Origin of the sequence: Streptomyces cinnamoneus, assembly GCF_014650495.1 — a bacterium.
Taxonomy (GTDB): Bacteria; Actinomycetota; Actinomycetes; order Streptomycetales; family Streptomycetaceae; genus Streptomyces; species Streptomyces cinnamoneus.
The window spans coordinates 42,003-99,673 of record NZ_BMVB01000001.1 but is presented as its reverse complement, the minus strand read 5'-3'; the positions used below and the strand labels follow the sequence as shown (position 1 = coordinate 99,673).

Sequence of the window (57,671 nt, the reverse complement as noted above, 5' to 3'; positions counted from 1 at the left end):
CGACCGTCTGCCGGTCGACCACCCCGACGCGATCACGGTCCGCCGTGCCACGGCCGGGATCTACCGGACGGTGAAGCAGCGCCGCCGCCAGGAGCGCCGGGCCGCCAAGACCGCCCACGACCGGGCCGTCACCGAGGCCACCGCCACGGGCGCCGCCGACCGCATCGACGACGAGACCGCGGGCATACCCCTGGCCGCCACGGCCTCCACCCAGATCGTCGGCATCCTGGAGCGTCCCCGCTCCTGCTACATCTGCAAGAGCCGCTACACCGAGGTCGACTCCTTCTACCACCAGCTGTGCCAGCCCTGCGCGGCCGAGAGCCGGGGCCGCCGGGACGCGCGCACGGACCTCACCGGGCGTCGCGCGCTGCTCACCGGTGGCCGCGCGAAGATCGGCATGTACATCGCGCTGCGGCTGCTGCGCGACGGTGCGCACACCACGATCACCACGCGCTTCCCCAACGACGCCATCCGACGCTTCAAGGCGATGGAGGACAGCGCGGACTGGCTGCACCGGCTCAAGGTCGTCGGCATCGACCTGCGCGACCCGGCCCAGGTCGTCGCGCTGGCCGACTCGGTCAGCGCCGAGGGCCCGCTCGACATCATCATCAACAACGCGGCCCAGACCGTCCGCCGCACCCATGCCGCCTACCGCGAGCTCGTGGCCGCCGAGGCCGCGCCGCTGCCCGCCGGCGAGCTCCCGGCCTCCGAGGTCTTCGGCGCCTTCGGCAGCGGCGCCCAGGCCGCGCTGCCCGCCCCCTCGTCCGGCGCGCACGACGCCCTCACCCCGCAGGCCCTCACCGAGCTCGCCCTCACCAGCGGCTCCGCCTCCCTCGCGCGCGTCGAGGCCGGCACGGCCATCGACGCCGGCGGGCTCGTACCGGACCTGGACGCCACCAACAGCTGGATCCAGACCGTCAGCGAGGTCGACCCCGTCGAGCTGCTCGAAGTGCAGCTGTGCAATGTGACGGCGCCGTTCGTGCTGGTCAGCCGGTTGCGCCCGGCGATGGCGGCCTCCTCGGCCCGCCGCAAGTACGTGGTCAACGTCTCCGCCATGGAGGGCGTCTTCAGCCGCGGCTACAAGGGCGCCGGCCACCCGCACACCAACATGGCCAAGGCCGCGCTGAACATGCTCACCCGCACCAGCGCCGACGAGATGTTCGAGTCCGACGGGATCCTCATGACCAGCGTCGACACCGGCTGGATCACGGACGAGCGGCCGCACCCGGACAAGGTCCGGCTCGCCGCCGCGGGCTTCCACGCCCCCCTCGACCTCGTCGACGGCGCGGCCCGCGTCTACGACCCGATCGTCCGGGGCGAGCAGGGCGAGGACCTGTACGGCTGCTTCCTGAAGGACTACCGCAAGTCCGACTGGTAGGAGCGGCTCAGCGCCCGGCCTGCCGGGGGACGAGGTCGAGCGCGTCCCCCGGGCCCGCGGCCGTCTCCGCCAGCAGGGCCATCTCCACCGCCACCTGGGCCTCTCCGCGGACCGAGCCGGTCCGGCGGAAGGCCCGGTGGGCGACCGTGAGGTGCCGCTCGGCGCGCAGGGTGCGGCGGAGCATCCGGCAGAAGCCGCCGAGCACCAGGTTCACCTCGGCGATCAGCACGGGGTCGCCGGTGCCGTCGGCGATGCGCAGCGCGTCGAGCAGGGTGGCCTCGCCCTCGTCGAAGAGGCCCGCCGCCACCTGGGCCTCGCCGATGCCGAGCAGGGCCTCGTACGCGGCCAGCCGCCGCTCCTCCAGGCAGGCGGCGCGCTCCTCCGTCACCCGGCCGCCCACCCCCTCCAGGGCGGGCCCGCGCCACAGCTCCAGGGCCCGGGCGTAGCGGGCACCGGCCTCGGCCTGCTCGCCCTCGGCGGCGGCCTCGTCGGCGGCGGTGACCAGCCCGTCGAAGGTCTGCACGTCGACGTCGGTGCCCTCGGTGCGCAGCCGGTAGCCCCGGGGTGCGGTGAGGACGACGGGGCCCGGGTGCCCGGCGGTCCGGAACGCCTTGCGCAGGGCTCGGACGCACAGGGCGAGCTGGGTGCGGGCGGAGAGCGGGGCCCGGTCGCCCCAGACGGCCTCGACGAGATCGTCGAGGGGGACGGTGGCGCCGTGGGCCAGTACCAGCAGGGAGAGGACGACGCGCTGGCGGCGGCCGTCGAGGGGGACGGACCGGCCGCGGACCGTCGCCGTCACCGGGCCCAGCAGCGTGAAGGTGACCGCCGCCGGGGTGGGGCCGGCCGTGGTCGCGGCCGTCGTCGTGCGCATTGCCTGCTGCCCCCGTACCCGCGGCGGACGCCGCGCACCGTCGATGCCCCGCGCGGCCGTGCGCCCGCGGGCTGTCCGTAAGAGCCGACGGGCCGTCATACGGCCCGGCGTTCGAGCTCGCTCGCGAAGCGCAGCCACGATTCGCCGCAGTGCCGGGCGGCCTGCGCCACCGCCGTGCGGCGGTGGGCGGGCACGGTGTCGAGCAGCCGGTGCCACTTCTCGCTGCCCACGGCGTGGGCGCTCAGCAGGTGCAGCAGGAACCGGCCGTCCTCGGAGAAGCGGAGGGAGGGGTCCTTGCGGAGTCTGAGCAGGGCCGGTTCGTCGCCCGTCACGCCGGTCATCGGTGCGGGGGGACCCGCGGGGACGGCCGGCTGCGGCGCGGCCCCGGGCCGGGCGCACGTCCCGGCGTCGTCGCGCAGGCGGCTCTCGGCGTCGCGGAGCTTCTTCGGCACCGGGTCGCGTCCCTGCAACAGGCGCAGGCGTACGTCGCGTGCGGTGCCGATGGCGATGCCGGCGCCGTCGGCGATCTCCCGTAGGCTGGCCTCGGGTTTGGCGGCGATGAGTTCGCCCGCCCGGCGGCGGCCCTCGGCCGCGTTGAGCGGGCGGACCCGGCCGTCGCGGCCGGTGCGGGCGGTGACCTGCTGGGCGGTGCCGGTGGAGCGCCTGCGCAGGGCCGCGACCGTGCTGGCGGCCAGGCCCGCGGCGAAGGCGATGAGCCGGTCCGACCAGTGCGGGTGGCTGCGGATGATGCGCTCCGCGGCGGCGGTGCGGTCGGCCTGGGTGAGTGGCAGGCCGTCACGGGTGTTGCTGGTGACCGCGAGGACGAAGGCGTCCTCCGGACTGCCGTCGAAGAACCGGACTGCGATCCGCTCATCCCCCCGTAGACGAGCGGCTCGCAGCCGGTGCATGCCATCGACGACCCGCAGCGTGGTGCGGTGCACGACGATGGGCGGCAGTGGTGCCTCCAGCCGCGCGAGCGCCTGGACGTGCAACGGGTCCTCGCCCGCCACCCTCGGGGAGTCCGAGGGCGAGAGCACGTGGAGAGGGAGCACAACGGTCCGTTGCTGTTCCGGCTCCGGAACCGTCACGACACCCCCTCCGACAAAGAACCCCCGTGCGACGGCGGGTCCGTGCACGATGGAGGGCAGGGGCCTACGACCCCGCCTCCATCAACTGGTGATTGACTGCCTCGGTGAGCCATCCAACACCAGTCGATCCGCCGACACCCAGGACGCTAGGCAGCGAGCCCACTCCCTGTCAACCACATTCGATGCACCGGGACATGGACTCCCGAATTCACCCGTAAGCTAGATTGACCGCCGGGAGGGAGGTGCGATCATGGACGAACCCGACGCCACGGACGCGAAGACGCTGGCAGACAAGCTCAATCACCTGTTCGGGACGGTGGTGCCGGCAGGCCGGGAGCCGTACACCACGGAAGAGGTGGCCCGCGCCATCACGGCCACGGGCGTGTCGATTTCGGGTAGTTACATCTGGCTCCTGCGCAAGGGACAGCGCGACAATCCGACGCTCCGGCATCTGGAGGCGCTCGCGAAGTTCTTCGGCGTACCCGCGGCGTACTTCTTCGACGAGCAGGCGACCGCGAAGGTCGACGCCGACCTCGGGCTGCTGGTGGCGCTGCGCGACACCCAGGTGCAGCGGGTGGCGCTGCGCGCGGCCGGGCTGTCCGCCGCGAGCCTGCACTCGATCAACGAAGTCATCGAGCGCGTACGCGAGTTGGAGGGCCTCCCCGACAACCGGACCCAGCCCCCTGAAAGACAGCCCTAGCCCGTGACGTACGAAACGGCCACCGCGCCGAACGGCAAGCTCGTCGACGTCCACCGGCCCGCCCCGGCTCCCGCCGGGGCCCCGGTGCCGACGGTCCTCCTCTGGCACGGGACGGGCCCGGACGAACGGGACGTCCTGCGCCCGCTCGCCACGGCCGTCGCCGCCCTCGGCGCGCTCGTCCTCGTTCCCGACTGGCGCTCCGACGAGCCGGACCGCGGGCGGGCCCACCTGCTGGCGTCGCTGGAGTACGCCCGCGCCCGCGCGGCCTCATTCGGGGGCGACGGGGAGCGGATGGTGCTGGCCGGCTGGTCGGCGGGTGCCCCCGCCGCGCTGGGCGTCGCCCTGCACCCTGAAGTGGCCGGCGGGTGGCGGCCGTCGGCGGTGGTGGGCATCGCCTCGCGCTACGACGTCCCGGCCCGGACGACGGGCACTGCCCCGCTGGCCGATCTGGCCGCCGGGACGCCGGGCGTCCCGGAGCCGGTCCCGGTCGCCCTGGTGCACGGCACGGCGGACGCGCTCATGGACCCGGCGCACTCACGGACGGCGCGGGACGCCCTCATGGCGCACCGCTGGCCGGTCCTGTCCGAGGAGATACCGGGGGCCGACCACGCAGGGGCGATCATGACGGAGTACGACCCCGCACGGGGGCGCTGCCGGCCCAGCGAGGACGAACGCGTGCGCGCGGCCGGCGAGCTGACGGCCCGGACGATCGCCCGGGCCGCGGGCCTGACCGCGGCCTGACCGCCCGGCGTGCGGGCGCACGCCGGGACGGCCGGGGGGTGTCAGCCGGCGACGAGGTCGCCGCGCGAGAGGCCGGACCCCTCGGGGACGGCGGCGGGGTCGCTGCCGAGGTCGGCCACGGCGTTGCGCTCGTCGACGAAGACGACACGGGGCTCGAAGGTGCGCGCCTCGGCGTCGTCCATGGAGCCGTAGGCGATGATGATGACCAGGTCACCGGGGCTGATCAGCCGGGCGGCGGCGCCGTTGATGCCGAGCACGCCACTGCCGCGGGGGCCCTCGATGACGTAGGTCGACAGGCGGGCACCGTTGTTGATGTCGACGATGTCGACCTTCTCGCCGGGCAGCAGGTCGGCGGCTTCCATCAGATCGGCGTCAACGGTCACGGATCCCACGTAGTGCAGGTCCGCCTGGGTGACGGTGGCGCGATGGATCTTGGACTTCATCATCGTACGCATCATGGAGACACTCCTGGAGACAAGCTCCCTGCCTGCGCTTTTGCAGGTCAAGGGCGATCTCCTCACTCTACCGCCCGCGCGTTGGGCCGTACCCGGGCGATGAGGAGGGCGACGTCGTCCTGGTCGTTGTCCTCGCGCAGCTCCCGCAGCAGCAGGTCGCAGGTGGACTCCAGGTCCAGCGGCGGCCCGTCGAGCAGCCCCACCAGCACCTCCAGCCGGGCGTCGATGGCCTCGTCGCGGGTCTCCACGAGGCCGTCGGTGTAGAACACCAGCTGGTCGCCGGGTGCCAGCGGTGTCCCGACGCTCTCGAAGGGGACGCCGCCGACCCCCAGGGGCGCGCCCGTGGGCAGGTCGAGCAGGGTGGGGCGGCGGCCGGGGCGGACGAGGACGGGCGGCAGGTGTCCGGCGTTGGCGACCCGGCACTCGGCGCGCTGCGGGTCGTAGACGGCGTAGACGCAGGTGGCGATCGTCTGGTCCAGACCACTGGCGGTGCGGTCGAGGTGGCGCAGCACCTGGGCGGGGTCGAGGCCGAGGCCGGAGAGGGTGCGGGCGGCGGTGCGCAGCTGGCCCATCGCGGCCGCGGCGTTGATGCCGCTGCCCATGACGTCCCCGACGACCAGGGCGCTCTGGGCGCCGTCCTGCGGGATGACGTCGAACCAGTCGCCGCCGACCTGCCCCGCGGCGCCGGCGGGCTGGTAGCGGTAGGCGATCTCCAGGCCCGGCGGGCTCTGGGGCTCCTGGGGCAGCAGGTCGCGCTGGAGGGTGAGGGCGGTGGCGCGCTCGCGCTGGTACCAGCGGGCGTTGTCGATGCAGACGGCCGCGCGGGCGGCGAGCTCCCCGGCCAGGACGACGTCGTCCTCCCCGAAGGGCTCGGGGTTGCGGGTGCGCTTGAGGTCCAGGGCGCCGAGCACCTCGCCCCGGGCGATCAGGGGCACCGCCATGTACGAGTGCAGCCCGGCCCGGCCCAGGAGCCCGGCGGCCTCCTCGTCGCGGGCGATGCGGGGCAGGTCCTCGGGGGTGACGCGGGGCAGGTGGACGGGGCGGCCGGTGTTCACGCAGCGGGCGACGAGCCGGTCGGCGTCGTAGCGGGCGATCTCGCCGGGCGGATCGGCGGCCCGGACCGCCTCGGTGGCCCCCGACGAGGCGACGGCCAGCGCCCGGAACACCGCGGCCTGCTTGCGCCCCGGGGCGGCGGCGCCGCTCAGGACGGTGTCGAGGACGTCCACGGCGGCCACGTCGGCCAGGCCCGGGACGACCACCCCGGCGAGCTCCCGCGCGGTCTGGTCGAGGTCCAGGGTGGTGCCGATGAGGACGGAGGCGTCGGCGATCAGGGCCAGCCGGCGGCGGGCCTCGGTGGCCGCCCGGTGCCGCTCGGTGACGTCGACGACCGAGGTGGCCAGGCCCATCTCCCGGCCGGCCGGGTCCTCCAGCCGGTAGTAGGAGACCAGGCGGGCACGCTCGCCGACGGCGGGGTCGGCCATGCGGCCCACGACGAACTGGTCCAGCAGCGGGGTGCCCGTCGCCAGCACCTTGCGCATGGCGGCCTCGATCCCCTCGGCGTCCCTGACGGGCAGCACGTCGTGGACGCGCTTGCCGAGGTGTCCCTCGGCGGACAGCCGGTGCATCCGCTCCAGGGCCGGGTTGACCATGACGTAGCGCAGGTCGGTGTCCAGGACGGCCAGCCCGATCGGGGACTGGGCCACCAGCCGCAGGGACAGGGCCAGGTCGCGCTCGACGTCGCGGAGGAGGTCCTGGTCGGTGGCCATGCCGAGGGCGTAGACGCCGCCGTCCTTGTCCTCCAGCCGCATGTTGCGGAATTCCAGCATCCGGGTGGTGCCGTCCTTGCGCACGGCGGGGAAGGACCCGGCCCAGGCGCCGCCGCTCATCACCTTGGCGAAGAGCCCGAGGACCTCGGCGCGGTGCTCGTCGTCGACGAGCAGCCGGGCGGCGTGGCGGCCCAGGGCCTCGGCGGGGGTCCAGCCGAAGAGCTCCTCGGCCTGCGGGCTCCACAGGACGATCCGGCCTTCCTGGTCCAGCACCGCCGTGGCCACGCTGAGCAGGTCGAGCAGGCTGCCGGGCTCGTAGGGGGCGGGCCCGGACCGCGCCGGGTCCGGCCGGAATGCGTCGGTGGCGCCCATCCGAGGTCCTCCTTCCGCCCGCTCGGGGGTGGTGCGGCGGCCTCGCGCCCGTAGGTGCCCGGTCCCTCGGTCCTTTCCTCGCCCGTCACGCCGCAACGTCTTCCATGTTCTCTCCGAACCCGCCCCCTGCGCAGCCCGCGGCGGCGTCCGGATCGCCGTGCTGGAGTGTCCGGGGAGCGCGCGCGCCCCCGTCGCACCGGGTCATTCGCCGGGCAGGGCCCCCGGGAGGGGAAGGGTGAACCAGACGGTCTTGCCGGCGCCGGAGGCGTGATGGCCCCACTGGGCGGCGATCTGCTCGACGAGCCACATGCCGCGCCCGTTCTCGCTGTCCGAACGCGCCTCGGCGCACAGCGGCAGGCGGCCGCCGGCATCGGTGACCTGGGCGACCAGGTGGTCGGGGGTGCGGCTGAGGACGAGGCGGACGTCGCCGGAGCCCTCGGGCACGTGCACGATGGCGTTGGTGACCAGCTCCGACAGCAGCAGCGTCACGTCCCCGGCCAGCTCCTGCAGGCCCCACTCGGCCAGCAGGCGTTCGGAGAAGCGGCGGGCGGCCGCCACGGACGGGGGTGCGGCAGGCAGCGAGAGCGTCCCCGCCGGGGGCGGGCCGGGGAGGGCCGGGCGGAGCGCCCGGGCCGCGGGCGGGCTGTGCATGCACGACGGCGCTCCCGGGCCACCCTGGCCGAGGAGCCGCTGGGGGTGGGTCGTCCATGCGGCGACGGGCTCGCAGGCGCTGGTGACGGCGTCGGCCGTGTACGCCGTGTACGGAGAACTCAGGGTGTCGCGAAAGGAAGGCATGGGGCTCGGATGCGTTCGACGTGGGGCGAAGGGCGCCGGCGCGTGGGCGTACCGGGCGCCGGTACGGTCCGAGGAGCGAGGGGGACCGCCACTCTTCGCGAGGGATTCCCCAACATTCGCTCGGTTTTCGCCATAGGTCTATACCCAGGGGGTCACGATGTCCCTGCGGAGTGCGACGTGCGCAGGTGGGGCCCGGTGACACGGCTCCGAAATCGGTGTGAGCGGTGCCACGGCGCCCGGCCGGGTGGAGCCGCGACGTGTGAGCGGCGGGCCCGCTCCTCTCCTGCGGGCCCGCCGCCTGCCCGGCTCGCGGGCGCCCCGCCCGTCAGGGCTTCGGGCACTCCTTCCACGCGAGGTGGTAGATGGTCTTGAGGCTGCCGTCGGTGGAGTCCATGGTCATGAAGCTGGTGGTCTTGCTGGGGTCGGACGTGCCGGCGTTGACCCGCAGCTCGGTGTTGATGTTGAAGTTCCGCAGCTCACCGCAGGGCGCCCAGACCAGCGCGGCGATGGGGACGTTGTCGGTCGCCTGCCAGTTGTCCGCGTAGCTGCCTCTGAAGGTGTGCGCGCTCGGGGTCGTGACGGGCGACCCCTGGAAGTAGTACGACGCCTTCTGCGTGCCCGAGGCGCCGGATTCCAGCTTGGCGTAGCCACGGTAGTCGGCGGCGGCGATGGCGTAGGTGAAGCCCTGGGGCACGTGCACGTTGAGGTTCAGCTGGCAGTTCTTGCGGAAGTCGGTGGGCTTGGAGCCGACGCCGACCTGCGCGAGGTACTGGCTGTAGGTGACGGTGAAGGCCGTGTTGTCGGGCGAGACCGCGACGGCTGCGGTCCCGGCCGGACAGCCCGACCCGTTGACGGTGGCGACCTCGATCACGATCTTGTCCGGCGGTGGATTGGTGATCACCGAGGGATTGTGCGTGGAGAGCGGTGTCGCGAGTAACGCCGCGATCGCGCCTGCGGTGAAGAGACCGGCGGGCATGCTTGCTCCAATCGATGTCTGCGGACCGCGGGGGCCCGAGGGGAAGACAAAACGATTCCGCACCCGGTGGTGCCGGCAGGTTCCCCCTGAGCGGAAGGGAGGCGGGCGCCGGAATGCGGGAGGTGCCGGGCCGCCGGGGAGAGGTGACGGGGACGGACCCGGCATGACCGAAGAAACGGGCATGCCCATGCCAACCCGTTGGACCGTTCCCCTGGGCCCGTGGGACTGAGAGCGTTCGAATCGTAGGGGGAGGACGGGGGGTTGGCCAGACGTCGCGCCGTGGCTCCACCGGAGGGAACACCCGCGATCTGACCGAAAACCACCGCCGGTTGAGTATCCCCAGGTCACCACGGAGGAAGCGATCCCTCCCACGGGCGGAACGCGACCCTTTCCGCCCGACATGGTTTTTAGCTAGGGCTAAAGGTGGCATGCTGCCATGCAAGGACGCACGAACCTGACGGACCTGACGACTGCACAGCTGGTGGGGGTAGACATGGCCTGGCGACGAGAGACCGCAGAGGGTGGCCGGGCGGCGGACCAGGCGGGGGCCCGGCTCGCGCGTCAGGCGACGGCATCGCTCGCCGGACTGCTCGCCGAACGGGGCATGACCCGCAAGGACTTGGCCGAGTGCATGGGTGTCTCCCCCGGCCGGGTCAGCCAGATCCTCTCCGGCGGCGAGAACCTCACCCTGCGGTCGCTGGCCGCCGTCGCGGAGTCCCTCGACGCCCGGGTGGAGATCAGCTTCTACGACCCTTCGGACGGCCGCGAGCCCTACGCGCCGGACACCGTCCGCCCGGAGACCGCGCCGATCACACCCCTCGCGCCGTCACCGCACTGCTGAGACGCCGGCCGCGCCCGGGACGCCCTCCGCTTCGGCGTGGGCCAGGTGCCTGCGCCGGAGTTCGAGGATCTTCCCGCCGTCGCTGCGCCTGCCGTGGGCGTGCTCCAGCTCCAGCAGGTGCCTGAGGTACTGCTCGGCCTCGCCGAACGCCCGTCGCACCAGGCGCACTTCCTCGCGGTAGGGCGCACGGCCCTGCTGCTGGCACGCCTTCTCCACCTTCGTCTCGGCGGTGAACCCCTTCTGCGCCGCCGCCCGGACCTCCTTGTGGCGCTCGTTGATCTCCCGCTTCACGGCGGCGCGGGAACGGCTCGTCCGGCCGGGCACGTCGACGCGCATCAGCAGATGCCGCCGCACGTCGCCCGCGAAGGAGTCGATCTCCCAGCAGTCCCTGAAGCCGCCGGCCATCCGCTCGCACCAGTCGGCCCGGTCGGCCCGCAGGCGCAGCGCCAGTTGGTGGAGCAGCAGGGAGTTGCCGAGGGTGAGCACCGCCATCGCGGCCCGGCCGCCGGTCTGCTCCCCCCTGCCCCGGGAGATGATGCCCCAGCCCGTCGCGACGCCCACCGCCGTCGGGGGCACGCTGGGCGTCAGGGGCAGCAGCAGGCCGCTGGCCAGGGCCGCCGTGCCGGAGGTCCACAGCACGACGCACAGCCCCAGCAGCGCCGAGCGCACGGTGCCCAGCAGCCGGCCGTCCTCCTTGTAGCGGAAGACCAGGCACACCCAGGTCACGGGCGCGCAGACGAGGGCGGGCAGGACCCACTCGGAGACGATGGACGCCTGGTCCAGTGCCACATCCGCTCCCAGCTTCCACACCCTGCCCACTGCGACCAAATGATGTTCCCACCACGGCGGTTACGGCGTGCAACGATCCGGCCAAGCCGTGGTGGTGCCGAACGATTCAGGCCAGGTCGCGGCGGAGCAGGGCGTCGATGACGGAGTCGAGGTAGGGGGACCGGTCCGCGCCGTGCGGCAGCGCCCCGGGCACCGCGTGGGCCAGCTGGACGTGGCCGAGGAAGGCGGAGTAGGCGAGCAGGGCGCGGCGGCGGGCCTCGTCCGGCGGGAAGCCGAGCTCGGCGAAGAGGCCGGCGAGGTAGCCGACCCTGCGCTGTGTCACCCGCTGCAGCGCGGCGGCGACCTGGGGGTGGGTGGACGTGGCCAGCAGGGCGAGCTCGATGGGGTCCCGGGCGGCCGACGCGGTGGTGTCGGTGAACAGCCTGCGCAGCCGCCGCAGGGCGTCGGGCTCGGTGGCGAGGGCGGTGATCACGTCCTCGGTGCAGGCGTCCTCCCAGCTGCCGAGGGCGGCCTCGACGAGCGCCTCGCGGCCCGTGAAGTGCCAGTAGAAGCTGCCTTTGGTGGCGCCCAGCCGGGCGGCGAGGGGTTCGACCGCGACGGCGGCGAGGCCGCCTTCGCCGATGGCGGTGAGGGCGGCGTCCGCCCAGTCCCGTGCGCTCAGCCGGCGGCGTCCGCCGCCGTCCCGGGGGTTGCCTTCTCGCCGCTGCGCCATGACCGTACGCTACCGTACGGTGAACATACGCCGGCGTATGGAAGCACCAGGTTTCGGATCACGCACCACCGTTCACCCACGACGAATGGATGCCGCATGAGCACCGATCTCCCGCTGCCCGCCGAGGACTTCGCCCCGTCCGGGCCCGCCGGGCCCCCTGCCGAGTCACTGTTCGCGGCCGCCCTGCGCCTCGCGCGGGCGAACCCGTACGGCTTCCTCACCACCTACGACGGCCTGCGCCCCCACACCCGCCTGGTCGAGCACCTGGGCGTCGGCGAGGACGGCTCGCTCCACATCGGTACGAGCCCGCGCTCGCGCAAGGCGGCCGACGTCGCGCGGCAGCCGCGGGTCACCTACGCCGTCGAGGACCGCGGGGCCGCCGCCTATGCCGTCCTCGAAGCGGAGGCCCACGTGGAGGACGGGCTGCAGGAACGTCTCGCCCACTGGAAGGACGATTTCCGGGCGTTCTTCCCCGACGGCCCGGAGGGGGACGACTACGTCGTCCTGCGGCTGTGTCCGGACCGCATCGAGCTGATGGACTTCACCCATCAGGTCCACCCCGCGCCCTTCGGCCTGGTGCCGGCGGTCATCGAGCGGGATGCCGCCGGCTGGCGGCGGGTGCCGGCCGCCCGCCGGGCCGGGCCGCCCGGCGGGGGCGGGCGGCTCAGCGCTTGACGGCCCGCAGGACGACGAACTTCGGGTCGCCGGCGACGACCTCGCAGTTGCCGAAGATCCGGCGCAGCTTCACGTGGTAGCCGAGGTGGCGGTTGCCGACGACCCACAGTTCGCCGCCCGGCCGGAGGGCCGTGCGGGACCCGGTGAACATGCGCCAGGCCGTGGCGTCCGTCGTCGCCTGGTGGGTGTGGAAGGGCGGGTTGTTGAGCACGAGGTCCACCGACTCCGCGGGGACGGTCGCCATGCCGTCGCCCACCAGGAACTCCCCCGCGGCGTCGGGCCCGGCGTTCGCCCGGAAGGTGGCCTCGGCGGAGGCCACCGCCTGGTACGACTCGTCGATGAAGACGACCTCGGCCCCGGGGCGGGCCAGGGCCGCGGCCGTGCCGACGATGCCGTTGCCGCAGCCCAGGTCGACGATGCGCGCGGGCCCGCGGCCCTGCGGGAGGTGGGAGAGGAAGAAGCGGGTGCCGATGTCCAGGCGCTCGGCGCAGAAGGTGCCCGCGTGGTTGGTGACCGTCCGCCCGGACATGACGCCGATCCCGCCGGGCAGCGCGTAGCGGTGCGGCCAGGGGCTGGCGGTCCGCCGGAGGGCCGGGTCGGGCGTGCAGAAGATCAGCCGGGCCTTCTTCACGGCCAGCGAGGTGCGGGTCGGCCCGAGGATGCGCTCGAACAGCCTGAGCGTCGAGGTGTGGATCTCGGTGACCCGGCCGGTGCCGACGACGACGGTGCCCTCGTGGACGGCCGGGGCGAGGCGGTGCAGCTGGTCCTCCAGCAGCGCCAGGCTCTTGGGCACCCGGATCAGCAGCACGTCGACGCGGTCCGGGGGCGCCTGCCGGGTCGACAGCATCCGCACGGCACCGGCCGCGTGGCCGTTGCGCGCCAGGTTGGCGCGGGTCGCCTCCCCGGTGAGGAAGGAGTCGGTGATCTGCACGGGCCGGTGCGCGGCGAGCGCGGTGGTCAGCGCTCCCCACCGGTCCCCCACCACGACCACGGTGCCCGACAGGTCCACCGGCTCGCCGTCGGTTCCGTGCAGGTGCCGCAGCAGGTATTCGTCGGCGGCGTCCCAGGCGCGCAGCGTGTCGCGGGGGTCCTCGGGGAAGCGGGCGAGTGCGAGCTCGCCCCAGGGCGTCGTGAAGCGGTTCATCGTGCCTTCAGGCTATCCGAGCCCCCGGCGCACCGGTGAATCAGCAGACCCTCGCATTCCGTGGAACACGGTGGAACACAGGGGAAGCGCCGTTTCCGGGGGCCGTGGACAAAGCCAGGTGGCGGGAATACTTTCATTGACGGCCCCGCAGAGATGACTTCAGATCGTTCGGCAGATCATTCGGCGCGCGGGGCCGCCGGGGGGAATTCAGTGAAGGTCGAGATCATCGAAAGGGACGATCAATACGTCCTGAACCACTGTACGAAATACCTCGCACGGGACACCTCTGATCCGCGCCACGACTTCGGCCAGTACGGGCCCGGCGATCCCCGGGCGGCACTCTGCGAGGCGTGGCGGTTCCCGGTCGTCGACACGCACTGGGACGGGGTGTCCGCCGAGAGCTCGTACCCCTTCAACGACGTCACCTTCGTGCACGACGGCCGGGCCGCGGCGCCCGCCGTCGTGACCGTCACCGGCACCTTCGGCCCGCTGCACGCGCCCGTGCCGCTGCGGCCCCTGCTGTTCGCGGGCGAGCCCACCGGTTTCTTCGCGGTCACCGTGCGGGTGCCCAAGGGGCAGGTGCACACCTACAAGCTCGGGGTCGACGGCGCGTACGTCGTGGATCCCGTCAATCCGCAGCGCACCGTCCTCGACAACGGCGAGACGTGGTCGCGCTTCTTCACCGACGCGTGCGCCGTGCCGCTCGTGCTGGGCCGGGCCGAGCGCGAGCTGCTGGGCCGGCTCGTCGCCCATCTGCTGCCGTTCCGGCTGGAGGAGAACCGCCGGTTCATCCGCGGCGTGTACGAATCCCTGGACCGGGCCGCGCGCAACGAGGAATTCCCGCTCGCCTATCAGCTCGACGACGAGGTGGGAACGGTCAATTACATCGACAAGCTGCTGGCCCGCCAGGAGCAGCACAACGCCGACGACTACCGCACGTGTCTGCGCATCATCGGCGACCTGTTGCGGGCCCGCTCCGGCGGCCTTGACCCGGCGACGGTACCGCCCGAGATGTACGCCGACCTGTACGCGCAGATGGAGACCGAGCGGGTCGAGGGCTGGGACCACGGCCGCTACGGCAGCCCACGCCACTTCCTGCTGCTCCTGCGCCGGCACGCCATGACCGGGGCGTTCGCCCACCCCCGGCACGGCGGCAACGCGGGGGCCGCGGGCTGGATGTACCTGGAGAACCGCTTCCGTGACGGCCGGGGGGACACGCTCTTCGACTGGCGGCGCGCGCTGGAGTCACCGCTGGGGAACAACACCGACTACCGCGGCTAGGGGGCGGCCATGGCGGAAGGTACACCTCCGCAGGAGCCTGCGGACATCGTCGTCATCGGCAGCGGGGCGGGCGGAGCGCCGGTGGCGCACACGCTCGTGCGGGCCGGGCACCGGGTGGTGATGCTGGAGAAGGGGCCGCTGCTGCGCACCCAGGCGCAGAGCCCGCAGGGGCTGAGCGACTTCAAGCGGGACGAGTCGTTCGCCACCGGCGCCGAGAAGCGCATCACGGTGCCGGGCGTCGCCAACACGGGCGAGGCGTACTTCTCCAGTCACGTCGAGCCCGACCTGAACGACGAGCCGCACGTGTACCGCGACGGCGACGGCGCCGACCGCGTCACCATCGAGGGCTACACCGCCCAGGTGGTGGGCGGCGGCACCCAGCTCTACGGCGGGGTCTCGCCCCGCTTCACCCCCGACGACCTGCGGCTGCGCAGCTTCAACGAGGGCCGCGGCGACCTGCGGGCGGACCCGGGCGGCGACGTGCTGCGCGAGGCCCGCGACTGGCCGGTCGACTACGCGGCCCTGGAGCCGTACTACACCAGGGCGGAGGAGCTCATCGGGATCAACGGCACCTGGGAGGGGCAGGCGAAGACGCCGTCGGCCGACCGCTACCAGCCGCCGCTGGCGCCGAACCCGATCAGCGCGTACGCGGCCGCCGGCATGGACGCACTGGGCATGCGCCGCTACCGCACCCCGCTCGCCGTGATCACCCGTGACCACGCGCCGAGCGGGCGCACGGTGCCCCGGGACCCCGAGAGCATCAAGACGGCGTTCGTCAACCGCTACGGGGATCCGCTGGGCCTGAAGTCGAACACGTGGGTCTCGCTGCTGGCCCCGCTGCGGGGCGGCGCCGGCCGCGGCGGCTTCGAGCTGCGCGCCAACTGCACGGTCACCCACCTGGAGGCCGACGGCGCGCGGGTGGCCCGGGTCCACTACCGCGACCCCGCCGGGCGGCCCCGCGTCCTGGCCGCGCGGACCGTCGTCGTGGCCTGCTCGGCGATCGAGTCGGTGCGGCTGCTGCGGCTGTCCGCGCTGCTCGATGCGGCCTTCGAGCGCCGCATCAACGGCAACGGGCTCCTGGGCGCGTACTTCCTGACCCACTGCTTCGGCGGTGCGCAGTGCGTGGTGCCGGAGCGGGCCGACAAGTCCCGGACGCTGGACTCCGACTGGGCCACCGACCACTGCGCCCGCGCCGAGTGGATCCGCGAGCAGGGCCTGTGGGCCGGCGGCGTCATCTACAACAACACCTCCGACGGCGCCCTGCCCCTGTCCCTCGCCCGCACCTGGCACGCGATGGACATGGACAGCATCTGGAAGGGCTACCTCTACGACACGTCACTGGTCGGCGACGGCTTCGAGGACTATCTGGAGCAGAGCTTCGGCCGCCGGCTGTCGGTCGCCTTCATGGCCAACCAGGTGCCCCAGCGCACCAACCGGATCGAGCTGCACCCCACGGTGAAGGACAAGTGGGGCCGCCCCGCCGCCCACATCCTCAAGACCTGGCACGGCCACGACCGGGCGCTGATGGACACCCTCGCCGAGCAGTGCCGGCGCATCCTGGCCGGCGGCGGGCGCACCGGTGACCTCAGCTCGGGCTCCGTCGGCCACTCGGTGGTGCGGATCGCCAACCACGTCCTGGGCGGGGCACGCTTCGGCACCGACCCGGCGGACTCGGTGCTCGACGCGGACTGCCGGGCCTGGAACTTCGACAACCTCTACGTCACCGACGGGTCGTTCATGCCGACGTCCGGCAGCGCCAACCCCACGCTGACCATCGAGGCGAACGCGTTCCGTGTCGCCGACACGCTGCTCGGGAGGGTCTGATGGACACCCGGTTCGACGACGTCTTCACCCATCCCGAGAACGAGATCTTCCGGGTGGTGTTCTTCCCCGACCGCATCTACCACGCCCGCTACCTGAGCGCGACCCGTTCCTCGCGCTACCGCTACTACGTCTCCGAAGTGCGCAGCAGCGCGGACGGCACCGCCGTCAAGGGCGACGTGTTCCTGGGCGGCACGAAGCTGTGCCCGGTGCTGCGCATCGAGTACGCGGGCATCCGTCTGGTCGAGCAGGCCCGGGAGTTCGGGCGCCGGCTCGGGCCGCGCGTGCGGGCCTGGGTCCGCCTCACGGGGGACGATCCGCAAGCGAGCGCCGAGGCCGTCGTCACCCTGCACTGGGACCCGGTCATCGGCGCGTACGCGGCGGAGCTGTGGGGGACGCTGGAGCCGCCCGCCGGCTCCGCCCACGACCACCGGGTGCTGCCGCTGATGGGCCGCGACGCGCCCATCACGCGGGTGCCGCAGCTGTCGCCGCTGCTCGGATCCGTCCGCACGGTGCTGCTGGCCTTCCGCGAGGACGGCGTGCTGCACCCCACCGGCCAGACGCTGGGCGAACCGCAGTGGGACAACGACTACCTCCGCTCCCACCAGGAGCCGCGCACCCAGGAGCCCAGTTCGCCGCAGAACACGATCGCGGACCGGAACTACCTGCTGGACTTCCAGCGCGGCTACTTCGTCCCCGACGCGGCGGAGGTCCTGCCGGTCAGCTACCGCAACGCGATGACCGATCCGGACAATCCGGAACGCTTCGAGGAGAACGTGATCCAGATGCGCTGGCTCTTCCAGCGCGAACTCGGCAGCGACCTGGTCTTCTTCCACGAGGTGACGGTGCCGCCCGGCACCGTCGAGGGCACCCACCGCCACATCGGCTCCGAGGAGCTCTACTACATCGTCTCCGGGACCGGCATCGCCTACATGGGCGACGGCGACGACCCGGCCACCGACTCCTACCCGCTGGTCGACCGGCAGGTCTTCGGCGTGGGCACGGTCAAATGCCGGGAACTGCCCGTCAAGCCGGGCAGCGTCATCTTCACCAAGAGCGGCGGGGTGCACGGCATCCGCAACCCCCACACCGAGCCGCTGAAGTTCGTCGCCTTCCTCTACCACACCACGTGAGGCGGTCCGATGCCCGAGATCGTGCACGGTGACGCGGTCTTCCGCGTCGATCCGGGGAAGCCCCCGGACTACGCCACCGACAACCCGCTGCTGAAGCTCCTCGGCCTGGTGGAACGCTCCCGGCTCGCCGCCGAGCGGGAGCACTACGACTCCCTCTCGCTGCAGTACCTCTACCCGCACCGGTGGCTGGAGCTGTACGGGCCGAGCGGGAGCGACGCCGACCAGCTCGATCCCGAGCGGCAGGACGTCAAGACCGACTTCCAGAAGCAGAACGTGCGCGACTTCCGCCTGGCCGACACCAGGGCCGTGCGCGGCTGGGCCACGGCCGGCGACCGGCGGGCCCCGTTCCTGCAGCTCGCCTACCGCGGCGGCCCCGACTCGGCACTGTGGCGGGCGGCCGGCGGCCTCGGCGACACCATCGGCTGCACCGTCTCCGTGCGGGGCGACGCCCCGGTGACGCTGCGCGCGCCCTACGACGAGGAGAGCGACTTCTACACCGTCGAGCTGTGGGGCCACGACGGCAACGGACTGCGCGAGCTGCTCGGCGAGCGCGGCCGCGCCGCCCTGGACCTCGGGCTGCTGCAGCCGCGCCCCGACCTCGTCCCCGGCGGCTCCGGGGACTTCGCCCGCGACGCCCTCACCGAGCGCGACCTGCGCGAGGTCTCCCCCCGGCACGCCCTGCACCCCGTCCTGCCCCTCCACCTCGACGTGCGCTGGACCGCGGACGCCGGCGGCGCCGGTGCGGCCGACCCCGCCCAGGGCACGGTCCGCCTGGGCTTCGAGATGCGCATCCGCGGCTGGGACGCCTACCTGAGCGTGGGCACGAGCCCCACCCCGCACGGCGGCGTGGGCTTCCTGGAGTACCGCACCCTCTTCAGCGAGTACGGCCGCTGGGCGGGCAGCGGCGACCTCACCCGCGCCCTGGAGCCGTACAACCTCGACGCCTTCGGCGCCAAGGGCCACCGCAGCGGCGACGGCGAACCCTTCCTGGCCGTGACCTACATGGACCTGCACGTCCTCGACCCCGCCTGCGGCATCGGCCTGCACCGGCACCGGGACAACCAGGAAGTCTTCCTGATGCTGGAGGGCGACGGCCTGATGGTGATCGGCGACTGGGCCGACTCCGGGACCCGCACCCGCTCGTTCGAGATCCGGCGCCTGCCCGCCGGCCACCTCGCGCTGCTCAAGGGCGGCAACCTGCACGGCCTGCTGAACCCGGCCGACCAGCGCGCCTCGCTCTTCATGTTCGGCGGCTACGACTGAGCCAGGAGGATGCGGAGATGACCGACACCCGGCCCGGCGACCCCCACCGCCTGGGCGCGACCTGGGACGGACAGGGCACCAACTTCGCCGTCTGCTCGTCGGCCGGCGCCCACGGCGGCGACGTCACGCTGTGCCTGCTGGACGACGACGGGCGCGAGAGCAGGCTGCCGATGACCGCCGACTGCGACGTCTGGCACGCCTACGTGCCCGGCGTCGGCCCCGGGCAGCACTACGGCTTCAGGGCCTCGGGCCCCTACGAGCCCCACCGCGGCCTGCTGTTCTCCCCCGGCACGCTGCTGCTCGACCCCTACGCCCGTGTCATGCGGCCGCTGGGCCCGCGCCGGGCCGCCTGTCTGGTCGCCGACCCCGCCTTCGACTGGGGCGCCGACCGCCGGCCCGGCACCCACTGGTCGCGGACGGTGCTGTACGAGACCCACGTCAAGGGCATCAGCGCCACACACCCCGGCGTGCCCCCCGCGCTGCGCGGCACCTACGCCGGGCTGGCGCACCCCGCGGTCGTCGGCCACCTGACGGACCTGGGCGTCACCGCCGTCGAACTGCTGCCCGTGCACCAGCACTTCTCCGAACCGTCCGTGCTGGAGCGGGGCCTGACCAACTACTGGGGCTACTCGACCATCGGCTTCTTCGCCCCGCACGCCGGCTACAGCGCCTCGGGCGACGCCGGAGGCCAGGTCACGGAGTTCAAGGCGATGGTCGCCGCCCTGCACGCGGCCGGCATCGAAGTCATCCTCGACGTCGTCTACAACCACACCGCGGAGGGCGGACCCACGGACCCGGCGCTGAGCTTCCGCGGCCTGGGCAACGACCTCTACTACCGGCTCGACCCGGCCGACCGCTCCCGCTACGTCGACACCACCGGCACCCGCAACACCCTCGACGCCGGCCGCCCCGAGGTGCTGCGGCTGATCCTGGACTCGCTGCGCCACTGGGTGACGGAGATGCACGTAGACGGCTTCCGCTTCGACCTGGCCGCCACCCTCGCCCGGCAGTACGGGTACGTGGACCGGCTCGCCGCCTTCTTCCAGCTCCTCTACCAGGACCCCGTCCTGAACAGGACCAAGCTCATCGCCGAGCCCTGGGACGTCGGCGCCCCCGACAGCTACCAGGTCGGCCGCTTCCCGGCCGGCTGGGCGGAGTGGAACGACCGCTGCCGCGACACCCTGCGCGACTTCTGGCGGGGCCGGCCCGTCGTGGGCGACCTGGCCCGCAGGATCGCCGGCTCCGCCGACCTCTACGCCGCCGACCGGCGCGGGCCCGACGCCTCCGTCAACTTCGTGACCTGCCACGACGGCAAGACCCTCACCGACCTGGTGACGTACGAGCGCAAGTACAACCGGGCCAACGGCGAGGACGACCGCGACGGCACCGACGACGACCGCGCCGCCAACCACGGCGTGGAGGGGCCCACCGACGACCCCGCGGTCACCGCCCTGCGGGAGCGCCAGCGCCGCAACATGCTCGCCACCCTCCTGCTCGCCCAAGGCGTGACCATGCTCAGCGGCGGCGACGAGATCGGGCGCACCCAGCGCGGCAACAACAACGCCTACTGCCAGGACAACGCCCTCAGCTGGTACGACTGGAGCGCCGCGCGGCCGGAGCCCCTCGCCTTCGTGCGCCGCGTCGTGGCCCTGCAGCGCGCGCACCCGGCGCTGCGCCGCCGCTCGTTCCTGACCGGCCGGGGCAGGCCGGGCGCGCCGCCCGACGTCGCCTGGTTCGACCGTGAGGGCCGGCCGATGACGACCGGGCGCTGGGAGGACCGGGGCACGCGTTTCCTGGGCTTCCTGCTGGCCGGGGACGGGGTGGACCCGGTGACCCCCGAGGGCGCCCCGCAGTGCGACGACGACCTCCTCGTCCTGCTCAACGCTGATGCGGAGCCGGCGGAGTTCACCGTGCCCGGGCGGGCGGGCGCGGTGTACCGCCTCGTCCTGGACACCGCGGCCGCGGACGGCGCCCCGGCCGGGGGCGGCGTGCTGACGGCGGGCGGGCGCTGCACGGTGGCGCCGCACACGGTTCTGGTCGCGGCCGCGCCCCTGCCGGGGGCGGCCGGTCCGCCGGCCGCCTGAGCGCACGGCGGACGCTCCGTGCGCTGCCTACCGCCGGAAGGTGAGGCGCAGCAGGCTCATGCAGCCGAGCTCGAACAGCCGCACCGAGGCGCGCAGGTACTGCTCGTACTCCGTGACGGTCGCGTCGCCGGCGAGGGCGACGGCCCGGTCGCGGGCGGCCAGCAGCCGCTGCAGCCAGCACTGGCAGGTGCGGGCGTAGTCGTCGTGGTCGTTGCGCATCCGGACGCAGGTGAGGAGGTCCGCGCTGGCCTCGTGGATCTCGGCCAGGGTGGGGAGCTGGGAGCCGGGGAGGAGGGTGAGGGCCATGCGCAGGGCGTCCCGGGCCTCGCCCGGGCCGTCCGCGGGGTAGCCGAGGGCGATCGTCTGGAGGGTGAGCAGGCCGCCGGGGCGCAGCCAGGAGCGGCACCGGGAGAAGAAGGCCCGGTAGCCGGCGACCTTCTCGTCCCGCGACAGCCGCAGGCCGGCGACGTGTTCGAACGCCCCGATGCACAGGATCGCGTCGTAGGGCGCGTCCGGCCGGTGGGCGGTCCAGTCCTCCAGCCGTACCTCGCAGCGGGGGCCGGCCCGGGCGCGGGCCCGGGCGGCCTGCTGCGGGCTGCGGGTGAGGCCCACGGCGTGCCGGACGCCGTGGGCGGCGGTCAGTCGCCGGAGGGTGCCGCCCCACCCGCAGCCCAGGTCCAGCACCCGGCCGGCGGAGCCCGCCGCCGCCTGGGCGACGTGGTGGTCGATCTTGCGGAGCTGGGCCTGCCGGAGACTGTCCCCGTCGGCCCACAGGGCGCAGGAGTACGTCATCGTCGAGTCGAGCCACAGGGCGTAGAAGGCGTCGGGGGGACGCTCACCGGGGCGCGTGGCCCTCTCCTTTCTCCGTGCCGTCGGAGGACGCCCCGGACGGCGCCCCGGGTGGCCGGGGTTCGGCTCGCGGTGGCGGGATTCGGGCCGGCTCGCCGGACCCGGTGCCTGCCGCGAGGCCGAGCCGCAGGTGGATGATGCGGGCGATGTCGGCGATCGTGCCGTCGCTGCGGAGCAGCTCCATCGGGGGGATGTCGACGTCGTACTGCTGCCTGAGCGAGGCCAGCATCTCGGTGGCCATGAGGGAGTCGACGCCGTAGGTGTCGATCCGGCGGTGGCGGTCGATCTGTTCCAGCGGCAGTTCCGCGACGTCGGCGAGCCCCTGGGCGAGGGAGTCGGCGATGTACTTCTCGGACTCCTCCGGTGCCATGGCGGCGAGCTTGGCGAGGATCTCGTCACGGGTGACGGCCGGGCCGCCGCCGAGTGCGGGGATCAGGGCGGCGAAGCGCGGTGCGCCCAGGGCCGGCAGGAGGGAGCCCAGGGAGCGCCACTGGTAGCGGCCGGTCCCGGCGACGTCCCTGCCGCCGGTGAGGAATTCGTCCACGACCTCGAACGCCTCGTGGGGCCGGACCGGTTCGATGCCGGCCTGGGACAGGGTGTCCTGGAGGTTGTTGCGGGCCACGTAGCCCGTTTCCCCGACCGCGCCGAGGGCGAGGGTCGTGGCGGGCAGGCCGTCCCGGCGGCGCTTGCGGGCGAGGGCCTCCAGGTAGAGGTTTCCGGCCACGTAGCTGGACTGGGCGAGGTGGCCGACGGCGGCGGTGATCGAGGAGTAGGCGAGGAAGAGGTCGAGGGGCCGGCCGCGGGAGAGGGCGTCGAGCGCCGCTCCGCCGGCCATCTTGGGGGCGAGCCCGGACCGGAAGCGCTCGTCGGAGAGCCTGGTGAGGAAGGCGTCGTCGAGGTGCATGGCGGAGTGGACGATGCCGCGCAGGGGGTGTCCGTCCGCCTCGGCCTCCTCGGCGATGCGCCGCAGCGCGTCGGCGTCGCAGACGTCGGCGGCGTACGCCCGGGCCACCGTCCCCCGGGCGGCGAGGTCGGCCAGCAGGCCGGGCGCCTCGGGCGAGGCGGCGCCGCGGCGGCCGGCCAGGGCGAGGCGGCCGGCGCCCCGGGAGGCGAGCCAGCGGGCGGTGGCCGCGCCGAAGCCGCTCAGTCCGCCGGTGACGAGGTAGGTGCCGGGGCCGTCGAAGCGGGCCGGCCGCACGGCGCGTTCGACCGACGGGGGTTCGTCTAGGGGGTCGAAGGCCACCACGACCTTGCCGATGTGCCGGGAGTGCTGCATGAGCCGGAACGCCTCGGTGACGCGTGCGGCGGGGTGGACGCTGTGCAGCAGCGGCCGGTAGCGGCCGCACCGCACCAGCGCGGCGACCTCGGCGAACTGCTCCTTGGCCAGGTCGGGGTCGTGGAGCAGCTGGACGAGGTCGACGCCGAAGAAGGCGATGTTCTTGGCGAACGGCCGCAGGCGCAGCGGCTTGTCCTCGTGGATGTCGCGCTTGCCCAGCTCGACGAAGCGGCCGCCGGGCCGCAGGGTCTCCAGGCCGCGCTGGATGGCCTCGCCGGCCAGGGAGTTCAGGACGACGTCGACCCCCCGGCCGCCGGTGAGCTCACGGACGTCCTCGGCGAAGCGCAGCGAGCGGGAGTCGAGGACGTGCTCGACCCCGAGCATGCGGAGGAGGTCGCGTTTGACGCCGCTGCCGGCCGTGGCGACGACCCGGGCGCCGCGGCGGCGGGCGAACTGCAGCGCGGCGAGCCCCACGCCGCCGGCCCCGCCGTGCACGAGGACCGTCTCGCCGGCGGCGAGCCGGGCGAGGTGCCCCAGCGCGTAGTGGACCGTCAGGAAGACCACCGGCAGGGTGGCCGCCTCGGTGAACGTCATCCGCTCCGGCATCCTGGCGAGGGCGTGCTCGGTGGTGACGGCGTGGGAGGCGAAGGTACCGGGCGCCACGCCGAAGACGCGGTCCCCGGGGGCGACGGAGGTGACGCCGTCGCCGACCGCCTCGACGGTCCCGGCGCACTCCATGCCGGGGCCCGGCTGCCGGGCGAGGCGCTGTGCCCCGTCGGCGGGCGGGACGAGGCCCATCGTCCGCATCACGTCGAGGTAGTTCAGCGCGGCGGCGCGCACGGCGACGACCACCTGGCCGGGGCCGGGCTCGTCCGGAGGGTCGGTCTCGGTCCAGGCCAGCCGGTACGACAGCCCCGGGTCGCGTACCTCCAGGGCGTAGGCGGGCACTTCGTGGGCGGGGGCGGTGCCCTGGGGGACCTCGGTCACGTCGACCGCCCGGGGGACGAAACGGCCGCGGGCCGTGAGGACGATCTCGTCCTCCTCGCCCGCGTCGAGCAGTTCGCGGACGAGTCGGCGGGCGTTGTCGGCCGGGTCGTCGCCGGCACCGTCGGCCGTGTCGTCGAGGGAGACGCGGCGCACGGCCAGTTCGGGATGTTCGTTGGCCAGGGTGCGGGCAAGGCCCCAGACGGCGGCGTCGGCGGGGGCCGCGGGGCGTTCGGGGGCGGGCAGGGCGCCGCTGGGGCGGGTCACCAGCCACAGGTCCGGTCCGCTGCCGCCGGCCGGTCCTGTGCAGGTGGCCGCGAGCGCCCGCAGGACCGCGGCGCGGCGGGTGGTGAGGTCGAGCAGTGCCTCCGGTGCGGGGCCGGGTTCTCCCGTGCGGTCCAGGAGGAGGACGACGGAGACGGCGGACCCGTCGCCGGGGAGGGTACGGGCCCAGTCCTCGGGGGTGGTGGGGGCGGCGGGGACGCGTACGACGCTCCCGCCTGCGCTCTCCAGTTCCCGGGCCACCGCCCCGGGCAGGTCCCCGCAGGCGGTGCTCTCCCCCGCCACGACCCACGTGGTGGTGCGGTCGCAGGCGGGCGGGGCGGCGGGGGCCGTGGGGCGGGCCGGGGCGGCGGCCAGCAGGACGGAGCCGTGGGGCCGGGTGCCGCGGCGCTCGTCGCCGGTGCGGACGACGTCGGTGAAGCCGCACGCGCGCAGCAGCTCCGGCCAGCGGGCGGCCGGCAGCAGCAGGGTGTCGGGGCGCAGGTCGCGGTCGGTGTGGCTCCAGAAGCTCTCCAGGGCGCCGAAGAACACCGCGAGGCTCTCGGGGTCGTGCTGCTCGATGACCAGGAGCTGCCCGCCGGGGGCCAGCAGGCGGCCCACCCGGGTCAGGGAGCGGTGCAGGTCCTTGGCGGTGTGGAGGGCGTTGGAGGCCACGATCAGGTCGAAGGAGGCGTCGGCCAGGCCCTGTTCGGCGGGGTCGGTGTCCAGGTCGTAGGTGCGGTAGGTGACGAAGTCGTGGGCGGAGAAACGCTTCTCGGCGCGGCCGAGGAAGAAGGGGGAGACGTCGGAGAAGACGTAGTGGGTGCGCTCCGGCGGCAGCAGCGGCAGCAGGGCGGCGGCGGTGCCGCCCGTGCCGGCGCCGACCTCCAGGACGCGCAGGGGGCGGTCGGCGGGCCAGTGCCGCAGCATCTCCGTCAAAAGCGCCTGCGCCATGCGGTTGTGGAAGCGTGACCAGGGGGCGATGTCGAAGAACTGCTCCATCAGGTCGGCGCCGCCCTCGGCGAGGATCTCCAGCGGGTCCCGGGTCCCCCGCAGCACGTCCCCCAGTCGTTGCCCGTGGCTCACCACCAGGGATGCCTCGGTGACGTAGGCGGGGTGGTCGCGCAGGAAGCGGGCCGCCGCCTCCTGTGAGGTCGACGCGCGCTCGGTCAGCCGCCAGGTGTCGTCCTCCCCGCGCTTGGCGAGGCCCTGGCGTTCGAGCATGGGCAGCAGCATCCGGTAGAGCCGGAGCAGGTGCGGGGCGGTGTCCGGGCCGGTGATCTGCCCGACGGTGAAGGGCGCCGCGGGATCGGCCAGGAAGCCGGTGAGGAGCTCGGCGAAGCCGAGCCCGAGGATGTGCTTGTGGAGGCGCTGCACCTGCTCGTAGTGGAGCGGTCGCCAGGCCGTGCGCAGGGCGTCGAGGTGCGGCTGGGCTGCGGCCAGGATGCCGGCCGGCGGGGGCAGCGGCGAGCGGGCGGCGGGCAGGTCCGTGCGGGGCCGGGCCCGCAGGACGTCGGCCTGGCGGGTCAGCGGTGTGGTGCGCAGGCCGGGGAAGCGCCGCAGCCTGCAGCCCTCCAGCTCGGCCACGACGGTGCCGTCCTCGTCGGTGACGGTGACGTCCCAGCAGATCTCCGTGCGGCTGCGGCAGCGTTCGCGGAGGTGGAACAGGCCCCGGTCCGGGGGTTGTTGCCAAAGGCGCAGGGCGTCGACGGCACCGGGCAGGAACGACTGCCCGCGCCGCAGGGCGTCGGCCATGAGCGGGAGTCCGCTCTGGAGGGCGCCGTCCAGCACGGCCGGGTGGGCTTCGTAGGCGTCGGACGGCGCCTCGTGCCGGTAGGCGGCGAGGACTTCGCCGTCGCCCACGTGCAGGCTGCGCAGGGTCCGGAAGGCCGGCCCGTAGTCGAGTCCGGCCGCCGCCGCGCTCGCGTAGAGCTCCTCGGGTTCCATGTGGCCGGCGCACCGGGCGCGGACGGCCGCGACGTCGAGCGGGGCGGGCCGGGGTCGCAGCAGCCGGCGCACCCGGCCTCGGGCGTGGTGCACCGGCTCCCCCACACGGCCGGTGGCGCTGGTGATGGTGACGGCGCCGTCGTCCGGCGCCAGGTTCAGGTGGAGGTGGACGGCTGCCGGGTTCTGCCAGGGGACGGGCAGGGCGCGTGTGATCTCCAGGTGTTCCAGCTCCGCCCGGGCGCCCAGCGCCCGCCGGCCCGCGGCCAGGGCCATCTCCGCGTAGCCGGTGGCGGGCAGCACCACCGAGCCGGCGACCCGGTGGTCGGCCAGCCAGGGCACGAGCACGGGCTCGACGGCGCCGCGCCACGCCGGCTCGTACAGCGGCAGCCGGTCGCCGAGCAGGGGGTGGTCCACGCCCTCGTCGTGGAAGGTTCCCGACCAGGCGCCGCGGGAGCCGTTCCAGTGCCGCTGCCGCTGCCAGGGGTAGGCGGGCAGGTCCACGACGCGGCCGGGGACGGGGAAGGGGACGGCCCACTCCAGGCCGGCGCCGGCCGCGGCCAGCGCGGCCACGGCGGTGTGCAGCGCCGCCGGTCCGTCCTCGTTCCTGACGAGGGTCGGTACGACGGCCACGGGCGCACTGCTCTTCTCCGTCAGCCGGCGCAGGTAGGGCCGCAGGATGGGGTGCGGGCCGACGTCGACGAACACGTCGTACCCCTTGCCGAGCAGGTACTGCACCGCCGGTGCGAAGAGCACGGGTTCGCGGACGTTGCGCCACCAGTAGGCGGCGTCCAGTTCGGGCCCCTCCACGGTGGCGGCGGTGACGGCGGAGACCATGGGGATGCGGGTGGGGGCGGGGCGCAGTCCTTGGAGCGCTGCCGTCAGCGGGCGCTCGACGGGGTTCATGGCCGGGCTGTGGAAGGCGTAGTCGACGTCGAGGAGGGTGCAGGCGACGCCCTGGGCCGCGAGCTCGTCCCGGAGCGCGGCCAGTTGGCTCTCGGGCCCCGAGACCGTGACGTCGCGGCCGGTGTTCACGCACGCGATCGTGACGTCGGGGTGGATTTCGAGCAGTTTCTCCGCCCGGTCCCGCGGCAGGGACACGGCGGCCATGCGCCCGGCGCCCGCCGTGGCGGCCTGGGCGCGCCCGCGCGCGGCGATGACCCGGGCGGCCTCGGCCAGGGTGAGCGCACCCGCCACGTAGGCCGCCGCGATCTCGCCGACGCTGTGCCCGACGACGGCGGCCGGCTCGACGCCCCGGTGCCTGAGCACCTCGGTCAGGGCCACCTGGACGGTGAACAGCAGGGGCTGGGAGATCTCGGTGGCGGCCATGCGCGTGGCGAGCGCGGGGTCGGTCAGGGCTTCGGCCACCGACCAGCCGGTGCGGGGGGCCAGCAGGGCGTCGACGGTCCGGACGGCCTCCCGGAAGACGGGGTCCCGGGCGAGGAGGTCCGCTCCCATGCCGGCCCACTGGGAGCCGTTGCCGGAGAACGCGAAGACGATGCGGCCGTGGGTGACGCCGTGCCCCAGGGCCGTGCCGTCGGCGACGGCGGACGCCTCGTCCTCGGCGGCGGGCGCCGCGACCTCGGCAGCGGCCGGCGCCGCACCGGCTTCGTCGGCGGTCGTCGCGGGCGCATCCGCGGCCTGCGGTGCTGTGGGGTCGTCGGGTGGGGCCTCGGGTCCGGGGGGTGCCAGTCGGCCCGCGAGGCGGGTGAGCCGGGCCGCGGCCTCGGCGGGGCCGGTGGCGAGCACCGCGGCCCGGTGCGGGTGGCGGCCGCGCCGCAGGCAGGAGGTGTACGCCAGGTCGTAGAACTCCTCGTCGGCGGCGTTCTCCAGGCGGGCGGCCGTGCGCCGGACTGCTTCGGCGAGCGCCTCCCGGGAGCGTGCCGAGACGACGACGGGGCGGTGCGCCTCCTGCGGCGGGGCGACGGTCCGGGCGGGCGCCGGCGGGGGCGCCGCGAGGATCACATGGGCGTTGGCCCCTCCGAAGCCGAAGGAGTTGACCCCGACCACGCCCCGGGCGCCGTCGGGGGCGGTCCGGTGTTCCACCGCGGGTGCGAGGCGCAGGGCGGCGAAGTCGACGTGCGGGCTGGGCGGCAGGGCGTGCAGGGTCGGCGGGATGACGCCGTGCCGCAGCACGAGCAGCCCCTTCAGGAGCCCGGCCATGCCCGATGCGGGCTCCAGGTGCCCGAGGTTGGACTTGACCGAGCCGATCGGGAGGTCGCCCCGGGTGCGGCGGCTGCCCAGGGCCCGGCCGATGGCCTCGCACTCGACGGGGTCGCCGACCGGGGTGCCGGTGCCGTGCGCCTCCAGGTAGGCGAGGTCGTCGGGGGCGATGCCGCACCGGTCGTAGAGCCGGCGCAGCAGGCCCTCCTGGGCCTCCGCCCGGGGCAGGGCCAGGCCCGGGGTCCGCCCGTCGCTGTTGGACGCGCTGCCGACGATCACGCCGTGGACGCGGTCGCCGTCGGCCAGCGCGTCGGCCAGGCGCTTCAGCAGGACCATGCCGCCGCCCTCGGCGCGCACGTAGCCGTCGGCTCCGGCCGAGAACGACCGGCACCTGCCGGTCGGGGAGAGCATCGACGCCTGGGAGAAGCCCACGAAGTGATAGGGGCTCAGCAGCAGGTTGACCCCGCCGACGAACGCGGCGCGCCCGGCGCCCGCCAGCAGGAGCTGGCAGCCCTGGACGAGCGCCACGAGCGAGGAGGAACAGGCCGTGTCGACGGCCAGGCTCGGGCCGCGCAGGTCGAAGGCGTGCGAGATGCGGTTGGCGGCGATCGAGGAGGCGGCCCCGGACATCGTGTAGGCGTTGACGGTCTCGGTCATGAGCAGCTGCAGCGCGCCGTAGGAGTGGTCGGAAATGCCCACGAGGACGGCCGTGTCCGAGCCGGCCAGCCGTGCCGGGGCGATGCCCGCGTCGTCGCACGCCTCGGCCGCCAGCTCCAGCAGCAGCCGCTGCTGCGGGTCCATCTGGGCGGCCTCCTTGGGCGAGATGCCGAAGTAGTCCGCGTCGAAGCCGGCGATGTCGTCGAGGAAGCCGCCGGCGTCGGTGTAGCTCTTGCCCGGGCGCGGCGTCGACGGGTCCACGAACCGGGTGGCGTCGAAGCGGTCGGCCGGCACGTTCGTGATGACGTCGCGGCCCTCGTCCAGGGCCTGCCAGAGCCCGGCGAGGTCCGTGATGCCCCCGGGGAGGCGGCAGGACGCACCCACCACCGCGATCAGGCCGTCGTCGGGAACCGTGCCGTAGGAGACCGTGCCGTATCCGTCAACGCCCATGGTTTCTCAGCCCTTTCCGGGAACCAATCGATCGCGACGCGGCGCTGATATCACTAACCGTCTGGAATGGACGCAAACGGACGGCAACCCCTTCGCATGAAGGGCGCGAAAGCGCGGACGAATAGCCGGCAATTGCCGTGTGGCGCACGGGGCTTTAGGACTCCCAGGAGGCGAACGACGGCCTCTTTCGAGTGGGTGGGGCGGCATCCGCGGATGCCCTCCGGCGTGCTGGGCATCCAGCCCTGTGGTGCGGAACGAAGGGGGGGACCCGGGCATGAGCCGAGCCGGCGACCGGAACAGGCCGCCCGGGGGCCGGACCGCCTGGCGGAAGGCGGCCCTGGTGGCCCTGCCCGCCGTGGCGGCCGTCGCGGCGATGTCCGTCGCCATGGCGGAAGGCGTGCTGGCGGCGTCGTTCGCCGTCTCGGGCACGGCGTTCCAGGTCTCCTCCGGGCAGTTGACGAGCAAGGGCCTGGCCTCGTTCGTCGACGTCGGCCGCTCCGCCGACGGCGAGGGGCACCCGGGCGCCCTGCTGGGCATCGGCAGGGCGACGCTGTCGGACCTCTGCCAGGCGGCGAAGGTCGACACGCCCCTGGGCAGGGTCGTGTTCAAGCTGACGGCCGGCGGTGACGCCGGGGACGTCACGGTGGACCACCTGGTGATCCACGGGCAGGACCTCGTGGGCGACGCCCGGTTCGGCGAGGTGCAGATCGGCCGGGACGCCTCGACGCTGGACCGGGTGGCCGGGATCCGCGGCCGCCCGGGCCGGTTCGGCCTGCAGGCCGCCGACGTCTCGGTGACCGGCGTGAAGTCGCACGCCTGGTCCGCGACCGGCGGCGACTTCCGGCTCAAAGGGCTCGCACTCTCGGTGAACCTGAACGGCAAGGAGTGCTTCTGAACGCGGCACGCACGGCACGGGCCGTACGGGCGGTGCGGGGCCTGGCGGCGGGACGGGGCCTCCGGGCAGGACGGGGCCTACGGGCGGGACGGGCCGGAGGGGGCCTGCGGGCGGGGCGGGGCCTCCGGGCAGACCAGGCCCGGCAGGCGCGGCGGGTCCTGGGCGGCTGGCGGCGCACGCGTCCGTTCTGGGCGGGCACGCTGCTGATCCTGGCCGGCGCCGAACTGCTCGTCGTCCCCCTCGCCCCCTGGCGGGTGCTGCTCGGCCTGGGCCTCGGCGGCATCGCGGCCCTCGGCATCGGGGCCGCGCTCACGGCGGCCGGTCTCTTCCTGTGGCTCCTGCCGCACACCCGCCACTACGTCGGCATCCACGCCGTGATCCTGGCCGTCGTCTCCTTCGCCGCCAGCAACCTGGGCGGTTTCCTCGTCGGCGCCCTGCTCGGCATCGCCGGCGGGTCCATGGCCTTCGCATGGACACCGGACGCTCCCCAGGACGTCGCCCCGCCCTCAGCTCCGCCCCCGCCCCCGCCCCCGCCCCGCGGCAGCGGCCCTCCCCGGGCCCTGGCTGTCGCGCTGCCCGTCGTGCTGCTGGCCTCGATGGCCGTCCCACCCCACGCCGCGGCGCCGGCACCGGAGCCCGGGCGGGCGGCGCGCACGCCCCCGACGGTGAGCACCACCCGCTTCACGCCCACCGGCTTCACCCTCTCCGGGGTGGAGGAAGTGGACACCGCCCACGGGCGGCTGAGGGTCATCGTGCTGAGGATGCGGGCGGCCTCGCTCGCCCGCTACCGGCTGCGGACCCACGACGGCGGCGAGGAGTACGCCCTCGACGTGGCCGACCTGCGGCTGAGCGGGGACGTGACGCTCTACCTCACCCGGTTCAGCGGCTGCGTCCAGGGCCTGGTGTGCCTGACGTTCACCCCGGACACGCTGCCGGTGCCGCCCGTCGTCCCGCCCTTCGTCTTCATGACCGACGTCGACGCGGAACAAGCCCTCGTCACGAGCGACACCATCATCGCCGACGGACTGCGGCTCGCGGCGGACCCGGCCGACGGCCGCCCGCCGCCTCCCTGACCACCGCGGTCACCGCATCCGCGAACTCCCCCACGACGGCCCGCGCCACCGCCGTGCCCGGGTGGCGCGAGCGCAGGAAGAGCCCCTCGTGCGTACGCGCCAGCCAGAACTGCGCGTCGTCGGCCACCGTCGCCCCGCTCACGTGCTGCGCCCGGCACGCGACGTGGTCCGCCGCACCGGGCAGCCGCCGGTAGTCGACGTACGAGACCATGAACACGTCGTCCCCGACCCTCCGGAACTCTCCATTCCGCTCCAGGGTCCCCAGCAGCCCGGCGACCGGCGCCGACGCGATCCGCCGGGCCTCGCGGAAGGCGGACCGGACGCGGCCGACGCCGTCGACGGCCGTCGCCACCCCCGTGACGTCCACCGTCATGGGCGCGACCGTGGTGAACCAGCCCACCGCCCGCTCCCACCGCTCCTCGTCACGCGTGTGCAGCGGTACGCACAGCCGCAGTTCCTCCCCCGCTCCCAGCGAACGGGCCGCCAGCCCGAAGGCGGTGAGCAGTCCCGGGAAGGCGCCGCCCCCGGCCGCCCGGCAGTGCCCCTCCAGCCTGTCGGCGCCGGCGGCGTCCAGCAGCCGGCGTACGTCGGTGTCCTGGACGGCGGCCCCTCCCAGCGCGGCCGGGAACGACGGCGTGGTGCCCCCGCAGGCGGCGAAGAAGTCCGCCCAGCCGCGCACCCGTGGGTCCGAGGCGGCCGGCGGTGGGCCGGCCGCGAGGGCCTGTTCCCGTGCGCAGTAGTCGACGAAGCTGCCCACGCCGGCCGGCAGCGGCCGCCCCGCGTAGCTCTCGCGCAGCTCGTGCACCGCGATGGCCAGCGAGTACGCGTCCACGTGCGCGTGGTCGAAGCCGCAGAAGACCGTGCCGCCCCCGGGCCGCAGGACGACGAGAAAGAGGTACGACGGCCAGCCCAGCCGCCCGCAGGCGGCCGCCAGCCGGCCGGCCAGCCATCCCCGCAGGTCCTTTGGACTGCCGAACTCCCCGGCGTCCCGGGCGACCAACTCGGCCTTCTCGGCCGGCACCAGGAACCGCTCGCCGCCCGCCCGGAACCCGCTGCACAGCGTCCCGTGCCGGCGCACCCACCGTTCGAGGGCCGCCCGCAGCACCTCGACGTCCACCGCTCCATGGAGGTCGAAGGAGCAGCCGAGCCAGTTGCCGGTGGAACCCGCCAGGTGGAAGCGCTGGTTGAAGGAGGGCGGCACGGCGGAGGCGGCCGCCCCCTCGGCGACGGCCAGCGCGGCGGCCGACGGCACGAACTCCACGACGCGGCCCGGCTCGGGCGCGTAGCGGTCGATCGTGGTCAGGCGCACGGCCGGTCCCCGGTCAGCGCGACCGTGCGCAGCACCTGGCGCAGGTGGGCCACGAAGCGCGGCACGTTCGCGCGGGCGGCGGGGGTGTCGGGGTAGCGGGACTTGAGGTACGTGCGGTCCCACAGGCGGTTGACCCACACCGGTACGTTCCGGCTGTGGCCGGGGCCGACGAGGCCGTGGCAGTTCGCGGCGGCCCAGTCGCGGGAGCCGGGGACGTGGCGGCAGTCGAGGTAGGAGACGATGGGCAGCACGGCCGCCGCGTCGGGCTGTACAGCACCGGCCATGCCGGGCAGCAGTTCCAGGACGCGCAGCGGGGACACCGCGGCCAGTTCGCGCGCCACGGCGACCGCCCGGCCGGCCTCGGCGACGACCTCGCCGAAGGTGCCCTTGGCGGTGAACTCGACCGGCACGAGGTTGATGAACCAGCCCTGGGTGTGCTGCCAGCGCCGCTCGTCGCGGGTGTGGACGACGGTCAGCGCGCGGTAGTCGGCGGGCCCGCCCAGTTCGTGGCCGGTGACGGCGAGCGCGGCCAGCACCCCGGCCAGGAAGCCCGCCCCGTGCGCCTTGCAGGCCGCGGCGAACGCCTCGCCCTCCGCCGCGTCGAAGAGGTCCGCCTCGACGGAGACGCTCGGATGGGAGGCGTCCGGCGTCAGGCCCAGGTCGAGCGGGAAGCCGGGGGGCGGTCCGGCGCTGAAGAACTCCACCCAGCGGCGTACTTCCGGCGCGTCGAGCCCCACCAGGGCCGCGCGGTCGCGGTCGAGGGCGCAGTGGTCGACGTAGCTGCCGGCGGGCGGCAACTGGGCGTCGGTACCGGTGAGCTCGGCCTCGTAGAGGGCGCGCAGCTCGGAGAAGAGCAGCAGGGTCGAGTAGCCGTCGGTGTGGCTGTGGTCGACGGCGATCCAGACGGTCGACGTGCCGTCGCCGTCCGCGCCGCCGTCCGCGTCGTGGTCCGGGCCGTGGTCCGGGCCGTGGTCCGGGCCGTGGTCCGGGAGGACCGCGCCCGCCACGAACGGTGGCCAGGACAGCGGGCTCGTCCCGGCGTCGAATCGTTCCTTCAGGTGGTCCCGGACGGCCGCCGCGGAGTCGTACCGCCCGCAGGGGACGGCCTCGACCGCCACCGACCCGGCGGGCACGGCGTGCCGGCGCAACCGGTCGCCGTCCACCGCGAACCAGGTCAGCAGCGTGGGATGGCGCCGCACCCACGCGGCGAGCGCCGCGGCCATGGCCGTGGTGTCCAGCCTGCCGGGCAGGTCGAAGGCGACGCCGAGCCAGGGCGACTGCGGCCGGCCCGCCGCCCGGTTGGCCAGCAGCCGCCGGATGTGGTTCTCCTGCACGTACGACGGTGGCGCCGGATGCTCGGGCGCCTCGGCAGCGGCCGCCAGGACCGGGGCGGGTATGCGGAATTCGACCAGTTCGCCGGGGTCGGGAACGTACTCGTCGATCGGCGTCATCCGCATACCGCTGCCTCCCGGCCGTCTCGTGCGTCTCGTCCGTCCAGTGCACCGCGTGCACCTCGTGTGTCCCGTACGTCCTCGGCGCCGATGACCCGGGTCACCGCGCGGCGGACCTCGTCGATGCAGGGCGGCACCTCGGCCCTTCCGCGTGCGGTGTCCGGGTACCGGAAGCTCAGGTAGATCCCCTCGAAGGTGCGGTTGATCCAGAAGTAGACCTCGTGGGGGTGCGTGCGGCGGCTGCGCAGCGCGGCCGCCCCCCACTCGCCCCACTGCCGCGCGCCGGGAGCCAGCCGCATGTCCATGTAGGAGACCATGAAGCGCGGTTCGAGGGGTGCGCCGAGCACTTCGGCGACCCTGGCGAAGGGCACCGCGGCCATCGGCCGGGCCTTGTCCAGCGCCCGTACGGCCGCCGTCATCAGCTCCGTGAAACGGTCCCCGGCCCGGACCGCGAACCGCACCGGCGCCAGCCCCACGTACCAGCCCACCGACCGCACCCACCGGGCGTGGCTGCGCGTGTGGAAGGGCACGAGGGTGCGGAACTCTCCGGCGTGCCCGCTGTGACCGGCGCTCGCGCGGCAGGCCGACGCCAGGCAGGCCAGCAGCCCGGCGAAGAGGTTCCCCCCGGCCCGCCGGCACAGGGCGTCGAAGGCGCGCGCCTGCTCGGCGTCGAGGAGCCACTCCAGCCCGCCGAGTTGGGGGGCGCACACGGGGCCGGGCGCGTCGGCGGGGGCGTGCATGCCGGCGGGGGCGTGCGTGCCGGCGGACGGGCCCGTGCCGGCGAGTGCGTCCTTGCCGGCCGAGAGGGCGTCCTTACTGCTGGGGGAGGCAGGAAAGGCGGGCAGCTCGCCGCCGTTCTCGGCGACGAAGTCCCGCCACTGCAGAATCGTTTCGTGGCCGGTGTCGACCAGGGCCGCGCCCGCGCGCTCGCTCCGGGCGAAGTCCAGGAAGCTGCCGACCCGGCCCAGATCCGCCCGTGTGCCGCGGACCGCCGCCGCGTACAGCGCACGGATCTCGTAGGCGACGAGCAGGATGGAGTAGCCGTCGACGTTGGCGTGGTCGGCTCCGACGTAGAGCGTGGTGGAGCCGGCGTGCGTGACGGTGGCGAAGACGTACGAGGGCCAGTCCAGGGGGTCCGTCTCCCGGTCGAACAGATCCTCCAGCCGGCGGGCCGCCTCCCGGTGGCCGAGGCACAGCCCGGCCGCGGACCGCCGGATGCGCACCGCCCCGGGGGCGAGCGTGTCGCGGCGCAGCCGGGCGCCCTCGGGCACCAGGCGGCTGCGCAGCGACTCGTGCCGGTCGATCCAGCGCAGCAGGGCCTCCTCCAGGGCCGCGGCGCGCACCTCGCCGGGCAGTTCGAAGGCGGTGGCCAGCCAGGAGGGCGAGGCCGGGGCGGACGCCGCCAGCGAACGCACGATGTGCGCCTCCTGCGCGTACGACGGGGGCCGGCCGTCCCGTCTCCAGCGGACGCCCCGGCCGCCTCCTGGCTCCGGCCGCCAGACGGTGAGGATTCCCGGGTGTGCGTTCAAGCCGTACATGTCGGTGAATTTCACGCGTCTGCCTTGCGCTCGGGGGAAGGCATACCGAATGCGAGCCCCGGAATACGTCGGACGACTCCGGGGCTTCAGGTTCAACTGGGGCCACGCGCATGCTCATTGGCCCGGCCAGCAGCGGGATGCTACTCAGCCACCGACGGCAGCGGCAAGAGCCGGGAGCTCATCCGTTGCCCTGGGTGGACCGCCGGAACGGTCCACCGGACGGCGACTTCCGGCCGGTCTCAGGCGCGGTTGCGCGCGGAGCGGCGGCGGGCGGTGAGGAAGAGGACTGCGGAACCGGCCGCCAGGACCCCGGCGCCCCCGACGGCCAGCAGGGCCGTACGGTCGTCGCCGCCGGTCTCGGCGAGGTGTCCGCCCTGCGCGGCCGGGGCGTTGGCGTCCCGGGCCGCGGAGTGCGGCGCATGCCCGTCGGCGACGTGCGCGTTCTCGCCGTGCCCGGTCGTGCCGTGCCCTGCCGTGCCGGGGGCGTCGCCGCCGTCCCCGCCGTGTCCGCCGTGGGAGACCGTCGACTTGCCGGCCTCTGCGGCGATCTGCTCCTCGCTGGGGGCGGACGCGGCCTCGGGCTCGGCGGCGGCAGCGGCGGCCAGGGACTTGGTGGCCGGCGCTCCCCCGCCGAGGTCCACGTCGGAGCAGGTGTAGAAGGCTTCGGGGCTGTCCGAGCGCTGCCAGATGCTGTAGACGAGGTGACGGCCGGACTTCTTGGGGACCGTGCCGTCGAAGACGTAGCTCCCGTTCCGCAGCGTGGGGTCGGTGACCTTGGCGAACGGTTTCGCCTCCAGGTCGGACCACTTCAGCGGCTTCTTCGGGTCGTAGCCGTCCTTGGTGATGTACAGCTCGAACGTGCCGCGGTGCGGGGCGGTCGCCCGGTAGCGGAAGGTGTGCTTCCCCGACGCCAGCTTCGTGCCCGGCCAGTCGGCGCGCGCCATGTCGAGCCCCTTGTACTTGTCGCGGCCGGCGCTGCACAGCTTGCCGTCCGGAATGATCTGACGGTGCCGCCCGGCGGCGTCACCGATGTTGACCTCGTTCCAGTCGTAGAGCGGCTGGGTGCCGGCGGCCGCGACCATGGCCTTGCAGGCGGCGGAGCGGGGGTGCTCGGGCCCCTCGGCGAAACAGGCGGACACGCGGCTGACCGGATCCGTCATGGAGCCGTGCGCCTCGGCCGGGCCGGCGGTCAGCGCGGTGAGGGCGAGGGGGGTGAGGCCGAGCAGGGATATCCGTACGGCCTGGTGGCGCATGCGCATGGGGTCTCCTTGAAGGTGGGGGGTGCCCCGCACGCCGGCGCAGAGGTGGGGGGTGCCGGGGCGTGCGGGGCGGTGTGGGGGGACAGTGGGGGGCTGGTGGGGGGCTCGCGGGGGCTCAGCGGGCGGCGAACGCCTTGGTGAAGGCGAGTTCGTCCTGCTGGATCGAGCTGCACGTCGCGGACGCGGAGTTCTGCGGGCCGCCCGGGCAGGGCTTGTCGCGCGCCGCGGACCACATGGACAGCCAGCCGAGTCCCCTGGACCGGGCGAACGCCGCCAGCTGTGCCGCGTCGTCGACCTTGAAGACCTCGGCGGCGACGTCGTTGACGCCGATCATCGGGGTGACCGCGACGGCCTTCCAGGCGGCCGCGTCGCTCAGCCCGAGCACGCCCTTGACCTGGGCCTGCGTCGCGGTGGCGGCGTCGATCGCGTACTGGCCCATGTCGCCGCTGAAGGAGGATCCGTAGTCCATCGCCATGACGTTGACCGCCGATATGGCGACGCCGTTCTTCTTGGCGTTGCCGACGAGGTCGACGCCGTCCTGGGTGAGCCCGGTGGGCATCACCGGCAGCGTGAAGGAGACATCGAGGCCCGGGTGCTTCTTCTGGAGCCGGGCGATGGCCTGGGCGCGGCGGGTGTTGGCGGCGGTGTCGGGCAGGGCGGCGCCCTCGATGTCGAAGTCGACCTTGGTGAGCTTGTACGTGTCCACGACCTTGCCGTAGGCGGCGGCGAGCTCGTCGGCGGAGGAACAGGCCAGCCCCAGCTCGGACCCGGCCGCCCCGCCGAAGGAGACCCGCACGTCGCCTCCCGCCTCGCGGAGCCTGCCGATCTGGGCGGCGACGGCGTCGCTGCCCAGGTCCGAGACGCCGCCCCACTTGGGCGTGCAGCCGCCGCCGGAGGTGATGAAGGCGAGGTTGAAGTGCTTCACGCCCGTCTTCCGGGCAGTGGCCAGGAGGTCGTACGCGGGGTGGAGGGAGGTGTCGACGTACGGCGCGAAGGCGGCGTTCGCGCCGCCGGGGACCGGGGAGGTCGTGGTCGGCCGCGGCGTGGGCTCGCCGGGCTGCGGGGTCCGCGTGGGCCGGGTCGGCTGGGTGGGCTGCGGGTCGGGGGCCCCGTCGAGCGAACACTTGCCGTGGGAGATCCGGCAGCTGACCGGTCCGGCGCCCGCCCCCTCCCCGGCCGCGACGAAGCCGACGGTCACCGATGCGCCGGGGGCGACGGTCGCGTTCCAGCTCTCCGGCTCGACGGTGACGCTCCGGCCGCTGACGGTGTGCTTGCCGTTCCACAGCGAGGTGATCTTCGTGCCGGCCGGAAGCTCGAACGTCAGCGTCCAGCCCGACAGCGCCTTGCCCGTGCTGTTGGTGACGACGAACTGCCCGGTGTAGCCGCCCGCCCAGGAACTTGTCCGGGAAAAGGCCGCGCCGACCGGAGCGGCGCTCGCGGTCCCGGTGAGCGTGAAGGCGGCGCCCGTGGCGAACGCCACGACGACACCGACGCCGGCCAGCTTCGCCTTGCGGCTCACTCGCCGGCGATGTGCGGAGGAACCCATCGCGTACCTGCCTGTCGTGTGGTGGGGGACTGACGCGGCAGCACGCTAGCGAGAACGAACCGGACCAATCGCCGAATCACGAGCGGGGCCCGGCTATTTATGGCGGGCTTAAGGAAGCGCTAACCGGGGGCTCAGGTAGGGCGGTTGCAACACCTCGTTCTGCCTGGGGTCGAGCCGGAGCGTCGTCCGTGGCCGTCCGTGCGCGTCCGCGGTGAGACGCCCCGGTTGGCTCCCGGTATGGCTCCCGCTCCGCCGGCGCCGGGAACGCAAGCCGCCTCAATGAGCACGAGCGGCCTTGGAGACGGAGAGCATGACCAAGCGCTTAGAAGGGGCTTGCCCTTCGGCACCGTGTGGGTTCTGACTTGCATGCATTCACGTAAGCGGTGGTGCATCAAATGGCTTGCGGGACACATGCGGGATGGACTGGGGTGCTTGCAGTGCCTCGTTCCTGGCCTTGCGTCGGCGCGATCGAAGGTGCTCGGCTTGCTGACCGGCGGATCCCATCGCCGTGCGAACACCGCGGGCGCTATGTACCCGGCTGACTCGATCAGGTACCCGTGGTCCGAGATGGAGACCCCGCTGTCGCCTATGGGGCATTTACGTGGAGAGCGTCGATTACGCCGGAAGGTATCGATCTGTGTTCGCTCGCCTACAGATTCTCTGGAGGGCTTTGCGGAGCGGTTGCCCTTCCCGGGCAAGCCGGCGATATGCCTGCCCTTCGAGGCGTTGAGCGACGGCCTGGCGTTGCTCAACGTACGCTGCGTACATGGTTTACGTTATTGCCCTTAGCGCCAAGGAACTGGACCGTATCGATGAGGAGTTGCTGGTGAAGCAATCCTTCACGAAGACGGTTGCCACAGCCTCTCTTCCTCGTGATCGAACGCCCCGTATCGCCCTACTCGTCACGAGGTCTTCCAACGAGGGCGACCAGTGTCCGCTGCGCTGGCTGGGAGTCGTGCGGCAGCCTCGTGGAGACAAGGTGGCGGCCGTTGACTCCCGGATCGCCGTCGAGTTGGTACGGGAGAGTCCCGTACCAGTCAATATGCGATCACTTCTTGACGAGATACCACTTCGTCTACGACGCACTCTGGCGAGTGCCTTGGCGGGTGAAGTCACGGTCATCGGAGACGAGGACTCCGAGGATCTACTCGAGGGTCTCGCGCGGCAGGGCGACGTGCTGCGCAGGATGCTCGACTTCCTGGGTGAGGCGGCCGAGCCCGACCCGTTCGACCCACGGCGCGTTGAGGATCGTGCTTGGCAGGAGCAGTACGACATGACCCGCCTGGGTCTGGCCATCGCTAACATCCCCCCAGCACGGCTCGCAGCCTGGCGGCGCCCGAGTGACCCTGATGCCCCGCACCTGGCCGGGCTCATCCCGGAGCCGTTCGAACAGGGCCTGATCGAAAACGATGCGCGGCGCATCGAGTTCGATACGGACGTGTTCACTGAAGCGGGATGGTCTTCCGGAGGCCGTGCCACCGGGGCGTCGTTCCGCTGCGACATCCATGTCTTCGAACATCTCGGCAGTCGTATCGAGGTGGCGAACATCAACGCAACGCCGGTGGAAGCTCGGCTCGGGGCGGACCTGATCTACTATCACGAGGCCACGCAGAGTTTCATTCTCGTACAGGTCAAGCGGCTCCCCTCAGAGGCAGGCGCCCGGTGGATGTATGCGGATAAGCAACTCCTCGGGCAACTCGACCGTCTGGACCGGGTGGCCGCAATGAGCAGAGCACCATGGGCGCCTCACGAATGGCGGCTGGGTTCGGACCCCTGCTTCGTCAAACTCGCCTACTGGCCGCTGAAGGAGACTGTCGACCCAGGGCCAGCACCGGGCATGTATCTGCCGGTTCCATATGTGCGACTGCTGCTGAACGACGACATGACGAGCGGCCCGAACGAGGGCGCACGCCTTGGGTACGGATACGTCGAACGATATTTGGGAAACACGGAGTTCACTCAGCTCGTGAAGAACGGGCTCGTAGGCACCGTGGGAACCACACTCGACGATCTGAGAATGCTCGGCAAGGAGCGGGCAGAAGAAGGAATGTCCGTATCCATCGTTGTGGACCGCGCCACCGGCCCGACACATGAGGTGGTCAAGGAACGGCACAAGCGAAACCACACACGGGGATACGACAAGGCCCTTGCCGCGAAAGTGCGCCGCAAGCAGTCTCGTGACCCTGGCCCCGGAGAGCAGTTGCTGTTTGAACTTTGAGTCAAGTAGAGGTCGATCGAAGAGCGGTTCATACAGGCAGTCGATGTTCTCGGCGAGGTCATCGAACCTGCGGCCCGCGTGCTCGGCCCCGAGAACGAGGCCGTGCCGGGATTGGGAGACAGCGCACTGCCGTGCGCCTCCTCGGCGGCGACTGCCGCGCCGCACAGCCCGAGTGCGTCACCCTCTCCGACGCATACGCGCGCATCACCGGGCCGACCAGCGAGCAGACCCGCGCCTGCCGGGCTCAGGCGGCACAGTGCCAAGCCTGACTCGGCCTGTTCACCGACGTGCTGGCGCAGCTGGGAGAAGTACTGGACGTCGTACACGCGGTCGACAGCGACGCGAGTGACGAAGCGTCCAGCACAACATCGGCATGCTGCTGCTTGCGCAGGGGCGGAAGACGGAGGCCAAGGATGTCCTGGAACCGCTGTACCAGGATGTCGTCATGGTCAGTGGGCCCGGGGACGAGTTGACGGTCGAGATCGCCGAAGCGCTCGTGGTGATTCAGTTCGGCCTCGACGACCCCGGGTCGGACATCCGACTCGACGCCCAGCCCGGGGTGACTCAAGTGGTCACGGCCGTGGATCGTGGTCGATCAGCTTCAGCAGGCTCAGAAGCTGCTTGGTCTCCGTCAGGGCCTCGGTCTTCGTCTCGGGGGCGTCCATATCCCAGTGAGCCAGTTCGTTCCGGTAGACCTTGACGGCGGTGACGCGGCGGACGAGATCGTCCTGCTCGTACGGCCATCCCAGCATGGCCCAGCAGGCATTGTCCTTGAGGATTTCCGGGTACTGGCCGAGGGTGAGGTACTTGCCCGCGGCGCGCGTCTTGCGTACCCCCGAGCCGACGGGCAGATCGTCCACGGGCAGCCGGTCGGTGAGGCGACGCAGTCGCCGTTCGGCCTCACCGAGAAGGATGAATGGTTCCACCCGGAGCCTGAGCTGGTCGGCCAGGTCGGATGCCGTGAGGATACCGAGGACGAGATTGTCGCCGTCGGTGACGATCAGGAATCCGTGGCGCTGGATGTCGTCGATGCGGACGAACAGCTCTTCCTGTTCCTGCGCGGTGTGCGGATGGGGGTCAAGGGCCGCGGCTATGGTGTCGCCCCGACGGCCCAGCTGGGCGCGGGCGATGCTCTCCCAGGTGACGACCCCGCGGAGCACGTTGTTCCGATTAACCACCGGAAGCTGGGAGAAGTCGCCCTGGACCATGCGCGTGATGGCGCGGTTGAGCGGCTCGTCGAAGCCGACCGTGACCACGTCGCGGACGAAGGGTAGGCTGCCGATGCGCCAGTGGCGGCTCAGATCCTCGCTCGCGCCGTGTGTGGGTGTGGGGCCGATGCCTGTTTCCGGACGGTCCTGAGACGTCTCTCCCGTCAGGGTGGTCTCCTGAGCGGAAACGGTGACCAAGCCGTCGAGCTGAACCTCGGCGAAGTGCGGGACGACCCGCAGACCGCGAGCGGCCAGTTCCCGGTCGACGAGGTCGATGACATCGCCGGTGCGCCTCTGCCAGCCCCACAGGCCGATCAGGTCCCTGGCGGTCAGCTGACGCGTGCCTTCCTCCTGGACGTCCCGCTCCAGCGCCTCGGGGTCCGCAGGCGGCTCGACGGCGCCCTTGTAGCCCGGGTCGACGCCGGTCTGCGCCAGTGTCTCGACGCGGAGCGCCGCGTCACGGCGTCGTAGCTCGCTCACTGTCAGGAACGCACCGATGCTGTCACGGAGGTCACCACCGATCGCGGCACGCTCCACTTGGGTGCGCACCCACTCCACCTTGCGCGTGTGGCGGAAGCCGGGGGCGGCCTCACTCCGGTACTCGTACCCGCCGGTCAGACGCCCAATGGCGACGACAGCCAGATACTTGCGGGGCATCACGACCAGGTCCCCGGTCTCCATCGTGATGAACCGCCACAACTGGTGCTTCCAGTTGTCCACGGTGCCAGGCGCCTCGTCGGGATAGGCGCGGACGAGATGATCCCCCACGTCGGCGATCGACGTGCAGCCGCTGAGGTCGCCGACCTCCTCCCAGCCGGCGATCACCACCCCCTCGTCAAGCGCCTGCTCTTCGCGCTCTCCGAACTGGCCCCCACGGACCGTCCAAGCTCTGCCCACGGCTCCCCACCCTCACGTAACCCGATGACCACATCCGCATCGGGCGGCTCACATTAGGGCTTGAATGTACTTGCGTGTGGCGGTGCACAGACTGGCGTGGGGCAGTTCGAGCCAGTACGAAGAACCGGGAAGCCCTCCGCAAGCGATCTTACGAAGGGCTCCCCGTTCCCCGCCCGCCTCTCCCCCGTCAGGTCCTGGCCTCCCTGCCGCGCCGGCGCGCGGTGGAGAGGCGGCGGCGTACCCGGCGGCGACGGGGGGTGTGCCGGGGGCCGGAGCCGTCGAGGGCGAGCCATACCCGGACCTCCGTTCCGCCGAGCACCGACCGCCCGATCCGTACGTCACCGCCCGTGGACTCCGCGACGCGGCGCACGATGTCCAGTCCGAGGCCCGTGGAGCCCGGGCCGCCGGCGCCGTGGCCGCGGCGCAGGGCGGCGTCCGGGTCGGGGATGCCCGGGCCCGCGTCGGAGACGAGCACGAGCACGGCGTCCTCGCTGTGGTGCACGTCCACCGCGAAAGCGGTGCCCTCGGGGGTGTGGCGGAAGACGTTGCCGAGCATGGCGTCCAGCGCGGCGACGAGTTCGGGGCGGGCGACGGGGACCCGTACGGCCGCGTCGACGCCCGCGAGCCGTACCGTGCGGCCCTCGTCCTCGGCGAGTGCGGACCAGAAGTCCATCCGGTCGCGGATCACTTCGCAGGCGTCACAGCCGAGGGTGGGCCGTTCCGCGCGCTCGCCCTGTTCGCGGGCGGCGCGGATCAGCTGGTCGACCTCGCGTTCCAGCTGGGCGACGGCGGCGCGGGTCTGGTCGGCGGCCGGGCCGTCGCCGAGCGAGGCGGCGTTGAGGCGGAGGACGGTGAGCGGCGTGCGCAGCCGGTGTGAAAGGTCGGCGGCGAGCTCGCGTTCGTTGGAGAGCAGCTGCACGATCTTGTCGGCCATGGAGTTGAACGCGACGGCGGCGGAGCGCAGTTCGGCGGGGCCGTCCTCGCGCACGCGCACGCCCAGCTTCCCCTCCCCCAGCGCGCCGGCGGCCCTGGCGAGCCGCTCCGCCGGGCGCACCAGGCGCAGGCCGAGGCGGTCCGCGGTGGCGACGGAGCCGACGATCAGGCCGAAGCCCACAGCGGCGAGGATCACCCAGGAGGTGGTGACGCCGTTGCCCACGGCGCGGTGCGGGACGTAGACCTCGACGACCGCGAACTCGCCGCTGCTCAGGGCCGTCGGCTGGAGCAGCGCGTAGCCGCCGGGGACGGAGGTGACGGCGGAACGGCCGCGGCGGGCCGTCTCCACGTCGCGCGGGAGGGCACGGGAGCGGCCGATGTCGTAGGCCCCGTGCGGGCCGCGGGGTTCGCGGGTGTCCGGGGTGTCGCGGGCGTCCTGCGGAGCCGTGTCCGCGCCGGGGTGCGGGGCGCCGTTGCCCGGTACGTGCACGGCCATCCGTCCGTCCCCGCCGGCCTGCGAGCTGGCGACGGCCCGTTCGAGCTGGTCGCGGTCGGTGGTGATGGCGAGCGCCGGCCGTATCTGGGCCGCCTGCCGTTCGGCGTCGGCGAACGCGCGGTCGCGGGCCAGCTCCTTGACCACCAGCCCGAGCGGTACGGCGAAGGCCAGCACCACCATCACGGTGACGGCCAGCGACACCTTGACGAGCGCCCATCTCACCGGTGTTCCAGGGCGGTCGGCGGGTGCGCCGGCGGCACCGGCGGCTCCGCGGACGGGGGCTCCAGCTTGACCCCGACGCCGCGCACGGTGTGCAGGTAGCGCGGGCGCGCGGCGGTCTCGCCCAGTTTGCGGCGCAGCCAGGACAGGTGCACGTCGATGGTCTGGTCGTCGCCGTAGGACTGCTGCCAGACCTCGGCGAGGAGCTCCTTGCGCGGTACGACGACGCCGGGGCGGCCGGCCAGGTAGGAGAGCAGGTCGAATTCACGGCGGGTCAGGTCCAGGGCGGCCCCGTCCAGTTCGGCCCGGCGGCGTAAGGGGGCGACCGACAGGCCGCCGACGCACAGCACGTCGGACGGTGCCGGCTCGCCCGCCACGGCCCCGCCGCCCGCGCGGCGCAGCACGGCGGCCATGCGCGCGGTCAGGTGTGCCACGGAGAACGGCTTGACCAGGTAGTCGTCGGCGCCGTCGGTCAACAGCCGGATGATCTCCGCTTCGTCGTCCCGTGCGGTGGCGACGATGACGGGCACGTCGGTGATGCCGCGCAGCATCTTCAGCGCCTGTGCGCCGTCGAGGTCCGGCAGTCCCAGGTCGAGGACGACGAGGTCGAAGCCGACCTGCGCCACCTCGCGCAGCGCCTCAAGGGCCGTACCGACGCTGCGTACGGTGTGCGAAGCCTCGGTCAACTGGCGGATGAGGGCGGAGCGTACGAACGGGTCGTCCTCGACTACGAGCAGTCTTGCCATGGCCCGCACCGTACGCCATACGAGTGAGGCACTATGAGCCAGGTGAGGCGAGGAATCATGCATGCCCTGGCGTGGGCACTGGCGACCGCGGCCGCCATGGCGGTGTCCTGGTACGGGGTGCGTACGGTCCTGGCGGGCACGGCCTACGAGCCGCCGCGCGCGCTGCCGATCTCGGGCTCCGCGGCCCCGGCGATCGGTGAGCCGGCCTCTTCGGCCCGTGCCTCCGGGCCGCCGGCTTCCTCCCCCTCGCCCTCGCTCCCGGCACCGGCCACCGCGGCGCCGTCCGCCGAGCGCTCCACGACCGCCGGTCCCGACGCGTCCCGGAAGCCGGCTGCCCCACCGCCCTCGGGCGGCGGCGAGGTGAAGAGCTTCACGGTCAGGGGCGGGCGTGCGGTCTTCGATCTCGGTCCGGGCTCGGCCACGCTCGTCTCGGCGGCGCCGGACGAGGGCTGGCAGATGCGGGTGTGGAAGCAGAGCGCCTGGATCCGGGTGGACTTCGTGGCCGGCACGCGGACCACCTCGGTGTTCGTCACCTGGAACGGCCACCCGCCGCAGGTGCAGACGGTGGAGGGCTGAGGGCCGGCGCCCCGGGATCGTACGCGGCGCCGGTGCACGCGTGCGGGCATGCAGCAGCCCCCGGCGCTCTTCCTCTCGATCCGCGAGTCCCAGTCGTCGCTGAGTTCTCCGGCCTCGATCGGTGCCTTCCGGGGGCCTAGCCAGTTTGCCGAGATGGGGGTCACTCGGGCCGATGGACGTCTCCACCGATCAGGTGCGGCTCTCACCGGTTGTCTGGTGTAATGGCAATTTTCCTCCGCATTTGTCCGAAGTCAAGAGGTGCGGAGATACGAGTACGACGCCGTCATCGGACGACCTTGATGCCGAAGCGGGTGCCGAAGCCCAGGCCGAAACCGATGGCGGAGTGCATGTGGGCGTACATCTCCATGCCGCGGGCGCAGACGAGGGGGCCGACGTCCAGGACGTCGTTCCAGCCGTAGGACTTCAGCAGCTCGGTGACCTGCTGCTTCGCGTCTGCGTGGTCACCGGCCACGAACATGGTGTGGTCGCCGTTGCCGACGGCCTCGGGGTCGACGACGGTCTCCTGCTCCTGCGTGACGAAGGACTTGACGACCTTGGTCCCGGGCAGGGCGCGCTGGATCTGTTCGGCGAGGCTGTCGGTGTCGCACGGGTCGAGCTTCGGCATGACGCCCCACGGGGTGGGCCAGGGGTGCTCGACGTCGGGGTTGTAGAGGAACGGCACGGCGTAGTCGACGAGCGTCTTACCGGCCAGCCGGTCGGCGATCGCGGACAGCGCCGCGACGGCGTTATGGCCGTCGATGCCGTTGATGACGAACTCGCTCTCCGCGGCCGCCGCACCGAAGGCGTGCAGCCGGATGCCGGAGCGGCCGGCGAGCCACTGGCCGAAGGGCAGGTTGCCCATCATGTCGGGCTCGGTGCGGGCCAGGGTGACCTCGGGATCGCGGGTGCCGACGTGGACCTCGTGGCCGAGTTCGGCGAGCTTGGCGATGTGGGCGCGGGCGCCGCCTCCGGTGCCGAGAACGGTGATTTTCATGGGGAAACTCCCGGTTTGCAGCGTGCGGGGAGGTCCACAGTAGGAGCCTTTCAGGACAATCCCTGTCCTTTGAGAGCGCCATAGTGGGTTTCATGACGAGCGATACGACCGCCCGCGCGCTGCGCCTGCTGTCCCTGCTGCAGACCCGGCGGGAATGGTCCGGATCCGACCTGGCCGACCGGCTCGACGTGACCGTGCGTACCGTCCGCCGCGACGTCGACCGGCTGCGCGAGCTGGGCTATCCCGTCGAGGGCACCCGGGGCCACGCCGGCGGCTACCGCCTGTCCTCCGGCACCGACCTGCCGCCCCTCCTCCTCGACGACGACGAGGCCGTCGCGATCGCCGTCGCCCTGCGCACCGCGGCCGGCGGCCTCAGCGGCATCGAGGAGACCGCCCTGGGTGCCCTGGCCAAGCTGGAGCAGGTCCTCCCCCGGCGACTGCGCGGGCAGGTCGGTGCCCTGCAGGCGGCCGTCGCCGGCATCACGTGGGAGGAGCGGGGCCCGCGCGCCGACCCGGCCCTGCTCGCCACCCTGGCGGCCGCCTGCCGCGACCACGAGATCCTCACGTTCGGCTACACCGCTCGCGGGGGCACGGACACCCCTCGCCGCGTCGAACCCTGCCACCTGGTCGCCTCCGGCGACCTCTGGTACCTCCTGGCCCACGACACCGGCAAGGACGACTGGCGGCTCTTCCGGCTCGACCGCATCACCCGCGCCGTACCCACCGGCCGACGTGTCCCGCCCCGCCGGGTGCCGGGGGACGACCCCGCCGCCTTCGTCGCCGGCCGGCTGTCCGCCGCCCCCACCCGCCACCGCGCCGTGGCCACCGTCCGGGCCCCCGCCGCGTCCGTACGGGCCCGCACCCGCGGCCTGGGCACGCGCATACGGCCCGTCGACGACGACACCTGCCTCGTCGACGCCTCCGACGACCACCTGCCCCGCATCGCCCAGATCCTGGCGGGCCTCGACGCCGACTACACGCTCGACGCCGACCCGGAGGTCCTCGGCCACCTCCGCGACGCCGCCCACCGCGCCCTGCGCGCCACGGGCTGACCCCGCGGGCCGGCCCCGCTCCGGACGGACGGCCCACCGGGCCCTACGGCCTCCGCCCGCCGGCGAGGGCACGCCGCACGCCGTAGGCGGCGGCTCCGGCGGCCAGGACCGCCGTACCGCCGAGCACCGAGGTGACCGGCAGGGCGAAGGCCAGCGCCAGGCAGCCCGCCAGCCCGGCCGCGGGGATCACGCGGGGCGGGCGGCCCTCGGCCGGCGACAGGGTCCAGGCGGAGGCGTTGGCAATGGCGTAGTAGGCCAGCACGCCGAAGGACGAGAAGCCGATCGCGCCGCGCACGTCCGCCGTCGCCGCCACCACCGCCACCACCGCGCCGACCACCAGCTCGGCCCGGTGCGGCACCCTGAACCGCGGGTGGACGGCCGCCAGGGCGTGGGGCAGGTGCCGGTCGCGCGCCATGGCGAGGGTGGTGCGGGAGACCCCGAGGATCAGCGCGAGCAGCGAACCCAGGGCGGCCACGGCCGCCCCGGCCCGGACCACCGGCGCGAGCCCACCGGCGCCCGCGGCGTGGACGGCGTCGGACAGCGGCGCGGCCGCCACGGCCAGTCCACCGGGGCCGAGAACCGTGAGCACGGCGACGGCGACGACGGCGTAGACGGCCAGGGTGATCCCGAGCGCCACCGGGACGGCCCGCGGAATGGTCCGTGCCGGATCGCGGACCTCCTCGCCGAGCGTGGCGATGCGCGCGTACCCGGCGAAGGCGAAGAACAGCAGGCCGGCCGCCTGGAGCAGCCCGCCGAAGCCTGCGTCGTCACCGATGCCCACCCGGGCCGCGTCCGGGGCACCGGAGGCGAGGCAGACGACCGTCACGGCGGCGAGCACGGCGAGGACGACGGCGACGATCACCCGGGTGAGGAGGACGGACCTGTGGCCCCCCACGTAGTTCACCGCGGTCAGCGCCACCACCGCGGCGACCGCGACCGCGTGTTCCCGGCCCGGCAGGACGTACGCACCGACGGTGAGCGCCATCGCGGCGCAGGACGCGGTCTTGCCGGACACGAACGCCCACCCGGCGAGGTGGCCCCAGAAGGCTCCGAGGCGTTCCCGGCCGTAGACGTACGTGCCGCCGGACGCCGGGTAGCGGGCCGCGAGCCGGGCGGAGGAGGTGGCGTTGCAGTAGGCGACCACGGCGGCCAGGGCCAGGCCCGGCAACAACCCCGAACCGGCGGCCCGGGCGGCCGGGGCCAGGGCCGCGAAGATGCCCGCGCCGATCATCGACCCCATGCCGATCACCACCGCGTCGGACACTCCGATCCGCCGGTGCAGCTCGTCCGGCGGTCCCGCAGCGGTCGGCGGCCTGCTCATGCCCGGCTCCCTCTCCCACCCCCGGTCGTACGTCGTGGCCGTCCCCCTCCGCGGCGGCCGGCGCCGCCGGCCGAGGAGCACCGGGACCGCATTCTCTCTCAGCGGCCGCTGAGGAGCCCGCGGTGGAGCAGGTCCGCCAGAAACACCGTCAGGCGCGGCCAGGCTTCGTCCGGTACGGCGGCCCGGAGCTCCTCGGTGGTGTGCCAGGCGCCGTCCCACAGGGTTTCCAGGGCCAGGCGGCGGGCCTTGCCGACCTCCCACTCGTTGCCTGCCGCCGTGAACACCGGTCGTCCGCCGGGGCCGTCCTCGGTGATCCGCCCGCGCGCGTACGACAGCCGCAGGGCGGCGGGCAGGGCGGCGGGCAGGGCGGCGGGGCCGGAGGGCGGCCCGGCGGTGACCGCGGTGGGGAGGTTGGTGTGCATCCGGCGGTTGTCGCCCGAGGCGAAGGCCGCCAGGAACCGGTCGGCGAGGCCGGGCCGGGTGAGCATCTCCCCGAGGACCTCCTTCATCCGCTGCACGTGGGCGTCCCTCTCCTGCGTGGAGGCCCGCAGCGGCAGGTCGACGCGGAAGATCTCCTCGGCGGGCAGGGAACGGACGAACCAGCGGAAGAAGTCGACACCGGTGACGGGGATGGCGGCGTAGGTCAGGTGCAGCGAGTGCGTGCCCTCGCCGGCCGACGCGCCGTGCCACCAGCCCCGGGGCAGGAACAGGACGTCCCCCTCCTCCAGGACGATGTCCGCGTAGGGCTCGCCCACGGGCTTCGGGGGGCGGACGACGTCGTTCAGCAGTGCCGCGGTGCGGGTGGGCGGGTAGTAGCGCCACCGCTTGCGTCCGGAGAGCTGGACGACGACGACTTCCTGGTCGTCAAAGTGCAGGCCGAAGCCCTGGGTTCCGGTCCAGCTCCCGTACAGGTTGGTCACCACGTGCGTGTGGAGGAGGCGTTCGAGGTCCGCGGCGGTGCGCTCGGTGTCCTCGTGCAGTTCGTCGACCGCGTTCACCACCAGGGTCGCGCCCTCGGCGAGGTGCTCGTGGAGCGCCTGGGGCACGACGCTCCTGAGCCGCTGGGAGCTGGGCAGCTGGAGGGTGTAGCTCTCGTGCGGAATGGTGCTGCGGTCCCGTGCCAGGGTCAGGCGGGAGGGCTCCAGCGGCTGCCGGGACAGCAGGTCGTTGAGGTCGTCCCAGGTGAAGAGGGCCGGCGACGTCGCGATGCCGCGCCAGAGGCGGGGCCGGCGTGCGTCGATCTGGGCCAGCAGCGCCTCGCGCCCGATCGCGTCGAGCAGGTCCTTGCGCCGTTCCGTGGCGTCTGCCATGTGCGTCTCCTTGCTGATCCTGATTCCGGTCCTGAGGCGGGATGACACCGCGGTGTCTTCTCAGGCGTCGTCGGCGGTGCCCCCGTGCCAGGGCAGGTACTGTCCCGTCGGCCGGCCGAACTCGGCGCGGCCCGCGTCCAGCCGGTAGACCACCTCGCCCCTGCGGATGGTCGATTCGACGCGTCCCCGGAACGTCCTGCCCTGGTAGGCCGACCAGCCGCAGAGGCTGTGGATGCCGGGCTCGGCGAGGGTCCACAGGGCGTCGGGGTCGAAGACGACCAGGTCCGCGTCGCCGCCGGCGACGATCCGGCCCTTGCGGTCCCCGAGCCCGAACAGCCGCGCGGGGCGCTCCGCCAGCACCCTGGCCACGGTGCGCAGCAGCCGTGCGGGGTCCGCACCGGGCAGGTGCCGGGTCATGCCGCTGTACAGGGCCGGGAGGAGTTCCTGCACGCCGGGGAGGCCGGGCGGGGCGTCGGCGGTCGGCTTGAGCTTGTCGGCCAGGGGGTGCGGGGCGTGGTCGCTGCCGACGGTGGCGGCCTGCCCGTCCAGGACGGCCTCCCACAGCCGGTCCTGGTCGGCGCGGTCCCGGATGGCGGGGCTGAGGCGGATGCGTGCGCCGAGGACCTCGGTGTCGTCCGCGGTGAAGGACAGGTGGTGTCCGGTGACCTCGAAGGTGAGGGGCAGGCCGGCCGCGGCGGCCGCCGTGAGCAGGTCGGCCTCTTCCCGGGTGGACACGTGCAGGATGTGGGCGGGAACGCCGTATTCCTGCACGAGTTCGACGATCCGGGCCACGGCGACGATCGCGCCGGTGCGGGGGCGGCGGCGCTCGTAGTCCGCCCAGTGGCGGGGTTCGCCCTTCCAGTCGTCCAGCATGCGGAAGACCTCGCCCGCCTCGGCGTGGAAGACGAGCTGCAGCCCGGCCTCCGCTGCCGCCCGGAAGAGCTCGCGCAGCGCGGGCTCCCCGTGCAGGACGTGCGGGGCGGTGTGGTGGCCGGCGAGGAACGCCTTGGCCGACCCGGCGTCCGTGCCGGCGAACTCCTTGAGCCTGCCGGGGTGCGCCGGGTCCACTCCCACGTGGAAGCGGTAGTCCACCAGGCTGGTGCCGGCCACCAGTTCCCGCTTGGCGGCCAGGTCCTCGGGGCCGAACAGCGGGGGGACGGTGTTGGGCATGTCGATGACGGTGGTGACGCCTCCGGCGACGGCCGCCCGTGAGCCGCTGGGCCAGTCCTCCTTGTGGGTCAGTCCGGGGGTGCGGAAGTGCACGTGGGAGTCGATGAGGCCGGGCAGCACCCAGCGTCCCGCCGCGTCCACGGTGCGGGTGCGGGGACCGGCGGTGCCGGGCGGGAGGACGGCGGCTATGCGGCCGTCCCGGACGGCGACGTCCGCCGCCCGCACCGCGTCCGGGAGGACCACGGTCCCGCCCTCCACGACGAGGTCGTGGGCATCGGTTGCTGTCGTCATGCGTACCGCCTTGCTCGGAGTCCGGAGGGGGCCGGCGCGGTGACGGGCGCGGGCCCGAGGTAGGTGACGGTGGTGCCGCGGACCCCGACCTCGGTCAGGGCCGGGCCGGCGCCGGCGGTGCGGGCCGTGACGGTGGCCCAGCGGCCGGGGGTGCGGATCCGCAGCGTGCCCGGGGTGGCGTCGTCCGGCGTGCCCGGGATGGCGGCGGCGAGTTGCTGCGGCAGGGAGCCGGGGACGCGGGCCGCCGCGGCCAGGCACACGGCGCCGGTCAGGGCCAGCGTGGGGTGCCAGGAGGGCACGGAGACGGCCCGCGCGGCCAGCCGCCCCGGGCCCAGCGGCAGCAGGGCGGCGATCTTCGGGAAGACCCCGGACGGCCATCCGAGCCGGTCCTGTGCGCTCTCCCGGAGGTCGCAGAGGTCCGCGAACAGGGCGTCGTCGGCGGCGAAGAGCTCCTCCGGCCCGCGCACGCCGAGGTCGGCCGCACGGACGAAGACGTAGGGGTTGCCCATGGAGGCCCCCGTCACCTCGACGGAACCGCCGCGGTGGGGCAGTTCGGTCACGGGCGAACCGAACAGCAGGAGGTCGTCCAGCGGGATGGGCGGGCGGAGGAGGAAGGACGCGCCGAGCCGTTCCCGGTCGGGGTGGGACTCCTCCACCGAGCACTGCACGCTGTCCCCGTTGTTGAGGACGTTCACGCGGATCCGCTGGCCCGGGTGGAGCGGCGGGAGCTCGCCCGACCGGCCCGCCACCGAGCAGGCGGCCAGGATGGAGTGCCCGCAGCTGCCGCGGAGTTCGAAGGCGGGCTCGGCGCCCGGCACGATCTGCACGAACCGGTAGTCCAGCTGGTGGCCCGGGCGGGAGGAGGGCCCGATCAGTGCGATCTTGGTGACGTCCTCCAGCCCGGCCCGCAGCAGCATGCGCCGTACGTGGTCGAGTTCGGCGAGGAAGAGGCCGGGGTCCCGGGTGCCGTCGGTGAAGTTCTTGGCGGGCAGGACCAGCGTGGTGCTGGGGCTGCCGTGCGCCGCGGCGAGGTGGCCCGTCATCAGGCGGCCCGGGCGCCGGTGAGCGCGGGCGCCGCGAGCTGCGCACGCCACGTCCGGTGGATCATCAGCGCCCATACGGCGAGGGCGGTGGTGTCGTCGGGCCGCTCCTCCTGGCGGCGCAGCAGGCGCTGGACGGCGGCTGCGTCCAGTTGCCCGTCCCGGCGCACGTCCTCGGGGGACAACAGGTCCCGGGCGTACTCCATCAGCGGCAGGCCGTCGCGCAGCATCGCCGTGATCGGCAGGGTGAACGGCTGCTTGGGGCGCTGCAGCACGCTGTCCGGGACGAGGCCCCGGGCGGCTTCCCGCAGCGCGCGCTTGTCGTCCCGCGCGGTGAGCTTCCACGGCTGCGGCAGTGCCGTGGCCGTGCGCTGGACGCCGGGCTGGCAGAAGGGCAGGCGCACTTCCACGCTGTGGGCCATGGACAGGTGGTCGACCCGGCGCAGGTGGTAGGCGGGCAGCCGCTCGTCGAGTTCCAGCGCGGTCAGGGCGGCCAGCGCGGCGGAGCCGGGCGCGGCGTCCCCGGGGACGGCGGCCAGGCGGTCCGCGAGCCTGCGGCGCAGCCGGTCCTCGCTGCTGCCTGCGGCGCGCAGCCAGTCCCGGTACTCGCTGCTGTAGAGCTCTTCGCGCAGGGCGCCGGGCACGGCCGCCAGGGAGTCGACGTAGGCGTCCTGCCAGTCGGCGCCGCCGGTCAGGGCCTGTTGCATGCGGCGGTAGCCGAGGAACACCTCGTCCGCGCCGTCACCGGTGAGGGCGACGGTGAATCCGGCCTCCCGTATCGCCCGGAACAGGGCGTAGCTGCTCACGGTGATCGGATCGGCGTTCGGCTGCCCGAGCCGTGCCACCACGTCGGGCAGCAGGGTCACGAACTCCGCGGGATCGGCTTCCACTTCGTGGTGCACCGTCCCGGCGTGCCGGGCGGCCTCCGCCGCGAAGGCACGCTCGTCGAAGGGCCACGTGCCGCGGTAGCAGATGGTGAAGCTGTGCAGCGACGGGATGCGCTCGGCGAGCAGCGCGGTGACGAGGCTGGAGTCCAGGCCGCCGCTGACCACGGCGCACACGGGTGCGTCGGCCTCCGCCAGCCGCCCGGTCTCGGCGCGCAGCAGGTTCCGCACGTGAGCGCCTGCGGCCTCCAGGGTCGCGGGAGGGCCGGCGGGCCCGCCGGGGAACGGCTCCGCGCGGGCGGGGCCGCGGCGGTGCAGCCGCATGCCGCGCCCGGGCTCGAAGACCAGGTCGGTGGCCGCGGGCAGTGCCCGCACCTCTTCGTACATCGTCTCGTCGCCGAACGGCGTCTTGGTCGTGAGGTAGTCGTCGAGTCCGGACAGGCGCGGCACGCGGGGTACGCCCGGCAGGGCGAGCAGCGCGGGCAGTTCGGAGGCGAAGAGCAGGCTCCCGGCGGCCGGGTCCCAGTGGTAGTAGAGCGGCTTCATGCCCGCGCCGTCGGTGGCGAGGACGAGCCGGGGGGTGTTGCGGAGGTCGATCACCGCGATCGCGAACATGCCGTCCAGGTGCTCGGCGAAGCCGTCGCCGTAGTGCGCGTAGAGGGCGGGCAGGACGGCGCCGTCGCAGTCGTCGTCGACGCGATGGCCGAAACCGGCCAGGCGGCGCCGCAGGTCGCGGTGGTTGTAGATCTCGCCGTTGTAGACGACGTGGATGCCCGTGCCCAGGCTGTACGGCTGACGGCCGCCCTGCGGGGCCATGACGGCGAGCCGGTTGGCGCCCAGCGCCCAGCCGTCCCGGGCGGCGAGGTACTGGGCGTCGGGGCCGCCCGCTCGCTGGAGTCCGGCCGCCGCGCGCAGGCTGTCGGCCGAAAGACGTGCTCCCAGATGTCCGATGATGCGGCACATACCGCCCCCTTCATGTCTCTTCGGTGCGCCGGGCGCGGGACGTGACCCGCTCGCCGGGGTGTGTCCGGGGCTGCCCGTTTCAGGTCGTGGTCAGGACCGGGCCGGTGGCGGGTACGGGCTCGGTGGCCCCTTCCGGCCGGACGGCCGGTGCGGGCCCGGTGGCGGGCGTGCGCCAGGCCGGGGCGCGTCGGCGGCCGAGGCTGCGGGCGCCCTTGGCGATCTGGGCGCGCCAGGCCACCCGGTCGTCGGCCGTGACGTCACCGGCCGGGTTGGTCAGGCCGGTGGCCCCGGGGTCCGGCGGCAGGCGCCGGGACTGCCCCTCGTAGCGCTCGCGGTGGACCAGCAGCTCGGTGCGCAGGCGCGGCCGCGCCGCCGGACGCCCCGCGGCGGGGCGGCCCAGGCACAGGCCGAACACGGCGAACACCCCGGGTGGCAGGTCCAGCAGCCCGGCGGTCGCGCCCGGGTCGTTGCGGATGCCGCCGACCATCACCGCGCCCAGGCCCAGGGCCTCCGCCGCCAGCGTCGCGCACATGCCCGCCATGGACGCGTCGATGACCGAGGTGATCAGGGCGTCCGGATGCCCGCTCGCTATCAGCCGGCCCGGAAGGTCGCACAGCTCTTCGATCCGGCGGAGGTCCGCGCACACCACGACGAAGACCGGGGCGTCGACGACGTGCCGCTGGCCGCCGGCGATCCGGGCGAGGGCGGCGCGCTGCTCCGGGTCACGGACGACGACGAACGAATAGGGCTGGAAGTTGAAGGCGGTGGGCGCGCGGACCGCCGCGTCCAGCACCTGGTCCACGAGGGAGTCGGCGAGCGGCTCGGGGGTGAAGTCGCGGCAGCTGGCGCGCTCGGCCAGGAACTGCAGGGCGGTGTCTGTGCGGGTGGTCACTGCCCCTCCCAGGGCTGGATGCGGACGGTTCAGGTGGTGGCGGGGACGTCGTCCGCGGCTTCGGCCGCGTAGCGCCGCTCGGCCTCGCGGTCCCGGCGCCACCACCACAGGGCGCCGAGGACCACCGAGGCGGCTCCGGTGCAGACGCCGACGGTGCGCACGTCGGAGACCGTGAGCAGGACGCCGAAGAGCGCGAGCGAGAGCCGGGCCATGCCGCTGTAGGTGGTCATGTGGATGCTGGAGACCCGGCCGCGCAGGTGCGCGGGCACCGTCGCCAGCAGGACGGTGGTGTCCAGCGCGATGATGACGCCGCTGGCCAGGCGCATGGCGCCCAGCAGTGCGAGGGCGACGACCGGATGCCCGGCCAGGAACAGGGCGCCCCAGGCCAGCCCCTGGAAGATGTAGGCCCCTGCGTAGGCGGACAGGTGGCGCTGCAGCACGATCCTGGCCGCTATCACCGTGCCGGCGATGACGGCGAGGCCGTCCATCACGTACAGGGCGCCCAGCACCGTGCCGCTGCCGTCGAGGGGGCCGGTGGCGTAGGCGGCGAGCAGGACGTCGTACGCCCCGCCGATGCAGCCCCAGGCGATGCCGATCCACACGACCGAGCGCGCCAGCGGCAGGTCCCGCAGCACCCGCACTCCGGCGGTCAGCTCCTTGCGCAGGGACTCCTGCGGGCCGCTCTCCCCGACGGGCTCCGCGTGCGTGAGCGGGCTCTTGGCCTGCTGCAGCAGCGGCAGGGCCGCCAGGATCTGCAGGACGCAGGCGACCGTCATGCCGCCGGTGGGGTTCCAGGCGGACAGCACGCCCCCGAGCGATGCCCCCACGACCGTCATCGTCCCCTGGACGGAGCCCATCCTGGCGTTGGCGGCAGCCCTCGACGCGGGCGGCACCACGCCGTACAGCCACTGCTGGCGCGCCGGCGGCCAGAAGGTGTTGCTGAGCCCCTGGAGGCCGTAGAAGGCCGCGGCCACCCAGAGGGCCGAGTCGAGGGCGAGCGCCATGCCGAGGACGCACAGCGCCTGCGCGACCATCGACCCGATGGCCAGCCGCCGGACGTCGAACCGGTCGGCGAGCGTTCCGGCCACCATCATGAAGGCCAGGGCGGGCAGGGTGCCCACCAGCTCCACCGCCGCGAGGACAGCGGGGGACGAGTCGTGCAGCACCTGGATGAACAAGCTGATCTGCATGACCCAGGTCGATGCGGAGGACAGCGCGCTTGCTGCCCAGAGCCGGACGATGCTGCGGTGGGGGGCAGGGGGCGAGGTCACGCTGGCTCCAGGAGTGCCGGGACGCGGCGGGGTGTGAGCGGCTACGGGCGAGTGAGGGGTGGCCGGCCCGGGGGGTGCCCCGGGCCGACCGGGACATCACGCGGCGATCAGCTCACGCGACAGCATCTCGAAGTCGCTGTCGGTGAAGTTCGCCTTGTTCTTGGCGACGACCGTGCCGGGGCCGAAGTCGTCATCCGCGAAGTTCGCCTTGTTCTTCGCGACAACCGTGCCCGGACCGAAGTCATCGTCAGCGAAGTTCGCCTTGTTCTTCGCCACGACCGTGCCCGGACCGAAGTCATCATCGGCAAAGTTCGCCTTGTTCTTGGCGACAACCGTGCCCGGACCGAAGTCATCATCGGCAAAGTTCGCCTTGTTCTTCGCCACGACCGTGCCCGGACCGAAGTCATCGTCAGCGAAGTTCGCCTTGTTCTTCGCCACGACCGTGCCCGGACCGAAGTCATCGTCGGCAAAGTTCGCCTTGTTCTTCGCCACGACCGTGCCCGGACCGAAGTCATCATCGGCAAAGTTCGCCTTGTTCTTGGCGACAACCGTGCCCGGACCGAAGTCATCGTCGGCAAAGTTCGCCTTGTTCTTGGCGACAACCGTGCCGGGGCCGAAGTCATCGTCGGCAAAGTTCGCCTTGTTCTTGG

Annotated in this window: 42 protein-coding genes and 1 pseudogene (1 of these 43 only partly in view); 15 read left to right on the top strand and 28 right to left on the bottom strand. The window is 73.5% G+C overall.

Features of this window, described 5'->3' with window-relative positions; all coding sequences use genetic code 11:
* Positions 1–1,378, top strand: the 3' portion of a protein-coding gene (locus IE182_RS00405) for an SDR family NAD(P)-dependent oxidoreductase (protein ID WP_190107546.1). It extends 125 nt beyond the left edge of the window; only the last 1,378 of its 1,503 coding nucleotides appear in the window; its start codon lies off the left edge, out of view; its stop codon occupies positions 1,376–1,378.
* 7 nt (positions 1,379–1,385) lie between these two features.
* On the opposite strand, the gene IE182_RS00400 is transcribed toward IE182_RS00405, so the two are convergent.
* The gene (locus IE182_RS00400; protein ID WP_190107545.1) at positions 1,386–2,249 is read right to left on the bottom strand and encodes an AfsR/SARP family transcriptional regulator; all 864 of its coding nucleotides are present in this window, start codon (positions 2,247–2,249) and stop codon (positions 1,386–1,388) included.
* 95 nt (positions 2,250–2,344) lie between these two features.
* Positions 2,345–3,337 (bottom strand): ParB/RepB/Spo0J family partition protein, encoded by a 993-nt coding sequence (locus IE182_RS00395; protein ID WP_229844479.1) that lies wholly within the window; start codon positions 3,335–3,337, stop codon positions 2,345–2,347.
* 250 nt (positions 3,338–3,587) lie between these two features.
* Between IE182_RS00395 and IE182_RS00390 the strand changes: the two genes are divergently transcribed.
* Together IE182_RS00390 and IE182_RS00385 are read left to right on the top strand one after the other, a co-directional pair.
* Positions 3,588–4,037, top strand: coding sequence for a helix-turn-helix domain-containing protein (locus tag IE182_RS00390; RefSeq protein ID WP_190107543.1), 450 nt, complete (start codon positions 3,588–3,590; stop codon positions 4,035–4,037).
* A 3-nt stretch (positions 4,038–4,040) separates the two neighbouring features.
* Complete coding sequence (locus IE182_RS00385; protein ID WP_190107542.1) at positions 4,041–4,778, top strand: alpha/beta hydrolase; 738 nt, start codon at positions 4,041–4,043, stop codon at positions 4,776–4,778.
* Positions 4,779–4,819: 41 nt separating this feature from the next.
* Here the strand turns inward: IE182_RS00385 and panD are convergent, their stop codons facing one another.
* The 4 genes from panD to IE182_RS00365 form a co-directional block, all read right to left on the bottom strand.
* On the bottom strand, positions 4,820–5,236 hold the full coding sequence (panD, locus tag IE182_RS00380) for an aspartate 1-decarboxylase (RefSeq protein ID WP_190107541.1): 417 nt from the start codon (positions 5,234–5,236) through the stop codon (positions 4,820–4,822).
* Between the two features lie 59 nt (positions 5,237–5,295).
* Positions 5,296–7,371: a SpoIIE family protein phosphatase gene (locus IE182_RS00375; protein ID WP_190107540.1), complete on the bottom strand. Its 2,076-nt coding sequence runs from the start codon at positions 7,369–7,371 to the stop codon at positions 5,296–5,298.
* A gap of 201 nt (positions 7,372–7,572) precedes the next feature.
* Complete coding sequence (locus IE182_RS00370; RefSeq protein WP_190107539.1) at positions 7,573–8,166, bottom strand: ATP-binding protein; 594 nt, start codon at positions 8,164–8,166, stop codon at positions 7,573–7,575.
* Positions 8,167–8,491: 325 nt separating this feature from the next.
* Positions 8,492–9,142 (bottom strand): DUF4360 domain-containing protein, encoded by a 651-nt coding sequence (locus IE182_RS00365; RefSeq protein WP_190107538.1) that lies wholly within the window; start codon positions 9,140–9,142, stop codon positions 8,492–8,494.
* Positions 9,143–9,578: 436 nt separating this feature from the next.
* On the opposite strand from IE182_RS00365, the gene IE182_RS00360 reads away from it, so the two are divergent.
* Positions 9,579–9,983: a helix-turn-helix domain-containing protein gene (locus IE182_RS00360; RefSeq protein ID WP_229844478.1), complete on the top strand. Its 405-nt coding sequence runs from the start codon at positions 9,579–9,581 to the stop codon at positions 9,981–9,983.
* Here the strand turns inward: IE182_RS00360 and IE182_RS00355 are convergent.
* The gene (locus IE182_RS00355; RefSeq protein ID WP_190107537.1) at positions 9,969–10,772 is read right to left on the bottom strand and encodes a hypothetical protein; all 804 of its coding nucleotides are present in this window, start codon (positions 10,770–10,772) and stop codon (positions 9,969–9,971) included. The genes IE182_RS00360 and IE182_RS00355 overlap by 15 nt on opposite strands.
* A 106-nt stretch (positions 10,773–10,878) precedes the next feature.
* Positions 10,879–11,484 (bottom strand): TetR/AcrR family transcriptional regulator, encoded by a 606-nt coding sequence (locus IE182_RS00350; RefSeq protein WP_190107536.1) that lies wholly within the window; start codon positions 11,482–11,484, stop codon positions 10,879–10,881.
* Positions 11,485–11,580: 96 nt separating this feature from the next.
* Here IE182_RS00350 and IE182_RS00345 point away from each other — a divergent pair, with 96 nt between their 5' ends.
* Positions 11,581–12,159, top strand: a complete 579-nt coding sequence (locus tag IE182_RS00345; protein ID WP_190107535.1) for a pyridoxamine 5'-phosphate oxidase family protein — start codon at positions 11,581–11,583, stop codon at positions 12,157–12,159.
* Here IE182_RS00345 and IE182_RS00340 read toward each other — a convergent pair.
* On the bottom strand, positions 12,149–13,303 hold the full coding sequence (locus tag IE182_RS00340; protein ID WP_190107534.1) for a methyltransferase: 1,155 nt from the start codon (positions 13,301–13,303) through the stop codon (positions 12,149–12,151). The genes IE182_RS00345 and IE182_RS00340 overlap by 11 nt on opposite strands.
* 210 nt (positions 13,304–13,513) lie before the next feature.
* Between IE182_RS00340 and IE182_RS00335 the strand changes: the two genes are divergently transcribed.
* The 5 genes from IE182_RS00335 to glgX are packed head-to-tail and all read left to right on the top strand — an operon-like array spanning position 13,514 to position 20,885.
* Positions 13,514–14,584, top strand: a complete 1,071-nt coding sequence (locus tag IE182_RS00335; RefSeq protein WP_190107533.1) for a gluconate 2-dehydrogenase subunit 3 family protein — start codon at positions 13,514–13,516, stop codon at positions 14,582–14,584.
* A gap of 9 nt (positions 14,585–14,593) precedes the next feature.
* Positions 14,594–16,408: a GMC oxidoreductase gene (locus IE182_RS00330; RefSeq protein WP_190107532.1), complete on the top strand. Its 1,815-nt coding sequence runs from the start codon at positions 14,594–14,596 to the stop codon at positions 16,406–16,408.
* On the top strand, positions 16,408–17,538 hold the full coding sequence (locus tag IE182_RS00325; RefSeq protein WP_190107531.1) for a cupin domain-containing protein: 1,131 nt from the start codon (positions 16,408–16,410) through the stop codon (positions 17,536–17,538). Before IE182_RS00330 ends, IE182_RS00325 begins: the two co-directional genes overlap by 1 nt.
* Positions 17,539–17,547: 9 nt before the next feature.
* Positions 17,548–18,801 carry a cupin domain-containing protein gene (locus IE182_RS00320; RefSeq protein WP_190107530.1) on the top strand — a complete coding sequence of 418 codons (1,254 nt, stop codon included), beginning with the start codon at positions 17,548–17,550 and terminating at the stop codon, positions 18,799–18,801.
* Between the two features lie 17 nt (positions 18,802–18,818).
* Complete coding sequence (gene glgX, locus IE182_RS00315) at positions 18,819–20,885, top strand: glycogen debranching protein GlgX (RefSeq protein ID WP_190107529.1); 2,067 nt, start codon at positions 18,819–18,821, stop codon at positions 20,883–20,885.
* 27 nt (positions 20,886–20,912) lie between these two features.
* On the opposite strand, the pseudogene IE182_RS00310 reads toward glgX, so the two are convergent.
* Positions 20,913–21,698: pseudogene (locus tag IE182_RS00310) on the bottom strand (class I SAM-dependent methyltransferase); the annotation flags it as partial.
* A 22-nt stretch (positions 21,699–21,720) separates the two neighbouring features.
* Positions 21,721–29,469 carry a type I polyketide synthase gene (locus IE182_RS00305; RefSeq protein WP_190107527.1) on the bottom strand — a complete coding sequence of 2,583 codons (7,749 nt, stop codon included), beginning with the start codon at positions 29,467–29,469 and terminating at the stop codon, positions 21,721–21,723.
* Positions 29,470–29,743: 274 nt separating this feature from the next.
* Here IE182_RS00305 and IE182_RS00300 point away from each other — a divergent pair, with 274 nt between their 5' ends.
* Positions 29,744–30,364 (top strand): DUF6230 family protein, encoded by a 621-nt coding sequence (locus tag IE182_RS00300; RefSeq protein ID WP_190107526.1) that lies wholly within the window; start codon positions 29,744–29,746, stop codon positions 30,362–30,364.
* A complete protein-coding gene (locus IE182_RS00295) occupies positions 30,355–31,437 on the top strand; it encodes a DUF6114 domain-containing protein (RefSeq protein WP_308432035.1) in 1,083 nt (360 codons plus the stop codon). Before IE182_RS00300 ends, IE182_RS00295 begins: the two co-directional genes overlap by 10 nt.
* Here the strand turns inward: IE182_RS00295 and IE182_RS00290 are convergent.
* The 5 genes from IE182_RS00290 to IE182_RS00270 all read right to left on the bottom strand — a co-directional run bounded on the left by IE182_RS00290 (position 31,376) and on the right by IE182_RS00270 (position 38,540).
* Positions 31,376–32,746, bottom strand: a complete 1,371-nt coding sequence (locus tag IE182_RS00290; RefSeq protein ID WP_190107525.1) for a condensation domain-containing protein — start codon at positions 32,744–32,746, stop codon at positions 31,376–31,378. The genes IE182_RS00295 and IE182_RS00290 overlap by 62 nt on opposite strands.
* The gene (locus IE182_RS00285; RefSeq protein ID WP_190107524.1) at positions 32,737–34,203 is read right to left on the bottom strand and encodes a condensation domain-containing protein; all 1,467 of its coding nucleotides are present in this window, start codon (positions 34,201–34,203) and stop codon (positions 32,737–32,739) included. The genes IE182_RS00290 and IE182_RS00285 overlap by 10 nt, the downstream gene beginning before the upstream one ends.
* Entirely contained in the window at positions 34,194–35,750 is a 1,557-nt protein-coding gene (locus IE182_RS00280; protein ID WP_190107523.1) for a condensation domain-containing protein, read from the bottom strand. The genes IE182_RS00285 and IE182_RS00280 overlap by 10 nt, the downstream gene beginning before the upstream one ends.
* Positions 35,751–35,974: 224 nt before the next feature.
* Entirely contained in the window at positions 35,975–36,994 is a 1,020-nt protein-coding gene (locus IE182_RS00275) for a lytic polysaccharide monooxygenase (RefSeq protein WP_190107522.1), read from the bottom strand.
* A gap of 115 nt (positions 36,995–37,109) precedes the next feature.
* Positions 37,110–38,540: a glycoside hydrolase family 18 protein gene (locus IE182_RS00270; protein WP_190107521.1), complete on the bottom strand. Its 1,431-nt coding sequence runs from the start codon at positions 38,538–38,540 to the stop codon at positions 37,110–37,112.
* Positions 38,541–39,306: 766 nt separating this feature from the next.
* On the opposite strand from IE182_RS00270, the gene IE182_RS00265 reads away from it, so the two are divergent.
* Positions 39,307–40,758, top strand: a complete 1,452-nt coding sequence (locus IE182_RS00265; RefSeq protein ID WP_190107520.1) for a hypothetical protein — start codon at positions 39,307–39,309, stop codon at positions 40,756–40,758.
* A gap of 572 nt (positions 40,759–41,330) precedes the next feature.
* On the opposite strand, the gene IE182_RS00260 is transcribed toward IE182_RS00265, so the two are convergent.
* From IE182_RS00260 to IE182_RS00250, 3 genes are all read right to left on the bottom strand, one after another.
* A complete protein-coding gene (locus IE182_RS00260) occupies positions 41,331–42,863 on the bottom strand; it encodes a DUF8426 domain-containing protein (protein ID WP_190107519.1) in 1,533 nt (510 codons plus the stop codon).
* Between the two features lie 187 nt (positions 42,864–43,050).
* Positions 43,051–44,514 (bottom strand): sensor histidine kinase, encoded by a 1,464-nt coding sequence (locus IE182_RS00255; protein ID WP_190107518.1) that lies wholly within the window; start codon positions 44,512–44,514, stop codon positions 43,051–43,053.
* Positions 44,511–45,257, bottom strand: coding sequence for a response regulator transcription factor (locus IE182_RS00250; protein WP_190107517.1), 747 nt, complete (start codon positions 45,255–45,257; stop codon positions 44,511–44,513). The genes IE182_RS00255 and IE182_RS00250 overlap by 4 nt, the downstream gene beginning before the upstream one ends.
* A gap of 57 nt (positions 45,258–45,314) precedes the next feature.
* Between IE182_RS00250 and IE182_RS00245 the strand changes: the two genes are divergently transcribed.
* Positions 45,315–45,833, top strand: coding sequence for a hypothetical protein (locus IE182_RS00245; RefSeq protein WP_308432034.1), 519 nt, complete (start codon positions 45,315–45,317; stop codon positions 45,831–45,833).
* Between the two features lie 283 nt (positions 45,834–46,116).
* Here the strand turns inward: IE182_RS00245 and IE182_RS00240 are convergent, their stop codons facing one another.
* Positions 46,117–46,827 (bottom strand): NADPH-dependent F420 reductase, encoded by a 711-nt coding sequence (locus IE182_RS00240; RefSeq protein ID WP_190107515.1) that lies wholly within the window; start codon positions 46,825–46,827, stop codon positions 46,117–46,119.
* A gap of 92 nt (positions 46,828–46,919) precedes the next feature.
* Between IE182_RS00240 and IE182_RS00235 the strand changes: the two genes are divergently transcribed.
* Positions 46,920–47,879, top strand: coding sequence for a helix-turn-helix transcriptional regulator (locus IE182_RS00235; protein WP_190107514.1), 960 nt, complete (start codon positions 46,920–46,922; stop codon positions 47,877–47,879).
* Between the two features lie 43 nt (positions 47,880–47,922).
* Here the strand turns inward: IE182_RS00235 and IE182_RS00230 are convergent, their stop codons facing one another.
* The 8 genes from IE182_RS00230 to IE182_RS00195 all read right to left on the bottom strand — a co-directional run.
* On the bottom strand, positions 47,923–49,200 hold the full coding sequence (locus tag IE182_RS00230) for an APC family permease (RefSeq protein ID WP_190107513.1): 1,278 nt from the start codon (positions 49,198–49,200) through the stop codon (positions 47,923–47,925).
* Positions 49,201–49,298: 98 nt separating this feature from the next.
* Positions 49,299–50,510: a cupin domain-containing protein gene (locus IE182_RS00225; protein ID WP_190107512.1), complete on the bottom strand. Its 1,212-nt coding sequence runs from the start codon at positions 50,508–50,510 to the stop codon at positions 49,299–49,301.
* A 60-nt stretch (positions 50,511–50,570) separates the two neighbouring features.
* Positions 50,571–51,971, bottom strand: coding sequence for a dihydroorotase (locus tag IE182_RS00220; protein ID WP_190107511.1), 1,401 nt, complete (start codon positions 51,969–51,971; stop codon positions 50,571–50,573).
* Positions 51,968–53,014 carry a 2-methylaconitate cis-trans isomerase PrpF family protein gene (locus IE182_RS00215; RefSeq protein ID WP_190107510.1) on the bottom strand — a complete coding sequence of 349 codons (1,047 nt, stop codon included), beginning with the start codon at positions 53,012–53,014 and terminating at the stop codon, positions 51,968–51,970. The genes IE182_RS00220 and IE182_RS00215 overlap by 4 nt, the downstream gene beginning before the upstream one ends.
* A complete protein-coding gene (gene asnB, locus IE182_RS00210) occupies positions 53,014–54,858 on the bottom strand; it encodes an asparagine synthase (glutamine-hydrolyzing) (RefSeq protein WP_190107509.1) in 1,845 nt (614 codons plus the stop codon). The genes IE182_RS00215 and asnB overlap by 1 nt, the downstream gene beginning before the upstream one ends.
* Before the next feature lie 79 nt (positions 54,859–54,937).
* The gene (locus IE182_RS00205; RefSeq protein ID WP_190107508.1) at positions 54,938–55,750 is read right to left on the bottom strand and encodes a nitroreductase family protein; all 813 of its coding nucleotides are present in this window, start codon (positions 55,748–55,750) and stop codon (positions 54,938–54,940) included.
* Positions 55,751–55,779: 29 nt separating this feature from the next.
* Positions 55,780–57,021, bottom strand: a complete 1,242-nt coding sequence (locus tag IE182_RS00200) for an MFS transporter (protein ID WP_190107507.1) — start codon at positions 57,019–57,021, stop codon at positions 55,780–55,782.
* 96 nt (positions 57,022–57,117) lie between these two features.
* Positions 57,118–57,671: hypothetical protein (locus IE182_RS00195; protein ID WP_229844477.1), on the bottom strand; the 554-nt coding region annotated here is incomplete at its 5' end.

Bases quoted from the DNA above. Each gene is read 5' to 3' on its own strand.
- IE182_RS00285 (WP_190107524.1), bottom strand. From the start codon at position 34,203: ATGCGGATGACGCCGATCGACGAGTACGTTCCCGACCCCGGCGAACTG.
- IE182_RS00345 (WP_190107535.1), top strand. From the start codon at position 11,581: ATGAGCACCGATCTCCCGCTGCCCGCCGAGGACTTCGCCCCGTCCGGG.
- IE182_RS00270 (WP_190107521.1), bottom strand. From the start codon at position 38,540: ATGGGTTCCTCCGCACATCGCCGGCGAGTGAGCCGCAAGGCGAAGCTG.
- IE182_RS00275 (WP_190107522.1), bottom strand. From the start codon at position 36,994: ATGCGCATGCGCCACCAGGCCGTACGGATATCCCTGCTCGGCCTCACC.
- IE182_RS00305 (WP_190107527.1), bottom strand. From the start codon at position 29,469: ATGGGCGTTGACGGATACGGCACGGTCTCCTACGGCACGGTTCCCGAC.
- IE182_RS00350 (WP_190107536.1), bottom strand. From the start codon at position 11,484: ATGGCGCAGCGGCGAGAAGGCAACCCCCGGGACGGCGGCGGACGCCGC.
- IE182_RS00325 (WP_190107531.1), top strand. From the start codon at position 16,408: ATGGACACCCGGTTCGACGACGTCTTCACCCATCCCGAGAACGAGATC.
- IE182_RS00360 (WP_229844478.1), top strand. From the start codon at position 9,579: ATGCAAGGACGCACGAACCTGACGGACCTGACGACTGCACAGCTGGTG.
- IE182_RS00375 (WP_190107540.1), bottom strand. From the start codon at position 7,371: ATGGGCGCCACCGACGCATTCCGGCCGGACCCGGCGCGGTCCGGGCCC.
- IE182_RS00230 (WP_190107513.1), bottom strand. From the start codon at position 49,200: ATGAGCAGGCCGCCGACCGCTGCGGGACCGCCGGACGAGCTGCACCGG.
- IE182_RS00400 (WP_190107545.1), bottom strand. From the start codon at position 2,249: ATGCGCACGACGACGGCCGCGACCACGGCCGGCCCCACCCCGGCGGCG.
- IE182_RS00365 (WP_190107538.1), bottom strand. From the start codon at position 9,142: ATGCCCGCCGGTCTCTTCACCGCAGGCGCGATCGCGGCGTTACTCGCG.
- IE182_RS00245 (WP_308432034.1), top strand. From the start codon at position 45,315: ATGCATGCCCTGGCGTGGGCACTGGCGACCGCGGCCGCCATGGCGGTG.
- asnB (WP_190107509.1), bottom strand. From the start codon at position 54,858: ATGTGCCGCATCATCGGACATCTGGGAGCACGTCTTTCGGCCGACAGC.
- glgX (WP_190107529.1), top strand. From the start codon at position 18,819: ATGACCGACACCCGGCCCGGCGACCCCCACCGCCTGGGCGCGACCTGG.
- IE182_RS00250 (WP_190107517.1), bottom strand. From the start codon at position 45,257: ATGGCAAGACTGCTCGTAGTCGAGGACGACCCGTTCGTACGCTCCGCC.
- panD (WP_190107541.1), bottom strand. From the start codon at position 5,236: ATGATGCGTACGATGATGAAGTCCAAGATCCATCGCGCCACCGTCACC.
- IE182_RS00370 (WP_190107539.1), bottom strand. From the start codon at position 8,166: ATGCCTTCCTTTCGCGACACCCTGAGTTCTCCGTACACGGCGTACACG.
- IE182_RS00225 (WP_190107512.1), bottom strand. From the start codon at position 50,510: ATGGCAGACGCCACGGAACGGCGCAAGGACCTGCTCGACGCGATCGGG.
- IE182_RS00340 (WP_190107534.1), bottom strand. From the start codon at position 13,303: ATGAACCGCTTCACGACGCCCTGGGGCGAGCTCGCACTCGCCCGCTTC.
- IE182_RS00320 (WP_190107530.1), top strand. From the start codon at position 17,548: ATGCCCGAGATCGTGCACGGTGACGCGGTCTTCCGCGTCGATCCGGGG.
- IE182_RS00265 (WP_190107520.1), top strand. From the start codon at position 39,307: ATGGTTTACGTTATTGCCCTTAGCGCCAAGGAACTGGACCGTATCGAT.
- IE182_RS00240 (WP_190107515.1), bottom strand. From the start codon at position 46,827: ATGAAAATCACCGTTCTCGGCACCGGAGGCGGCGCCCGCGCCCACATC.
- IE182_RS00220 (WP_190107511.1), bottom strand. From the start codon at position 51,971: ATGACGACAGCAACCGATGCCCACGACCTCGTCGTGGAGGGCGGGACC.
- IE182_RS00235 (WP_190107514.1), top strand. From the start codon at position 46,920: ATGACGAGCGATACGACCGCCCGCGCGCTGCGCCTGCTGTCCCTGCTG.
- IE182_RS00390 (WP_190107543.1), top strand. From the start codon at position 3,588: ATGGACGAACCCGACGCCACGGACGCGAAGACGCTGGCAGACAAGCTC.
- IE182_RS00215 (WP_190107510.1), bottom strand. From the start codon at position 53,014: ATGACGGGCCACCTCGCCGCGGCGCACGGCAGCCCCAGCACCACGCTG.
- IE182_RS00300 (WP_190107526.1), top strand. From the start codon at position 29,744: ATGAGCCGAGCCGGCGACCGGAACAGGCCGCCCGGGGGCCGGACCGCC.
- IE182_RS00330 (WP_190107532.1), top strand. From the start codon at position 14,594: ATGGCGGAAGGTACACCTCCGCAGGAGCCTGCGGACATCGTCGTCATC.